The organism is Ewingella sp. S1.OA.A_B6 (assembly GCF_049889095.1).
Classification (GTDB): Bacteria; Pseudomonadota; Gammaproteobacteria; order Enterobacterales; family Enterobacteriaceae; genus Ewingella.
The window spans coordinates 1-57,671 of record NZ_JBLJFK010000016.1; the positions used below are offsets into that span (position 1 = coordinate 1).

45 protein-coding genes, 6 tRNA genes, 1 other RNA gene and 4 pseudogenes (1 of these 56 running past the window's edge) are annotated in these 57,671 nt (G+C 49.2%); 24 read left to right on the forward strand and 32 right to left on the reverse strand.

Annotated features, from left to right (window positions below; genetic code table 11):
* The 5 genes and pseudogenes from ACMV8I_RS19580 to ACMV8I_RS19600 form a co-directional block, all read left to right on the forward strand.
* On the forward strand, positions 1 to 6,465 hold a 6,465-nt coding region (locus tag ACMV8I_RS19580), incomplete at its 5' end, for a BapA/Bap/LapF family large adhesin (RefSeq protein ID WP_498866868.1).
* Positions 6,466 to 6,579: 114 nt separating this feature from the next.
* Positions 6,580 to 8,061, forward strand: coding sequence for a TolC family protein (locus ACMV8I_RS19585; RefSeq protein WP_498866869.1), 1,482 nt, complete (start codon positions 6,580 to 6,582; stop codon positions 8,059 to 8,061).
* Positions 8,062 to 8,092: 31 nt separating this feature from the next.
* A complete protein-coding gene (locus ACMV8I_RS19590) occupies positions 8,093 to 10,300 on the forward strand; it encodes a type I secretion system permease/ATPase (protein ID WP_498866870.1) in 2,208 nt (735 codons plus the stop codon).
* Positions 10,301 to 10,329: 29 nt separating this feature from the next.
* A complete protein-coding gene (locus ACMV8I_RS19595) occupies positions 10,330 to 11,487 on the forward strand; it encodes a beta-barrel domain-containing protein (protein ID WP_498866916.1) in 1,158 nt (385 codons plus the stop codon).
* A 155-nt stretch (positions 11,488 to 11,642) separates the two neighbouring features.
* Positions 11,643 to 12,035, forward strand: a pseudogene (locus ACMV8I_RS19600) (transposase).
* A 91-nt stretch (positions 12,036 to 12,126) separates the two neighbouring features.
* On the opposite strand, the gene ACMV8I_RS19605 reads toward ACMV8I_RS19600, so the two are convergent.
* The 5 genes and pseudogenes from ACMV8I_RS19605 to ACMV8I_RS19625 form a co-directional block, all read right to left on the reverse strand.
* Positions 12,127 to 12,345 (reverse strand): FimD/PapC N-terminal domain-containing protein, encoded by a 219-nt coding sequence (locus ACMV8I_RS19605; protein ID WP_498866871.1) that lies wholly within the window; start codon positions 12,343 to 12,345, stop codon positions 12,127 to 12,129.
* Positions 12,346 to 12,387: 42 nt separating this feature from the next.
* Positions 12,388 to 12,672, reverse strand: coding sequence for a fimbrial biogenesis chaperone (locus ACMV8I_RS19610; protein ID WP_498866872.1), 285 nt, complete (start codon positions 12,670 to 12,672; stop codon positions 12,388 to 12,390).
* Positions 12,673 to 12,696: 24 nt separating this feature from the next.
* A pseudogene (locus tag ACMV8I_RS19615) lies at positions 12,697 to 13,104 on the reverse strand (fimbrial biogenesis chaperone).
* Between the two features lie 17 nt (positions 13,105 to 13,121).
* Positions 13,122 to 13,671: pseudogene (locus ACMV8I_RS19620) on the reverse strand (fimbrial protein).
* 53 nt (positions 13,672 to 13,724) lie between these two features.
* Positions 13,725 to 14,327, reverse strand: coding sequence for a helix-turn-helix transcriptional regulator (locus tag ACMV8I_RS19625; protein WP_498866873.1), 603 nt, complete (start codon positions 14,325 to 14,327; stop codon positions 13,725 to 13,727).
* A 1,085-nt stretch (positions 14,328 to 15,412) separates the two neighbouring features.
* On the opposite strand from ACMV8I_RS19625, the gene ACMV8I_RS19630 reads away from it, so the two are divergent.
* The 4 genes and pseudogenes from ACMV8I_RS19630 to ACMV8I_RS19645 all read left to right on the forward strand — a co-directional run bounded on the left by ACMV8I_RS19630 (position 15,413) and on the right by ACMV8I_RS19645 (position 17,684).
* On the forward strand, positions 15,413 to 16,303 hold the full coding sequence (locus ACMV8I_RS19630; RefSeq protein WP_498866874.1) for a winged helix-turn-helix domain-containing protein: 891 nt from the start codon (positions 15,413 to 15,415) through the stop codon (positions 16,301 to 16,303).
* A gap of 2 nt (positions 16,304 to 16,305) precedes the next feature.
* The gene (locus tag ACMV8I_RS19635; protein ID WP_498866875.1) at positions 16,306 to 16,788 is read left to right on the forward strand and encodes a YqeJ family protein; all 483 of its coding nucleotides are present in this window, start codon (positions 16,306 to 16,308) and stop codon (positions 16,786 to 16,788) included.
* Between the two features lie 154 nt (positions 16,789 to 16,942).
* Positions 16,943 to 17,410: pseudogene (locus ACMV8I_RS19640) on the forward strand (transposase); the annotation flags it as partial.
* A 34-nt stretch (positions 17,411 to 17,444) separates the two neighbouring features.
* The gene (locus ACMV8I_RS19645) at positions 17,445 to 17,684 is read left to right on the forward strand and encodes a hypothetical protein (protein WP_498866876.1); all 240 of its coding nucleotides are present in this window, start codon (positions 17,445 to 17,447) and stop codon (positions 17,682 to 17,684) included.
* A gap of 36 nt (positions 17,685 to 17,720) precedes the next feature.
* Here ACMV8I_RS19645 and ACMV8I_RS19650 read toward each other — a convergent pair whose 3' ends face one another.
* From ACMV8I_RS19650 to ACMV8I_RS19700, 11 genes are all read right to left on the reverse strand, one after another.
* A complete protein-coding gene (locus ACMV8I_RS19650) occupies positions 17,721 to 18,035 on the reverse strand; it encodes a colicin V synthesis protein (RefSeq protein ID WP_498866877.1) in 315 nt (104 codons plus the stop codon).
* A 207-nt stretch (positions 18,036 to 18,242) separates the two neighbouring features.
* Positions 18,243 to 18,680: a DcrB-related protein gene (locus tag ACMV8I_RS19655; protein WP_498866878.1), complete on the reverse strand. Its 438-nt coding sequence runs from the start codon at positions 18,678 to 18,680 to the stop codon at positions 18,243 to 18,245.
* Between the two features lie 71 nt (positions 18,681 to 18,751).
* Positions 18,752 to 20,914 carry a peptidase domain-containing ABC transporter gene (locus ACMV8I_RS19660; protein ID WP_498866879.1) on the reverse strand — a complete coding sequence of 721 codons (2,163 nt, stop codon included), beginning with the start codon at positions 20,912 to 20,914 and terminating at the stop codon, positions 18,752 to 18,754.
* A gap of 25 nt (positions 20,915 to 20,939) precedes the next feature.
* A complete protein-coding gene (locus tag ACMV8I_RS19665) occupies positions 20,940 to 22,202 on the reverse strand; it encodes an HlyD family secretion protein (protein ID WP_498866880.1) in 1,263 nt (420 codons plus the stop codon).
* Positions 22,203 to 22,217: 15 nt separating this feature from the next.
* Positions 22,218 to 23,537 carry a TolC family outer membrane protein gene (locus ACMV8I_RS19670; protein ID WP_498866881.1) on the reverse strand — a complete coding sequence of 440 codons (1,320 nt, stop codon included), beginning with the start codon at positions 23,535 to 23,537 and terminating at the stop codon, positions 22,218 to 22,220.
* Between the two features lie 22 nt (positions 23,538 to 23,559).
* Positions 23,560 to 24,213 (reverse strand): helix-turn-helix transcriptional regulator, encoded by a 654-nt coding sequence (locus tag ACMV8I_RS19675; protein WP_498866882.1) that lies wholly within the window; start codon positions 24,211 to 24,213, stop codon positions 23,560 to 23,562.
* A gap of 98 nt (positions 24,214 to 24,311) precedes the next feature.
* The gene (locus ACMV8I_RS19680) at positions 24,312 to 25,040 is read right to left on the reverse strand and encodes a fimbria/pilus periplasmic chaperone (RefSeq protein ID WP_498866883.1); all 729 of its coding nucleotides are present in this window, start codon (positions 25,038 to 25,040) and stop codon (positions 24,312 to 24,314) included.
* Positions 25,006 to 26,349, reverse strand: a complete 1,344-nt coding sequence (locus tag ACMV8I_RS19685) for a fimbrial protein (protein WP_498866884.1) — start codon at positions 26,347 to 26,349, stop codon at positions 25,006 to 25,008. The genes ACMV8I_RS19680 and ACMV8I_RS19685 overlap by 35 nt, the downstream gene beginning before the upstream one ends.
* Positions 26,350 to 26,362: 13 nt before the next feature.
* Entirely contained in the window at positions 26,363 to 28,969 is a 2,607-nt protein-coding gene (locus ACMV8I_RS19690) for a fimbrial outer membrane usher protein (RefSeq protein ID WP_498866885.1), read from the reverse strand.
* Positions 28,947 to 29,672 carry a fimbria/pilus periplasmic chaperone gene (locus ACMV8I_RS19695; protein WP_498866886.1) on the reverse strand — a complete coding sequence of 242 codons (726 nt, stop codon included), beginning with the start codon at positions 29,670 to 29,672 and terminating at the stop codon, positions 28,947 to 28,949. The genes ACMV8I_RS19690 and ACMV8I_RS19695 overlap by 23 nt, the downstream gene beginning before the upstream one ends.
* Before the next feature lie 104 nt (positions 29,673 to 29,776).
* A complete protein-coding gene (locus tag ACMV8I_RS19700; RefSeq protein ID WP_498866887.1) occupies positions 29,777 to 30,325 on the reverse strand; it encodes a fimbrial protein in 549 nt (182 codons plus the stop codon).
* Between the two features lie 738 nt (positions 30,326 to 31,063).
* Here ACMV8I_RS19700 and ACMV8I_RS19705 point away from each other — a divergent pair.
* Positions 31,064 to 31,561 carry a type 1 glutamine amidotransferase family protein gene (locus ACMV8I_RS19705; RefSeq protein ID WP_498866888.1) on the forward strand — a complete coding sequence of 166 codons (498 nt, stop codon included), beginning with the start codon at positions 31,064 to 31,066 and terminating at the stop codon, positions 31,559 to 31,561.
* Between the two features lie 278 nt (positions 31,562 to 31,839).
* Here ACMV8I_RS19705 and cysZ read toward each other — a convergent pair whose 3' ends face one another.
* Positions 31,840 to 32,628 (reverse strand): sulfate transporter CysZ, encoded by a 789-nt coding sequence (gene cysZ / locus ACMV8I_RS19710; RefSeq protein ID WP_498866889.1) that lies wholly within the window; start codon positions 32,626 to 32,628, stop codon positions 31,840 to 31,842.
* 224 nt (positions 32,629 to 32,852) lie between these two features.
* On the opposite strand from cysZ, the gene zipA reads away from it, so the two are divergent.
* The 3 genes from zipA to ACMV8I_RS19725 all read left to right on the forward strand — a co-directional run bounded on the left by zipA (position 32,853) and on the right by ACMV8I_RS19725 (position 36,160).
* Positions 32,853 to 33,809, forward strand: coding sequence for a cell division protein ZipA (zipA, locus tag ACMV8I_RS19715; RefSeq protein ID WP_498866890.1), 957 nt, complete (start codon positions 32,853 to 32,855; stop codon positions 33,807 to 33,809).
* 81 nt (positions 33,810 to 33,890) lie between these two features.
* Positions 33,891 to 35,912, forward strand: coding sequence for an NAD-dependent DNA ligase LigA (gene ligA, locus ACMV8I_RS19720; protein ID WP_498866891.1), 2,022 nt, complete (start codon positions 33,891 to 33,893; stop codon positions 35,910 to 35,912).
* A 5-nt stretch (positions 35,913 to 35,917) separates the two neighbouring features.
* Complete coding sequence (locus ACMV8I_RS19725) at positions 35,918 to 36,160, forward strand: DUF3820 family protein (RefSeq protein ID WP_463735624.1); 243 nt, start codon at positions 35,918 to 35,920, stop codon at positions 36,158 to 36,160.
* Between the two features lie 35 nt (positions 36,161 to 36,195).
* On the opposite strand, the gene ACMV8I_RS19730 is transcribed toward ACMV8I_RS19725, so the two are convergent.
* Positions 36,196 to 37,212 (reverse strand): bile acid:sodium symporter family protein, encoded by a 1,017-nt coding sequence (locus ACMV8I_RS19730; RefSeq protein ID WP_498866892.1) that lies wholly within the window; start codon positions 37,210 to 37,212, stop codon positions 36,196 to 36,198.
* Positions 37,213 to 37,320: 108 nt separating this feature from the next.
* Between ACMV8I_RS19730 and ACMV8I_RS19735 the strand changes: the two genes are divergently transcribed.
* Positions 37,321 to 38,241 (forward strand): LysR family transcriptional regulator, encoded by a 921-nt coding sequence (locus ACMV8I_RS19735; protein WP_498866893.1) that lies wholly within the window; start codon positions 37,321 to 37,323, stop codon positions 38,239 to 38,241.
* A 24-nt stretch (positions 38,242 to 38,265) separates the two neighbouring features.
* Here ACMV8I_RS19735 and ACMV8I_RS19740 read toward each other — a convergent pair whose 3' ends face one another.
* Together ACMV8I_RS19740 and ACMV8I_RS19745 are read right to left on the reverse strand one after the other, a co-directional pair.
* Entirely contained in the window at positions 38,266 to 38,601 is a 336-nt protein-coding gene (locus ACMV8I_RS19740) for a FlxA-like family protein (RefSeq protein ID WP_498866894.1), read from the reverse strand.
* A 95-nt stretch (positions 38,602 to 38,696) separates the two neighbouring features.
* On the reverse strand, positions 38,697 to 39,251 hold the full coding sequence (locus tag ACMV8I_RS19745; RefSeq protein ID WP_498866895.1) for a nucleotidyltransferase family protein: 555 nt from the start codon (positions 39,249 to 39,251) through the stop codon (positions 38,697 to 38,699).
* A 185-nt stretch (positions 39,252 to 39,436) separates the two neighbouring features.
* Between ACMV8I_RS19745 and ACMV8I_RS19750 the strand changes: the two genes are divergently transcribed.
* Together ACMV8I_RS19750 and eutC are read left to right on the forward strand one after the other, a co-directional pair.
* Positions 39,437 to 40,816, forward strand: a complete 1,380-nt coding sequence (locus tag ACMV8I_RS19750) for an ethanolamine ammonia-lyase subunit EutB (protein ID WP_498866896.1) — start codon at positions 39,437 to 39,439, stop codon at positions 40,814 to 40,816.
* The gene (gene eutC / locus ACMV8I_RS19755) at positions 40,813 to 41,622 is read left to right on the forward strand and encodes an ethanolamine ammonia-lyase subunit EutC (RefSeq protein WP_498866897.1); all 810 of its coding nucleotides are present in this window, start codon (positions 40,813 to 40,815) and stop codon (positions 41,620 to 41,622) included. Before ACMV8I_RS19750 ends, eutC begins: the two co-directional genes overlap by 4 nt.
* A 72-nt stretch (positions 41,623 to 41,694) precedes the next feature.
* Here eutC and ACMV8I_RS19760 read toward each other — a convergent pair.
* From ACMV8I_RS19760 to ACMV8I_RS19780, 5 genes are all read right to left on the reverse strand, one after another.
* Positions 41,695 to 41,814: non-coding RNA, RtT sRNA (locus ACMV8I_RS19760), on the reverse strand.
* 44 nt (positions 41,815 to 41,858) lie between these two features.
* A tRNA-Lys gene (locus ACMV8I_RS19765) sits at positions 41,859 to 41,934 on the reverse strand.
* 7 nt (positions 41,935 to 41,941) lie between these two features.
* A tRNA-Val gene (locus tag ACMV8I_RS19770) sits at positions 41,942 to 42,017 on the reverse strand.
* Between the two features lie 42 nt (positions 42,018 to 42,059).
* A tRNA-Val gene (locus ACMV8I_RS19775) sits at positions 42,060 to 42,135 on the reverse strand.
* Positions 42,136 to 42,182: 47 nt separating this feature from the next.
* Positions 42,183 to 42,258, reverse strand: a tRNA-Val gene (locus ACMV8I_RS19780).
* A gap of 276 nt (positions 42,259 to 42,534) precedes the next feature.
* Here ACMV8I_RS19780 and gltX point away from each other — a divergent pair.
* On the forward strand, positions 42,535 to 43,950 hold the full coding sequence (gltX, locus tag ACMV8I_RS19785) for a glutamate--tRNA ligase (protein ID WP_498866898.1): 1,416 nt from the start codon (positions 42,535 to 42,537) through the stop codon (positions 43,948 to 43,950).
* A 93-nt stretch (positions 43,951 to 44,043) separates the two neighbouring features.
* On the opposite strand, the gene ACMV8I_RS19790 is transcribed toward gltX, so the two are convergent.
* Positions 44,044 to 44,835 (reverse strand): formate/nitrite transporter family protein, encoded by a 792-nt coding sequence (locus ACMV8I_RS19790; RefSeq protein ID WP_498866899.1) that lies wholly within the window; start codon positions 44,833 to 44,835, stop codon positions 44,044 to 44,046.
* A 353-nt stretch (positions 44,836 to 45,188) separates the two neighbouring features.
* Between ACMV8I_RS19790 and ACMV8I_RS19795 the strand changes: the two genes are divergently transcribed.
* A tRNA-Ala gene (locus ACMV8I_RS19795) sits at positions 45,189 to 45,264 on the forward strand.
* An 83-nt stretch (positions 45,265 to 45,347) separates the two neighbouring features.
* Positions 45,348 to 45,423: transfer RNA gene (locus tag ACMV8I_RS19800), tRNA-Ala, on the forward strand.
* A 155-nt stretch (positions 45,424 to 45,578) separates the two neighbouring features.
* Here the strand turns inward: ACMV8I_RS19800 and ACMV8I_RS19805 are convergent.
* Positions 45,579 to 46,766: a NupC/NupG family nucleoside CNT transporter gene (locus ACMV8I_RS19805; RefSeq protein WP_498866900.1), complete on the reverse strand. Its 1,188-nt coding sequence runs from the start codon at positions 46,764 to 46,766 to the stop codon at positions 45,579 to 45,581.
* A 442-nt stretch (positions 46,767 to 47,208) separates the two neighbouring features.
* On the opposite strand from ACMV8I_RS19805, the gene ACMV8I_RS19810 reads away from it, so the two are divergent.
* A complete protein-coding gene (locus tag ACMV8I_RS19810) occupies positions 47,209 to 48,438 on the forward strand; it encodes an Nramp family divalent metal transporter (protein WP_498866901.1) in 1,230 nt (409 codons plus the stop codon).
* A 66-nt stretch (positions 48,439 to 48,504) separates the two neighbouring features.
* On the opposite strand, the gene ACMV8I_RS19815 is transcribed toward ACMV8I_RS19810, so the two are convergent.
* The 3 genes from ACMV8I_RS19815 to ACMV8I_RS19825 all read right to left on the reverse strand — a co-directional run bounded on the left by ACMV8I_RS19815 (position 48,505) and on the right by ACMV8I_RS19825 (position 51,276).
* The gene (locus ACMV8I_RS19815) at positions 48,505 to 48,930 is read right to left on the reverse strand and encodes a DUF2502 domain-containing protein (protein WP_498866902.1); all 426 of its coding nucleotides are present in this window, start codon (positions 48,928 to 48,930) and stop codon (positions 48,505 to 48,507) included.
* Between the two features lie 268 nt (positions 48,931 to 49,198).
* A complete protein-coding gene (gene mgrA, locus ACMV8I_RS19820; protein WP_498866903.1) occupies positions 49,199 to 50,188 on the reverse strand; it encodes an L-glyceraldehyde 3-phosphate reductase in 990 nt (329 codons plus the stop codon).
* Positions 50,189 to 50,391: 203 nt separating this feature from the next.
* Positions 50,392 to 51,276, reverse strand: a complete 885-nt coding sequence (locus ACMV8I_RS19825) for a LysR family transcriptional regulator (RefSeq protein ID WP_498866904.1) — start codon at positions 51,274 to 51,276, stop codon at positions 50,392 to 50,394.
* A 156-nt stretch (positions 51,277 to 51,432) separates the two neighbouring features.
* Between ACMV8I_RS19825 and ACMV8I_RS19830 the strand changes: the two genes are divergently transcribed.
* The 3 genes from ACMV8I_RS19830 (at position 51,433) to glk (ending at position 53,958) form a co-directional block, all read left to right on the forward strand.
* Positions 51,433 to 51,921 (forward strand): multidrug/biocide efflux PACE transporter, encoded by a 489-nt coding sequence (locus tag ACMV8I_RS19830; RefSeq protein WP_498866905.1) that lies wholly within the window; start codon positions 51,433 to 51,435, stop codon positions 51,919 to 51,921.
* Between the two features lie 84 nt (positions 51,922 to 52,005).
* The gene (locus ACMV8I_RS19835) at positions 52,006 to 52,704 is read left to right on the forward strand and encodes an aspartate/glutamate racemase family protein (protein ID WP_498866906.1); all 699 of its coding nucleotides are present in this window, start codon (positions 52,006 to 52,008) and stop codon (positions 52,702 to 52,704) included.
* 282 nt (positions 52,705 to 52,986) lie between these two features.
* Complete coding sequence (glk, locus tag ACMV8I_RS19840) at positions 52,987 to 53,958, forward strand: glucokinase (RefSeq protein ID WP_498866907.1); 972 nt, start codon at positions 52,987 to 52,989, stop codon at positions 53,956 to 53,958.
* Between the two features lie 76 nt (positions 53,959 to 54,034).
* Here the strand turns inward: glk and ACMV8I_RS19845 are convergent, their stop codons facing one another.
* Together ACMV8I_RS19845 and ACMV8I_RS19850 are read right to left on the reverse strand one after the other, a co-directional pair.
* The gene (locus tag ACMV8I_RS19845) at positions 54,035 to 54,772 is read right to left on the reverse strand and encodes a LytR/AlgR family response regulator transcription factor (RefSeq protein WP_498866908.1); all 738 of its coding nucleotides are present in this window, start codon (positions 54,770 to 54,772) and stop codon (positions 54,035 to 54,037) included.
* The gene (locus ACMV8I_RS19850) at positions 54,769 to 56,457 is read right to left on the reverse strand and encodes a LytS/YhcK type 5TM receptor domain-containing protein (RefSeq protein ID WP_498866909.1); all 1,689 of its coding nucleotides are present in this window, start codon (positions 56,455 to 56,457) and stop codon (positions 54,769 to 54,771) included. Before ACMV8I_RS19850 ends, ACMV8I_RS19845 begins: the two co-directional genes overlap by 4 nt.
* Positions 56,458 to 56,802: 345 nt before the next feature.
* Between ACMV8I_RS19850 and alaC the strand changes: the two genes are divergently transcribed.
* A protein-coding gene (alaC, locus tag ACMV8I_RS19855) for an alanine transaminase (RefSeq protein WP_498866910.1) crosses the window boundary here: on the forward strand, positions 56,803 to 57,671 show its 5' portion. Its footprint extends 346 nt past the window's final position; 869 of the gene's 1,215 nt are visible here — the first part of the coding sequence; the start codon lies at positions 56,803 to 56,805; its stop codon lies off the right edge, out of view.

Below are 57,671 nucleotides of genomic sequence, written 5' to 3' on the forward strand. Positions count from 1 at the left end.
GGCAGCACCACCAGCGACAGCACCCCGACCATCAGCGGCGACGGCATGAAGCCTGGCTCGACAGTCACCGTCAGCGACGGCGATGAGGTGATCGGTGAAGCCACCGTGGATGCAGACGGCAGCTGGATCTTTACGCCGGACGACGCACTGGCGGACGGCGACCATGCGCTGGTGATTGACGGTACCAATGCGGACGGCAACGCAACCAGCGACACCGTCAATATCGTGATCGATACCGAGGCCACCACATCGGGCCTGACCGACGACGCGGGCAACGCGATTGCTGACGGCAGCACCACCAGCGACAGCACCCCGACCATCAGCGGCGACGGCATGAAGCCTGGCTCGACAGTCACCGTCAGCGACGGCGATGAGGTGATCGGTGAAGCCACCGTGGATGCAGACGGCAGCTGGACCTTTACGCCGGCCGACGCACTGGCGGACGGCGACCATGCGCTGGTGATTGACGGTACCAATGCGGACGGCAACGCGGTAAACGACACGATCAATATCGTGGTGGATTCAGTCACGCCTGTAATGGTGATCACCGATGATAACGCTAATGTTCTTACGGACGGCGATATCACTAACGATAGTACTCCAACCATTACCGGCAGCGGCTTTACTGCGGGCGACAGCATCGTTATCAGCGAGGGTGAAACCGTTCTGGGTAATGCCATCGTCGACGACGAAGGTAACTGGAGCTTTACGCCTGCAGCCCCATTGGCCGATGGTCAGCACAGTATTACCGTGGCGATCACTGATGCGGAAGACAATACCACCAGCGGGTCATTCACTCTGTTGATTGATACCATCCCGCCAGAAGGTGTGGATATCGACACGGTCTTAATGGTTAATGCTGCGGGTGAAACTATTTCAGCTGACGGAATAACAGCTGACAGCACGCCGACCTTCAGCGGAGCGGGTCTCGAAGCCGGCGCCATTGTCACTATTCGTGATGGTGATACCGTACTGGGCGAAACCACGGTGGCTCAGGACGGTACCTGGTCCTTTACGCCAACAGATAAGCTCATTGATGGCGAACACAACTTTACCTTTGAAGTGACAGATGCAGCGGGTAATAGCAGCGGTATCTCTGAAGAGCTGGATTTGACCGTTTCTGTCAGCAAAGGAATCAATACTGGCGTGGTCATTACTGATGATGAAGGTAACGTACTCATCGATGGAGATTCCGTTAACGACAGCACGCCAACCTTCAGTGGCCATGACCTGGCTCCGGGCTCGACCGTAGTTATTTCTGACGGTGATACCGAACTGGCGACAATTACCGTGGGCGATGACGGGAGCTGGAGTTATGCGCCAGAGACTGCACTGGTTGATGGCGAACATGAGTTTACCGTCACAGTAACCGATCCTGATGGCAATACGGGCAGTGATACCGTCACGATTGTTGTCGATACCGTTGCTCCAGAACTCATTGATACTACAGGTATCACCTTAACGAATGATAGCGGTGACATCATAGCGGTTGGTGGCATTATTTCCGACACAACGCCGACGTTTACTGCTGAAGGCCTTGAGGCTGGAACGACAGTAACCGTCAGTGATAATGATGTGGTAATAGGTAGTGCAACGGTAAATGAGGACGGTAGCTGGTCATTCACACCGGATGAACCTTTGGCAGAGGGTGAGCATAGTTTCACCTTTGAAGCAACGGATGCTGCAGGTAACAGCAGTGGTGAGTCTGAAGCGATTAGCTACACGGTTGATTCCGTAGTTCCGGAAGGTGTTGATATCAGCACTGTGGTCATCACGGATGAAACTGGTACGATCGTCAGTGCTGCGGATACCCTGAATGATAGCAAACTGACATTCAGCGGCAGCGATTTAGAAGCCGGCACGACGGTTACTATTTACGATAAAGGTGAAGTTGTTGGCGAAACCATAGTCGCTGCAGATGGCTCCTGGACCTACACCGATGAAGCCGGATTGTATGACGGTAGCCATGAGATCACCTTTACGGTGACGGATGCAGCGGGTAATAGCAGTGATCCGTCAGCTTCTCTGGATTTCAACGTTGTGGCTATCGTCCTGACGGCGGTAGATAACATCAGCTCAGGTGCAACAGTTGGCTTTGAATATCCTACTGATGTTCAAGAAGATCTTGGGACGCTGTTAAGTGATGGTGGCTTAATTGCCTTTAACAACACGATTAAAAGTGATCCTATCGTGGTGGCGGATGGCACCTTCATTAAGTTAGACGTGGTCGCGACATCTTCCGCATTTGTCAATGTAGCCAGCAGTTCGACCCTTGTTTTGCAGAAGTACGACTCCTCAACCGGCGATTGGGCCAACGTGAGCCAGGAGGAATCTGGAAACCTGTTTGGTCTGTTTGGCTTGGGAGCTTCTTCCTCGTCCATCGAGCTTACAGGGTTAACAGCGGGAACCTACCAACTGGTTTATACCACTTCAGGGCTTAACCTTGGCGTTAACTTTAGCTTGGACGCGACCAAGACGGTTTACACGCTCGCCGATCAGGGTACGCCAACCGATTACACCACGTCGACGGGCAATGTGATAACGGATACGGACAGTGTTTACGGTTCGGACGGTATTCCACATAGTGCCTATACGTCGGTTATGGCGGTTACCATCACTAATAGTGATGGTAGTGTTTCAACGGTCACGTTTGACGCCACCACAACAAAAGCAACCTTAATCGGACAGTATGGAACCCTGACCATTAGCGCCGATGGCAGCTATGAGTACGTGCCTGTGACGTCAATGGACAGTATCGGTAAAGTGGATACCTTCACTTACACCCTCACTGATTCCGCCACCGGAGAAACCTCTTCCGCACATCTGTATGTGCAGATTGGCAGCACTAATGATGGATTGATGCTGAGCTGGGATGCCACAGATCCGAGTTCGGAAGCCGTTACAGATATGGCATCCAATAACGAAGCGAATGCCAGCGTGACGGTGACGTATGACTCATCAAGTGCCAGCAACAGCGACGTTAAGCTGACGGCAGGGGGCACGGAGAACTATACCTCCGCGTTTACTCTGACAGGGGATGACGATCTGGTCACCGGTTCACTGACGCTGTCGACAGAGTGGGGTCTGTTTGGCAACAACTTCTCCACCGACACCAACATCACATATACGGTACAAATGCTGAACAGTTATGGAACGTGGTCAACGGTAAATACCTATACTGCTGTCGTTCTTGCTGGAAGCCATAATGAAGAAACTGTTCTGACAGTAGATATGTCGACTCTGGTCTCAGAAGCTGGCACCTATCGTGTGGCGATTTCGACCACCGGGGCAGCCAATGTTCTGAAACTCAACATGAATGTCGATATTGTCAGCTCCACCGATTACGTGATTACTGCCAATGAAATCGCGACCGGTAACGTACTTACGGACGAAGGGACTGACGGAACCGTCGATAAACTGAGTTCGATCTACACCAAAATGTATGCCAAAGCGGGGGACAGCACGGGTGATGAAACAGTTGACAGCACCTATACCCACGTTACCGAAAGCGGCATCACAATTATCGGCGCGTACGGTACGCTGGTGATTTATAGCAACGGTGCTTACACCTACACCCCAGACATCACGTCACTGCCGTCCGGTTCCGAAGACGTCTTCACCTACGCATTGCAAGGTGCTAATGGTGACGTTGTGATGGCAACAGTGACGATCAATCTGGGTGTTGAAGTTGATGGTAGCAACGGCGGCGCATTGGTTTTTGACGGTACGGCCGCTGATGATGTTTTCGCAATCTATGACACTAATTTCGCCTCGGTTGATGGCAAAGAGGGGAGTGATACGCTCTCCTGGCATGGTAATGGTGAGTTGGTACTGAGCAGCATTGCGGATAAGGTCAGTAATATTGAGTCGATTGCACTCGCATCTGATGGTGGAAAAGACAATCTTGTCCTGACTGCGCAAAGTGTGGTTGATGTCACTAATGAAGACAACTCGCTGTATATCAAGGGAGAAACCGGCGATACCGTGACGATGGAAGGCACCTGGATCAATGGTGGCACTGTCGTGGTGGATAGCGTGGTGTTTACACACTACACCGGGACCGCAGTTGATGGCAGCACCGTGAATATCTATGTGCAAAGTGGTTTGGTGCTTTCCACGACCGACTATTCTGACAGCACTACGGGCACGGAGTATGACGTAACCTCTGCCACAGAGGTAGTGGGTACGGTTAATGACGATACGTTCAACGTCAGTAACACTAATTTCACCAGCATTGAAGGCGGTGAAGGGTTTGATACGTTGGTCTGGAACGGCGCCGGTACGCTTACAGTCAGTGATATTGCCAGTAAAATCAGCAATATTGAGGAAATTGACCTGTTGAACGATGCGGGTGTGGATAACCTGCTGATCTCTGCGCAAAACGTAGCGGATATCACGGATGACAACAACACCCTGTTCGTGAAAGGGTCAACCACCGATACCCTGACGCTGAGCGGTAACTGGCAGCTAGTTGGTAGTGAAATCGTTAATAACGTTGACTATATTCACTACACCAGCACGACAGCGAACGGAGACACGGTGGAGTTGTATGTCGATAGTGACATTAAATCCAGCAGCACTGAAACCACTTCTGAAACCAATGCGGCAGGGGTGACGGGTCAGGTGCAGTTGGTCAGCGAGCACATTGATCAGATCACGACAATCAAAGGGGCAAGCGGCAGTTTTACCAGCGAGAGCTTTACTGTAAACAGTATCACCGACCTGCAGACCATTCACATCAGTGCCTATACCACAGCTTTGATGAATACGAACAACAACGTGTCGGTGAACTGGTCACTCCAGGTTTACAACTCGCAGACCTATACCTGGAATACCGTCACCAGTGGTTCACAGTCCTTTACTCGCCAAGCCTCTTCACTGGATGTGACTTTGTCAGACCAGCCGGCGGGGACGTATCGTGTCGTGGTTGAGAATGTCCAATCCGGTTACTCCGGTGCGTTATGGACTACCGGGTACGATGAGCTGACAGTGAAAGTTTCGGCAGACATTGTCAGTACCACCGACTATAAAGTCAGTACCAGCTCAAGCATCACGAGTTCCGTCTTTACCAGTGATAACACCAGCGACAGCAGCATTCTGGTGAAATCTATCGCGGCCGGTATTGTTGCTGGAGCCGCGAGTTACACACTGATTGCGGCGGCAGGTACGACCATCGCCGGAACTTACGGTACGCTGACCATCCATACCGACGGCAGTTACACCTACACGCTGAACAGCGACTCGGTGATTAAACTGTCCGGTAGCGAAGATTCGTTTACCTACGTTCTGACAGATGGCACGACGAAGAATCTGGTCATGACGCTGGGCGTGTCGGTTGACGGATCAGAAGGTGGCGCGTTGACCTTTGCAGGTACCGTCGGGGATGACAGCTTCACTATCCATGACACCAGCTTCGCGTCGGTCGATGGTAAATCCGGGCATGATACGCTGGTCTGGGGTGGTGAGGGTGATCTGCAGCTGAGCACCATTGCTGACAAGGTTCACAATATCGAGGTCATTGATCTTAAAGATAACGCTGCTGCTGCGGTGTTGACGTTGTCTGCCGACGATATTGAAAAAGTTACTGACGACAACAATGTGCTTTACGTTCGTGGCGGCGGTGAAGATTCCCTTTCATTACAGGGAGTGTGGGAAGTTAGCGGTGTGGAAATACTGAATAACATAACCTACACGCTTTATACCGGTAATGCTCTGGATGGCACGGCGGTTAAGCTCTATGTGCAAGAAGGGTTAACCTTCAATGAAGTCGCAGAAAGCATTACCGGTTCACTGTCTTCAGATGAAGCGCAGGCTCTGTCGGTGATTTCGGTCAGCCAGAATGGTGAGGTGATTGACCTCACTGAGGGTGAAGTGAGCTTTAAAGGCGCTTACGGCACACTGTTAATTGAGGGTAACGGCCACTATAGCTATCTGGTGAATGAAGCCTCAGAGCATAGCGGCAACATCGATACATTTACCTACACCCTCTCTGACGGCAGCAGTGAGTCACTGAGTTTCAATCTGGGTATTGATATTGATGGTAGCGAAGGCGGAGCAATCACCTTTAGCGGCACCAGTGGCGGAGATGTTTTCCAGGTTTATGATACTGGTTTCACCTCCATTAACGGTGCTGACAATAGTGATACGCTGGCCTGGCACGGTACCGGTACGCTGAATCTCAGTGATATCTCTTCAAAGGTAGATAATATCGAGAAGATTGACCTGTTGAACGATAGTCAAAATGACAATCTGGTAATTAGCTCAGAAAGTTTGCTGAAAGTCACTGATGACAATAATACGTTATATGTCAGAGGAGCTGACGGTGATACTGTGACGCTGAATGGCACATGGGACGATTCGGGATCATTATTGGTCAATGGTGTTACCTATAACCATTACACCAGTACTACTACAGATGGTTCCGTGGTTCAGTTATATGTTGAGGATGATGTCACTATTGGCTAATAAGCAATAATGGAGAAATAATAACAGGCTGGCACTCTGGTGCTGGCCTGTTTTTCGCCATTGTTGTAGGTATTTAATTTAACTAATATCGACATCAGGATGTCTTAATTAATCATGAAGAAATTATTTATTACCTTATGCTGTGTAATAAGCATTCCTTACGCTTGTGCAGCTGAAAAAAATACTCTCACTTCGCCGCAAACGAGTATTAATGAAGCGCCTGGTGGTTTTTGGGGTGTTTTTTCTAAAACGCCTGAGCCAGGAAGTTTGCCAGCCGGTGGATCAGCACTGGCAGATAAACTCCGGATGAAACCCGCAGAAATTGAAATGCAGCCTGCAGAGCAAGACCCAGTCATTCTGGGAAAAAACTTTCCTGCCGACTGGCAGGCTGCTATTCATCTTGCAGTCAGTTATCATCCATCCATTAGCAGCAGTATTGCCACGCTTGAGTCGGCCGGATTCGGTATTGACGCTGCCAGCGCTGGCTATCTTCCTACCATCAAGGCGGGCATTACGTCAGGTCGTCAGCAAGATGAAGGAAGCGGACAAATTGCCACCGTTGGTCTTTCGCAGATGCTGTATGACTTTGGTAAAACCGGGAGCGCGGTTGATCAGTCCAGTGCAAAATATATGCGTCAACAAGCTACCGTGCTCGCGCAAATCGACACCATTATTCAGCAGACGGCACTGGCACTTAACGAGGTTTATCGTTACACACAACTAATTAATAATAATAAAAAAAACATTAAAGCCCTACGTGACATTTTAAAATTGACGCAGATGCGTGCCGACGCGGGTGCCAGTACCCGTGTAGATCCTGTTCAGGCCCAGGCGCGTATTGAGGCTGCTGAAGCACTGCAGCAGGAAATGGAGATCAAACTGCAGCAGAATAAATATCATCTGCAGTCGCTGCTTGGACAACCCGTTGCGGAAAGGCATTTGTCGGCGCCGATAGATCTACAGCCCTTAATTGAACGGCAGAGTCAGCGTCTCGACTTAAACAGAAATCCAACCATTTTGATTGCTCAGGCTGATGTTGCTATTGCTCAGGCTGAGTTACGAAGCTATAAAGCACAGCGCTATCCAACGCTTTCTCTTGAAGCGAATACCAATAAATATGTTGGTGATATTGCTAATTATCAGACTCGCAACCAGTACCAGAATGTTTATTTTTCACTGAACAGTACCCTTTATCAGGGCGGTGCACTGATGGCGCAAGAAAGTGTCAGTGCAAGAGCATTGGAAGCAGCCAGGGCAACTATTGCCAGTAAGAAATTGGAATTAATCGATCGACAAAGAAATTATTTCCAGAGTATAAATGGTCTGCGAAGTAACATCTCTTTGTTGACGAAGAGGATGAAAAGCATTACGGAAACTCGTGTTTTATATCGTGAGCAATACTTATCTCTTGGTAACAGGAATGCGCTTGATTTATTAAATGCTGAGCAGGAAATTAGTCGCGCAGAGCAAGACCTTATAAATGCGCGTCGCGATTTATGGGCGTCGGCAGTGAATTATATTGTGTTAGCCGGCATGGCCAGAGATGCATTTAATTTTAATAACCAGGTTGTCCAGGGATTACGCATTACACCGTAATGTTATTCAAGTTAAGTAAAAGGTCATAATTATGGAAAGTACAGATAAAAAGGATCAAGCGTGTGTTTCCTCACAAACAAAAAAAAACTGGGAACCTTGGCTTGAAGCATTATTACTTGTCGCAAAACATTATCGCCTTGATGGCTCTCCTGAGCGTGTAAGAGGGGAGGCTGAGTGGCATTCCGGGCAGCTTTCACAGGATGTCCTGATTGAAAATATGGCTCGGCAGTTGGGGTTGTTAGTCATTTTTGATGAGTTCCATCCCGCGATGTTGGATCCCTGGCGTCTTCCTCTGGTCGTCGATTTTGGCGAACGTGGTATTGGCGTGGTTATCACTTTGGGAGAGGAAAATAAAGTCAGCGTGATCCTCAGCGGTGAAAAACAGCTGCAAACGTTGATGACCGTGGAAGAGCTTTCTGAGCATGCTCGTCGCGTACTGTTAGTTAAACCTGAGACGTCGGTACCCGACGCCCGTGTTGATGACTATATTAAACCGCATCAGGAAGACTGGCTGTGGAAAACCATCATGAAAGAGTGGCCATCCTATGTGAACGTGATGTTTGCATCGCTGGTCGCCAACGTTCTTGGTCTGTCAGCCATGCTGTTTACTATGCAGGTTTATGACCGCGTGATCCCCTCGCAGTCTATACCTTCACTTTGGGTGTTGTTTGGTGGAGTGATGATTGCTCTGACGTTTGTTTTTGTCATGCGTGTTACGCGTACTCATATTTCAGATATGGCCGGTAAACGTGCCGACCTGCGCATTTCCGATAGGGTTTTTGGGCATGCGCTGCGTATTCGCAATGATGTCAGACCAAAGTCTACCGGCTCGTTTATTGCTCAGATCCGTGAGCTGGAGCAGATTCGGGAACTGATCACCTCAACGACCATTTCGGCCATTGCCGATTTACCATTCCTGATCATTTTTCTGTTCATTCTCTGGTTGCTGGGTGGGTGGCTGGTACTGGTGCCATTGGTTGCAATCCCGCTGATCATCATCCCTGGTCTGTTGGCACAGCGTTCTTTAGCGGTATTGTCCAGAGCCACGATGCGTGAGTCTGCGTTGCGCAACGCCATGTTGGTTGAGACGGTGCAGTGCATGGATGACATTAAATTGCTGCGTGCTGAGCCTTACTTTCAGAATCAGTGGAATCATCTGAATGAAGCCATCAGCAAGTCATCGAAAAAGCAGCGTTTTATCAGCGGGCTACTGATGAGTTGGACCAGTGAAGTGCAGACTGTCGCCTATATCGGGGTGGTTCTGGTGGGCGCATTTTTCGCCATGAATGGCGATTTATCAACCGGCGTGCTGATTGGTTGTTCCATGTTGGCTTCAAGGATGATGGCTCCGCTGGGCCAGATGGCGATGATTTTTGGCCGTTGGCAGCAGGCTAAAGTGGCAAGAGAAGGGCTGGAAAACTTGTTGCGCAGCGAGGTTGATCAACCCGAGCGCAGTGTTCAGATTCATCGCTCAAGAATTTATGGTGAATATAATATTTCGGGAGTCAGCTACCGTTATGACCCTAACTCACCGAAACCGGTGCTGGCAGTGAAGCAACTGACGATTAAACAGGGCGAGAAAATAGCAATCCTTGGCCGCAATGGTTCCGGGAAATCTACCCTGTTACAAATGTTGGCTGGCTTACTGCAACCCAATGAAGGGGCAATATTACTTGATGGGGTCCGTCTCTCTTCAATCGATCCGCTCGACGTGCGTCGTGATGTGGGGCTTCTGGGGCAAACTTCTGCTCTGTTTTTTGGCACTGTGCGTGAGAATTTGCGATTAGGGATGCCACTGGCAACAGAGGAAGAAATGTTCCAGGCGCTGGATATCAGCGGAGCCATTAACTTTATTCAACAGCTTCCTGAAGGCATGGACTATCAGTTGCAGGAGGGAGGGAAAGGACTCTCCGGAGGCCAGAGACAGCAATTGCTGTTGGCTCGTGCCATATTGCGCCAGCCGAGTGTACTGTTGCTGGATGAACCCACTGCATGGCTGGATGACGGCGTCGAGAAGCACCTGATTGAGAAATTAAAGGTCTGGATGGGCAATCGTACGCTCATCATCGCCACACATCGTCCGGCAGTTATGCAACTTGTCGAGCGTATTTTGTTGATTGAGAACGGGCAAATCATGCGTGACGGAAGTAAGGAAGATATGCTGGTATCATCCCCTAAAGTAAAAACCAGCCCTCATGAAGGCAAAGTTAACGTTAGAACGCAGGGAGCATCTTCATGATTCGGCAATTCTTTTTATGGTTCAAAAAAATGAAGTTTCAACATCCGCGGCGACTGTTTTCTTCAGGAGCATTCCTTGTCTGGTCAGTTATGGCCATGATGATGATGTTTTTTGTCTGGGCGACTCATTTTGATCTGGATGAGGTTGTCATCGGCGTGGGCAAGGTTGTACCCAGTTCTCATGAACAAATTATTCAGTCTCTGGAAGGTGGGATCCTTAAGGAACTGAAGGTTCGTGAGGGTGATGTCGTTGAAGTCGGCCAGGTATTGGCGTTGCTGGATCCAACGCAGATCGATTCCAGTGTGCAGGAGAGTACAGGCCGCATGCGGGCGGCGCTAGCAACCTCTGCTCGTTTACAGGCGGAAACCGAAGGCCGGGAGCTGACGTTTCCACCGGAAGTTCTGCAAGACACTTCGCTGGTCGCTGCGGAAACAGCCCTTTATAAATCGCGCAGGGAAAACCTTGAAAAGACGCTGAGTGGGTTACGCAAAGCGCTAGGTCTTATCAACAGTGAATTGAAACTGACCACATCCCTTGTCGCAAAAGGAGCCGCCAGCAATGTGGAAGTTCTCCGCCTGAAAAGGCAGGCCAACGATTTAGAGAGCAAACTTAATGATACCGAAAATCAGTATACGGTTCTTGCTCGTGAAGATTTGGCCAAAGCTAATGCGGAAGTTTCTTCACATCGCTCAATTATTATCGGGCGTGCCGATTCTCTAAAAAGGACGGTCATTGTTGCCCCGGTCAGGGGGATTGTTAAAGATATTGAGGTGAACACTGTTGGAGGGGTGATCCCACAGCGGGGCAACCTGATGGAGATCGTCCCGCTGGATGATCAACTTATGGTTGAGGTCCAGATTGCGCCTCGCGATGTTGCGTTTATTACGCCTGGTCAGCGAGCTGTGGTGAAACTGACAGCTTATGACTTCAACATCTATGGAGCGCTGGAAGGGACAGTCGCTTTTATTTCACCAGATACTATCCAGGATGAGGTTCACCGGGATAAGTATTATTATCGCGTCTATGTACGCACTGATAAAGACTATCTGGTAAACAAAAATGATAAGCATTTTCCAGCCTACCCGGGGATGATCGCTATGGCAGAGATTCATGCTGGTAGTAAAACGACTATGGCCTACCTGATGAAGCCACTGAACCGTGCGAAAGAAGCACTTCGCGAAAGATAGTAAAACAGGAAGTTTTAGAGCTGATGCCGGTTATTCAGGTGACCGGCATTACTTTCAAGCTAAGTATACGGTAACACACCTGTTTGCTGAATAAGTCGAACCTTTAGCTGCTATAGGATCAGATCATCACATTCCTGGCCCTATAGCGGTATCCCATGACAAAGCAAAAATTCAAAATTACCAATTGGACAGCCTACAACAAAGCACTCATCAATCGAGGCTCGCTGACATTCTGGCTTGATGAGTCGGCCATCAAGGCCTGGTACGACGAACAAAAAACGTCTTCGCGTGGTCGTCCGCAACGTTATTCTGAGCTGGCTATTTCTACCGTACTGATGTATTTCGCCTGACGCTGCAGGCCGCTCAGGTATCCATTGATTCCATTTTTATCCTCACTCCGTGCCCCAGATTATTCCTGCGTCAGCAGGCGTGCTAAATCTGTCAGCATCCCGTTTAAAAAACCAACGAGAGGTGAGATTGCTCATTTGGTTATCGACTCCAACGGCTTAAAAGTCTTCCGTGAGGGCGAGTGGAAGGTGAAAAAGTAAGGTCAGGAAAAGCGCCGCATCTGACGAAAACAGCATTAGAGTTAAACAAGGTACTGCCGCAGAATAAGTACTTTCTTTATCAACATCAAATTTAATATTGGCCAGTGAATACATAGTCATTATTAACGTAAATATTAATATTATATTCACCAGGAGGTAATTCTCCTCCTGCATTTACCCAGGAAAGATCTGCAACATTAGATCCTTCACCATTTAAAAATGCCGGATTAAATTGCAAATCGTCTTCCGCATAGGCAGGAATTACCATCAGGTTTAAATAAACCAGAGCACAAACGATTTTTACCTTCACAATGCGACGCGTTAATTTACTTACACAGTTTTTTCAGCGGTTTTACTTCACCAGTTGGTAGGTCGTGGATGGTGTCCAGGCACCATAATCATTGATGGTCTGGAAGCTAAATTTGCTCGCATTATTGAAATAGCCTTCCAGCGTGACGCTTGATTTCGCTGGGACCATTACCAGGTTAACGGCTTTGCCTTCCACGTTCAGATTGATGGTGGTCAGATAATAAGGTGTCGGATTTTTTAATGTGATTTTGCCCTGACGGACCTCACCTCTGAGCTTTTTCCATGCTTCATTGACGCTTTCATTCAGTCCTTGCGGACGGTAAAACAATTTAATTCGGTTGGCAGAGGCAAACTACAATGTATTTTCTGCCGATTTATTCGTTTGCTGAGGGATCGCTTTCAAGGTGACCCAGTACAGATTTTCCCGATCCTGCGGCGGCTGCTTGCCGTTAAACATCATCTTAACTACGCTTTCCGTCGCTGGCTTCAAAACAAACAAGGATGGCGTAATAACAAAATCATTTTAACGACTGCCTATTTCATTTTCAACCCAGGACTGAATAAGGAAAGAGGAATCCTTACTGGTGTTTCTGATATCTAACGCAGACCGCGTGGCGGTGGCAGAATAAATCATCCGTGTTGCGCCTAAGCCCACACCGCCGGCATAAACGGCGGAACTGCTTAATGCGGTGGCCAGTAGAATAAAGGCAGACAAATTGCGCATAATAAATCCCTTATATGGAGAGTAAAGTCCGGCCATCCGGCTGGACTGGTGTATTACGAGTAGGTCAGGGTGTAGGTTGCTACTGCGCTGGCGTCACTGGCTGTCGCTTTACCTGCGGGCGAGTAATATTTCGCGCTGAAGTTCAGGGTGTTTTCGCCGTTGCGCAGGGTGACAATGCCTGAAGCCTCACCCAATTTGACGACAGGAACCCTGTTCGTCATAAAGGCGGATGGCGACGTTCTGTGCGCTGCCAGTACCCCCGTTAGAGCCGACAGCCAGGCTGCTTGGGTCGTTACTATCCGGCGTACCGCTGAAGGTGAGAGCGACACCGGTAGAAACGGTGGTGCCGCAGTCCTCAAGTACGACGGAGAAGTTTTTCGACGTGTTAGCTTCACTGCTGACAGCTGCCAGGGATGCGGTACGAACCTGGCCCAGGTTCACATCGATATTGCTGCTGTTGCTGCCGATGGCGCAGGCTGAAGTCACCATGCTGCCGCTTACTGCGTCAGCCGCCATTGCAGTGCCCGCCATTGGCAGTAGTGCTGCGAGAGAGACGACAAGCAGCGATTTGGACATAAAGGTTTTATTTAAACGTGCTTGCATTTTTGAACTTTCCATTGTTTATTGTTGCGTAGTATTGCTCTTAATAGGCACAACTAACTGGTTAAGAAAATCAGCAGATCTGTTTTATTCCTGAGCCCTAGTTTTCTTGTTGCCGAGCTTTTTAATGCACTGACCCGGCGATAAGAGAGTTTTTCCATTGCTGCAATGTGACGCAAATCCTGTCCATTTTTTAATTCTTTCAATACCTTCCATTCCATGGGTGACAGAGATAACGCTGCTGGTTTAGATTTGTAGCGATATCGTGAGTCGACCAGTTTCATAATATTTGCGTGCCAGTTATAGAGCGGCTCTTTCAATGAAATAAATGAATCAACGTCGCCTCTTACCCACAGTAATGAACTGGCACATGCCGAATACATGCAAATAACAATCTGTGGGTGGTTTTGTTTGATTTTTTTTATAAATCTTAAGCAATCGAAACCAGAATTTGATTTCTCAGGCTCTGAAATAAAAACAATGTTTACACGTGTTTTTTCTAGTATTTTATCAAGTACCTTGTAATCGCGAATAGAGGCCCTTATCCGTATTTTTGGGCTAATTATTTGTAATAATGATGCTATTCCTTGTCGTGCGTAATGGTTACCCCCCATTAATGCAACATCTGTGATCCCACCAATTTTTAATATATCTTCCATAGTGTCACCTCGATGGCATGGGATTAATTTTTTTTTAAAAATGACCAGCAATATCATGACTTCGAATGAACATGGATTTCTTTTCCAATCATATGCGATTTATCGGAATGTTCTCCTGAATAAATCACATATTATATTAATTTCATCCCTTTTAAACTCCTTAACGACGTGTGAACTCTAAGTAAAGCCAGTCACACCGTGCTTAAGCTCCTCAGACATATCCGCGGAATAATCTTGATAGCCTTCAAACATCGTTGTCTTCTATTTTTCATTGTGAAGTTTTTTTATTAAGGGTGCGTGGTTATGAATTACCTTTCACTTTGTATTTATTCTTTCCTTTTTGTCTGAGTATAATCATACGGAAAATTATTATGCGTACTGTGAGATTAATTGATTTTTTGTAAATGACATGTCGTTTTTTGTCAGAGTAGCGCATTAACGGCCGACTTAAATTCACTAATTTGGCATGTTTATGCCATTTTTTCACGGATGATAATAGTGAGTTAAAATAAATAATTTACCTTAACTAATTGAAATTAATGATTTTTATTTTTTTCCTACCAAAAGGTAGCATAACAAGTCAGACATGCGTGTCTGTAGTATTCAACAGGGTTTTTTGTCAGGGTGTGTAAATGTCAAGATGTGTTTTTGTAGTCTTGTGAAGGCTATGGGATTAATCGTACTACCAGTGCTGCGTCGAAAGTTAAGATTTCCCATTCTGTACATCGCCAGGGTGAGGTTTGATCAATTTGAGATGTTTCTTAAGTGGTTAAGTGTTGAATTCATAAACTATCACATGATGAAGTGGGTGCTATGTGCCTGAAAATGAGAGATATAGCGGTTTCATCAAACTAAATAGCCAGGAGTCGCTGCTGATTATTCTTATTATGAAGCAGCGAAATGAAAAGCATGTGCCATGAAAAATAAGATAAATCGCCCCTTGTGTCGATATACATTATAAAAGTTATACGTCACTCTATAAAAGAGTCAGTTGTTATCATTTTTTATTATCAGTTTTTTGTTATTTCACAGGGATAAGACGTTTCTGACGTCTGGAATATTTTACGGAGCATTAACCTAACTATATGCATAATCATTACATTCTTAATGGCGCTGTTGAGTTTCATCCAGCAACCAGCACGTTGCGGGATCTGAACGATCCTGACAATGTCGTTGTATTAAACTCTCCGGCTGGTCGCTGTTTACTTTTGCTGATTGAACGAGTCGGCACTATTGTGACCCAGCATGAATTCATGGACATCGTCTGGGCGAAACGCGGGATGTTGGTCTCTTCCAACACTTACTACCAGAATATTTCTATCCTGAGGAAAGGACTTAAGAAGATCGGCTTGGTTGACGATCCGGTCGTCACTATTCCGCGTATTGGTTTAACGCTGGCAAGTGGTACACAGATAAAGAAGTTGCCGACCGAACAACGGGTAGAGGTCTGCCACGAAAATGCCCAATTTATTGACGAGAGTTCCCACGCTCAGGACGTCAAAATTTCTCTTCCTTTCGATACACCGGAAAGTCCTGGCATGATTATTGCGCCGAAAATCACCTGCATTAACAACGAGATGAAGATCTCTCCTGCGGTATTGCCAAGAAAGTCGGACAGGTTTTCACACCAGCGACTGGTCTTTTGGGGCATCTGCACGCTGCCAGTTATTGCGTTATTTTATATCATTACGGCGGGGATAAAGTTAAATGATGAAAGTCAGTATTTTTCCAGCTACCATTTTTTTTTAAAAACCACGCATGGCTGCCATATCTTTTTGTTGGATAGCATTGCCACCGGTGAAGCGCGTACGAAAGCGCTTGGGCATATTAGCGGGCTCAAAGAGAGCTGTGCAAATTACCCTTGGATGTATATCACACACCTCCCTTTGCTGCCGAGACTCTCAGTCATACGTTGTGATAAACCGATGAATGAATCTAACACCTGTATCTCAGATTACTTTTTTGAGGATAAATAGCGATGAGCGTAATGAGAATAAAGACAAATCGCAAGATAGTGATTTTACTATCCCTTACATTTGTCATTGCTATCGCAGGTGTTATTTATTCATTGTGGAAAAAATATGCTATCGAAAATTTTTCTTGTGCTGCCAGTTTCTCTCAACACTACAGTAATGAAAGTCTGGATGTTTCTCTGAATTATATTTTTCGGGAGAATGTCGGCATTATAAATATCAATGGTCATGCAACGTCAGATCCGACGAAAGTGTTCAACCGTAAGATCTCTTTTTCCTTACAAAAAAAACAGGATATATATTATTTAATATCAGATAATAATCTTAAATTTCCTGATGATACTGTGGAGGACAGTTGGTTGAGTCAGTACGAGCCTGATTTTTTTGTTTATGCGAATAAAAGCATTCATATGCGAATTGTTCAGCAGGCCAACGGCAGTCGGATTTTTTTCATTGCCACAGTTCCGACCTATGTTTGTAAGAGTTAGCGGGAGGTTAGGGACGGGGATTAAGAAATTATTCGCAGGAATCGGAATGAAAAAAGGTGCATAATTATCTGCACCCCAGATTGCTGACAAAGTCCTGGCCTCATGGACAGGACTTTGATCTAATAGGGTTAGGCTAATTAATGAGCTAACTCGCATGCTAAAAGAATCTGCGCCTCAGCAATATCAACTCGAAATGGTCACCCTCGAAGAGTTGGTCCCCAAAAACCATCTCGTGCGCAAAGTCGACGTCGCCATCGATTTCGAATTTATCCATGATGAAGTCGCGCATCTTTATTGCCATGACAACGGCCGCCCGCCGATTGACCCCGTTATCCTCTTTAAAATGATGCTGCTCGGCTACCTCTTCGGTGTGCCCAGTGAACGCCGTCTGGTCCAGGAAATTCAGGTCAACGTCGCTTACCGCTGGTTCCTGCGTATCGGGCTGACCGACAAAATTCCCGACGCCTCCACCCTCAGCCAGAACCGCATCCGCCGCTTCAACGGCACCGACGTGTTCCAGCGCGTATTCCACAATATCGTGGAACAGGCCATCGCGAAGGGTATGGTCGGCGGTCGCATGCTCTACACCGACAGTACCCACCTCAAAGCCAACTCCCGCAAATCATGGTCACCGGTATGCGCGGTTCCGTGGTTTGATGAAGGTGCAGATGCAATGCCTGTTGGCGGCAGCGGCGCAGAATATGAAAAAGATAGCGCTGCTGGCGCATCTTTGTCTTTTATTGTTGGTATACGGTGGGTTAGTTGAGGGTGTAAGAAGCGTTATGCGGGTTCAAAAAGTCATTGAAGGGGTAACGGGGAAAAATATCGCGCTCGCGACCTACGGTCGCTCAAAAAGAAGAACCCCACGAGAAATGTGGGGTTCGTCAGCAATCTGAGGTGCAGAAATAATCTGCACCTTTTTATTTAGATAATTAGACGAAAGAACCGTTAAATACGCTATTTACCCATTGGGTTGCAAGTGCAGATACTGTATCTGGGTCATTAAAACCAATAGATGCGCCAATGACTGCACCACTAGCCACACCGATCACGGGACCGACAATCACCCCAACGAGTTGGCCGAAAGAACCGATACCAAGGATGCCACCGCCGTCACCACCGCGGGCACCGCCAAAAGCGGCCCCTGCACCAAATCCAACTGCTCCAAGCAATATGGAACTTGAGAGTGCAGACAGCCAGCCAGCACCAGATACTTCGTTAATTTCCATTACGTTTAATTCGCGCATTTAGCTCATCCTTTAATAAATACAGTAAACAATAAAATTATGAATATCAGAATAATCACTCACTATATCGTGAGCAGCAAGTGTGTTCCGATGTGTTAAGTATGCATTTAGTAGCGTTTAAAATAAATAGAACTACTACTATTTTGCTTCTATTTTCCGATAATTAATTATATTGGCAGGTTGTTGGGCTCTTATTTCAACTTGATTTTATTTTTCATTCAATACAAAGTGCTTTACACAGTGCTTTAATCTACCTATTTCTCTTTGCATGCTTTCTTCGTCAGTATATACGCTAGTAAAGGTTATGATGTTATCTTTTGGGAGGCGAGAGGAAAAAGTGACCTGCCACATTTTGTTTCCGACTCCCTGGCCTGCAACAAAGTTAAATATTACTAGAATAGTTTCTGAAAATAGATCGCCTTCATTCAGTTCATCCATTTTAACGAAATTAAACTGATTGAAGATCTTCTCGGCGTTGGTTATTTGTAGCGTCATATGCTCGGCAAAAGTACGCCCTGGCAATAATTTATCGCGATTGATAGTAATTTGCTGGCCCTGTCGGAATGATACCACGTTAATATTCTGCGCTCTGATTTCTTCTTCAAAATCAAGGGTGCCTTCGAGGCAAATCAAACGATTATTCATATTCTCTCCTGAGTGTTTTATCCTGAGGCAGTGTGCGGGGGCACTGCCTGCCTTTATACATACTTTACGAGTCAGTTTGCCTGCAACACCTGTTGCGACGCGTTGACCAGTTTGATGAAGTCTGACTTAGCGATTTCCGTCGCACCAAAACGGTTGATCTGGATAATCCGGTCGGCGCTGAGGATCGTTTCCGGACGATGCGCGATGATCACGCGTGTAATGTTCATGTGCTTTATTGCATCGTTAATCGCGCTTTCTCTGGCGACATCAAGATGGCTGGTTGCTTCGTCGAGGATCAAGATACGCGGCTTTCGATACAGCGCGCGCGCAAGGATAACCCGCTGTATTTGTCCGCCGGACAACGATGATCCCATATCGCCGACCATACTGTTGTATCCCATCGGCATCGCCATAATGTCGCCATGAATTTGCGCAATCCGCGCCACTTTTTCAACGTGAGCTCTGTCAAGATTGGTGTCGAAAAAGCTGATGTTATCTATAATTGAACCGGCAAACAGGATGTCGCTTTGCATCACGCTGCCAATCAGATCGCGATAATATGTCATCCCCAGTTTGTTTTGGTCGATATCGTCCACACAGATATCGCCAGAGTCCGGCTTGAGTAATCCCAGCAGTAGTTTTGCCAGCGTGGTTTTGCCCTGTCCGGAAGGGCCGATGATCGCTACCGATTCTCCGGCCTTAACTGAGAAATTAAAATGGGTAAAAATCTCTGCATCGGTTTCGGAATAACGGAACGATAACGCCCGAATATCCAGCCGTACCGGCCCGGTATCTTCAGGCAGCGCCACGTGGTTTTCCATATTCTGTTCTTTCTCCGTTAACACGATGTCGGAGATACGTTCGCCATGCAGACGCAGCATTTTGAATTCAATTAAGGCGTTAATCAGTCCCGCTGAACGGGACATAAACTGGTCAGAAAAACTGATAAATGCTACCAGCATGCCGCTGGTGAAGTTGCCATCCAGCACCTGCGCGGCGGCCAACCAGATCAGCACGATTTTGCCCACGCCCGAAATAGTGCCCTGTAACGTACTAAATCCGATGGACAGTTTTTGAGTGGTAATGCCTTTGTTAGTGGATTCCACGGTTTCATTGGCAAAAGTTGAAACACGCAAATCTTGTTTGTTATTGAGCTTGATGGCCTGCACGCCACGGATAGATTCCAGCAGTTGTGATTGTGCCTGGGCCGAGGCCAGCAACTGATCTTCGTTGGCCTGACGGAACGGCTCAAAGGAGATCCAGCGGATCAGCCCATACAGCAGGAACAACCCGATGACCACGAAGGTCAGCGTGGCGTTATAGGTAAAAATCACACCCAGCGTCACCAGGGCCATCACGCCGTCGAAAATAGAAGAGATAAACCGCCCGGTCAGCGTGCTCTGGATATTCCCCAGTGAGCCGAAGCGCGACAAAATGTCTCCGACGTGACGATCTTCAAAATAACTTAGCGGTAAGCCCAATAAATGAGCGCACAGATTGCTCGACCATTGAACGCTCAGCATGCTGGAAAACCAGGTGGTCACCCAACCGCGCAGCGCACTAATCACATTCTGGAACAGCGTGATGCAGATAAACGCGACGCCAAGCAGGGTCAGCAAATCACGGTCGGCCGAAACCAGTACCTGGTCGATCACCCACTGCATGTAAAACGGTGTAATGATACCGAAAAATTCCAGTGCGAGAGAAAGCAAAGCCACTTGTGCAAAGGCAGAACCGATACCTGAAACATTACGGATCAGGCTCATCATCGAGATGGATTTTTTTTCATCCTTCTTCTCGAAATTCGCCGCCGGATAGATTTCAAGTGCAACACCGGTAAACGAACGTGAGACTTCATCCAGGGTGACCTTGCGTACGCCACGCGCCGGATCGTGGATCACAATTTTGTTTTTAGCGATGCTTTTTAGCACCACAAAATGGTTCATGTCCCAGTGAAGTACGCAGGGCAGGGACAGCTGATGCAGTTCGTCGAGTTCCAGGCGCACGGCACGACAACTCATGCCCAGCCTCTGTGCAACCGACATCACATCCGACAGCGTGCTGCCTTTCGTTGACGTCGGGAAGCGCTGGCGCAGTGACACCATATCCATCTTGTGACCGTAATAACCGGCGATCATCCCGACGCAGGTGAGTCCGCATTCTGCGGCCTGTGTTTGCCGTAACACCGGTAATTTATTGCGGAACGATAAATTAAGTTTGTGAAAAAGATCCATGGTAAACCTGATTAAAGAGTGAGAATTATAAAGAAGTCATTTTGCCGAGCGCGTTGAGCGGCTCGAGAACCCATTCGTAGATGTGGCGTTTATCCACGATAAAGTCGGCCTCTAGTCCACTGCCGGGCCGTAAACTCACTGGTTTTCCGTATGCCTGCACGGATTGGTGATCGATCGTGACTTTGACCTGATACATCGATTGTGAGTTCTGGCTATCCCCGGTGATCGTGGCAACTTCCTGTGGCGACAGTGCTGATTTTGATATCTCAGTCACGGTGCCATACTGTTGACCAAACTTTTGCCACGGGAAAGACTGGTAGCGCAGCACCACGCGCTGGCCTGGATTGATAAAGCCAATGGCACGGCTGCTAAGCATAATCCGTGCCTGTAGGTGCACATTGTCCGGAAGTACCGTTGCGATCGTCTGTCCTGCATTGACAAGTTGCCCGGATTTCACCAGCACGGCGCTCACTGTGCCTTTTTCGGGGGTCCGCAAATCCACGGAACGACGCGATTCGTTTTCCATCATTGACTGCGTGATATCCGATAGCTTTTGCTGAATGTCATTCTTTTGCTGGGAGTAGGTTATAGGTTGTTCGCGCAGTTGCTGACGTGCCTGAGCAAGCTGCTGGCGAACATCAATGCGCTGACGGGCCACATCCTGAAGACGCACGTTGGCATCCAGCAGGTCATTTTCTTGCTGCTCAACCTGCGTATTGGAGGCATAACCCTCAGTGCGCATGGCCTTGGTTTTACCAAGCTGCTTATTGGTCAGCGCGATCTGTTGCGTACGTTGGCGATAAATGGTACCCAGTTGGATAGATTGTAGTTGTAATAAACTTTCTTTCTCTTTCAACGCGTTGAGCGTTTCATCGTTGAGTTGGACGAGATTTAGTAATTGTGCATGTAGACCCTGCTGTTGCAGATCCAACTGACTGGCAATAGCTTCACGTGTCTGACCATAGCGACCGGTAGAAATTTCAGAAGAGACCGTCGCAATCTGCTGGCCTTTTTGTAGGCTGTCGCCTTCCCTGACGGGCAAGGCAATCACCGTTCCTGAGGTCATTGCGGTAATGGTCATCATGCCGCTTTCTGGCGTGAGAATTCCCTGGGCCGTTTCACGTTTGGTGTAACTGCCAAAGATGCAAAAAGCAATCAACACGACGACCAGCAGGCAGATCAGAGAAATGATCAGCCAGCGGAAGGGCGGGCAATAGAGCGCCACAGAACCGAGTGCTTTGGTCTTTTTGGCATCGAGGGATTCTTTACGAAATAAGTCGTTATTCATTATCAAAATCTACGGTCATGCCGCCCCACAGTTAAAACTTTTCATCGCGGCATAATCCAGCGCACCGATTGCCGATTTTAGTTTGACGATCGACTTGATCAGGGCGTTTTGTGCCTGAGCAAGATCCTGAATAGCCTGGAAGTAGTCCCTCTCGGCATTGAATTCATCAATCAGTGTTCGTTGTCCCATCTCCCGCCCGTACCGGGTGGAAGACAGGCGCGTATCTGCTGAACTGATTGCACGTTCATAGGCCTGAATACGTGACTGGTCGTTTTTCACCCCAGACGCCGCCTGTATCGCTTGTTGCTCGGCTTTGCGGCGTGCATCAATCAGTAAATCTTTAGTCTGTTCATAGCGGTGCGCCGCTTCCAGACTTTGCGAGATGTGACTTCCGCCTGCAAACAGGGGAATAGAAACATTCACACCGAAGGTAGTGTTGTCAGTTTTGGACGTGCTGCCAAACAGCTCATCCAGATAATTACCGTCTTCTGCACGGCTCCAGTTTTTTCCGTAGCCGGCCTGAAAAGTGACGACCGGCAGATGATTGGAGGTGGCCGTCACGATATCGGCCTGGCTGCCTTTCATGCTCTGAATGGCGGCCAGCACATCCAGGTTATTGGCGGCGGCATCGCGCTTTAACCGTGCAGGGAGGATCTCGTCAGTAAAGTGGATGCAGCTCAGGCTTTGATCAGAGATGCCTTGTGCATCAAGGCCGGTCAATTGGTGAAAAGTCACGTAGGCATCATTCAGGTCATTTTCTGCCGCCAGTTCATCGGCGACCGATTTGTCATAGTTTGCCTGCGCTTCAACTTCATCCAGTCGTGTACCGTCACCCACTTCCAGCGCTTTCTGCGCTTGCTTCAGTTTGGCGTTAAAAGCCGCGAGGATCTTCTGCTTGGTTTCCAGCACGTTACGCTGATACACCACGCCGTAAAAGGCAGTCACGACATCGCTGATCAGTTTTTGCTGTGCAATCAGATAATTCACATCCGCCAGATCGCCAATCACCACACTTTTGCGCCAGGCGGCATATTTCGAAACGTCCAAAATCGGCTGTGTCAGGTTAAAGCTGTAGTTATGACGGGTAACGCCTGCTGAATAGGTGACATCCGGTTGATCGGTTTTATTCCACGCACCATTGAGCGTGATTGCCGGTAATAGCCCGGCAAAACTCTGATATTTTTTCTGATTGTCTGCATCATGAACGCTGCGGGCAGCATTAATTTCAGCGTTATACGTATTTGCCGCAATAAGTGACTCCTGAAGTGACAGGGCGCAGGCGTTACCGGATAGCAATACGCCTCCCGCGAGCAGGGTGATTATTTTTCTAAACATGACATTCCAAAAAATTGAAGAATTAAAAATAAGTATTCTGATGCAAGTAACGCAATAATTCACTTTCATTTTTAAGATGAAGTTTATTCATCGCATTACGTTTTTGTGTTGAAATAGTGCTCATGGCGCGACATTTTTTTGACGCGATTTCCGAAAGTGAATATCCCTGCTGAATAAAGTTTATAACTTCCCACTCCTTCAGTGTTAATACATCATAATCTTGTTCTAAATGAGCCTGGATTGAGGCCGAAATATAAGGTTCTGCTATGCGGGAGTCCATCACACGAAGCAGCGCTGCTATCAGTTCCCGCGGCGTGTCCTGCGAACTGATCATGATGTCCACACCGGCATCGACCATTTTTTTCAGCAAAGTTGCTTTCATATTTTGGGCAAAAAAAACTGTAATAGTCTGCTCGTTATCGCAAAGTGTTGCCAGGAATTTTCTAATTTCCGCTTCTTTGAAATAGCCATCAAATAGACAGGAGGAATTAATCATGACGATGTCAATTTCATTTTCTTCTACTGCCTTTAAGAGAGAGTCTGGAGTTTGAAAGTGCCGGAGGTGAAAATTAATGACATTCAGTTCCCACTGGATATATGAGGCAATCAAATCATAGGACATATGGTATTTGTGAAAATACGTAATATTAAGCGTAGTGAGCGTTGTCTTTTTCATAAGTTACTTGAGATAGATAAAAATGGATAAACCGTTGAGCACAATCCGTTGTATTTTCTGGCCATAATCTCTTATGGCCAGAAAAGCTCATCTTTTACTTATAATTGCCGCTGATAAGTGGTTGCCTTACCGTAATCGTCAATCACTGACCAGCTCATTTGTCGGGTATTTCCCGCTTGCGGAACCGGTATAGTGGCTGAAGATTTGGGGGCAATCATCGTCGGCTGGAGTTGTTTCCCACCCAAACTGACATGCCCCAGCGTCATATTGTAAGGCGTTGGGTTATCCACCCGCAGTGCACGGTCTTGCGGGTTACCGTCTTTGAAGGTGAATTTTAGTGCTTTCCCGATTTCTTCATCCGGCGCTTTAAGGCCGACAGGGCGTACAAATACTTTTAAACGGATACGCAGCGGTATAATAACCTTCTTATCTTCTGGACCTGTCGCCTGTGTATTTGGCGGGATCTGATAAATATTCAGCCAGTACACGCGTTCACGGTCGGTCGGTAACTCCTGGCGGCCGAGCAACATGATGCGCAGGTTACGTGATTCTCCTGGCCCCAGTTTAAATACCGGCGGCACCACAATCAGCGGGGTATTGATACGATCAGGCGGAGAAAGCGGACTGTTATCATCCGTCCACACCTGCACCAGCGCAGGGGCTCGCTCTGAGTTAACCAGAACCAGCGTTTCCGCCATGCTATCTTCATTAAACACCAGACGACTTTGGGTGCTGTTGACCACGGCACCAGCATGGCTGACGCTCAGTAGAAAGGCACCTGCCAGTAAGGTATTACTGAAGACTGACAATAATTTGTGCTTGCGCATTTATCGACCCTGCTTGTACTGATAACCCTGGGATTTGTTCAAGCGATGCGGTAAACGTTCCGCCATAAGTTTTACCACCCGATGGAGTATCGCCGGTTTCGCTTAGCAATTCGGCAAATCCGTACCACCCTGCAGATGAACCTGTGCCTGTCGTATCTTTGCTGGACAGTAAATTTAGTGGTGTGCCATCCAAACCGTAAATACGAATGCCGACACCAGAAGCAACGCCAGTTGCGCCATAATTATCATCCAGCAAATAGCTAATCCCACCTGACCCGGTTTGTAATCCCAGGGTACTCGCCTGCGCTAATGCCGCAGCTTGTGTGACCAGGAATCCCATTGCCACTGGCGCGTTCGTGGTGTTCGTCGTCGTCCCGGATACTGCACCAGAATCGCATGTAATGGCGACATTAAAGGTATTAGTACTGGTACCATTGTCTCGGAGTCCACCGACGCTGATCGGCGGCAATTGCACGACCTGATCGAAATCGCCTAACGTACAGGTATTACCTCTGATAATTGTGGTGGAACCGTTTCTCATGCTCCATAACGCAGAGTAATAGGTTGCTTTATCGCCGCCTAATGCCCCCTCAGTGACACCTGAGTTGACCAGTCCTCCCTTGAATACAACCAAACCTTGGGGTGCTATAACTTGCCCGAAAGCATTACGCGAGGTAACACCCGCAACGTCGGCCGTTTTGAGCAACTCAAAATGGGCATCACTGAATGCGGACGCCTTAATATAAATGCTGGAACCCTCGGTAATATAGTCATCACTGGTTAACTGGCGTTGCTGCCAGTAACTGGTGTAATACAGACCAGTTTTTGTGTTCATAATGCGATAAGCAATGCCTGTCGCTGGAGTCACGTAGCCACCTTCTATATCTGTAGCCTTTTGACCGCCGTAGATGGCACCGCCTACAGCATTGAGTGTATACATTTCATATAGCTCATTGGCATCGGCCAGCGCACATTTGATTACGATTTGATTGGCCGCATAGGGGGTCACCAATGCGGAACTGATAAAAGGAAGGTCCGCACTGGCCAGGACCGTACCGGCGGGTGCCAGCGACTGCGCTCCGGTCCCCATAATAAGCGTACCGAAGGAGATCGGTTTTGCACCGGCGTTGAAGACCCCTCCCCAACTTGCAGCGGTGTACCCCTGATCAGCCACCGACTGTGGCATTGCTGAGTTGCCGGTTGCGCCGATCTTAGTAATTTGGAAACAAACTGCATGTGCCCATGGGGAACACACCATAAAGGCTAAGGTTATCAGCCAGGTTTTGAGTGTCGTGATTTTAAATTTCATGGTTACGCTATTCTCACTGGTTGCAGGTCCCGTTTAAATGGACGAAGTTATTTCCTTCGGTTTTCTTAGTCGGCAACTGGTAATTAATACGGCAATTTTTGCTATTTCCCCAACTAACAAATAAGGTGCCGGAGGCATCAGGAAGTCGTGCATAAACCTGCCCGCCCTGACCCGCCATCCCGACACTGTTGCCATGACTGTCTTTGACATCCGCACCCATAGGTACCGGCGCACCATTTGACATTATCGCTGTGATCAGGGCTGGGGAACCGCCCAGGGTTTTGAATGCAATTTTGGGCACTGCACCCAGTACCGGGACGACGCGCACATTTCCGCCTTCCAGTTCCACGTCCTGGGCCATGGAGTTGCCGTCAATGCTGATGGTGTTGTAGCGATAAGGGGTAAGCGACGGTACGATCGCGTAGCCGAAGGCATCAACTCGTGCGCCTTGTGCGTTATTGATACGTGCACCGCTGGCACCTTTTGCCTCAACAACGGCAAAGGTATCGCTGGCGTACGGTCCATAGGTCACGCCGCCGGAGTGCAGGGCCAGTGTGCCTGAGGTACCCAGACCAATCTGGTTATAGTCATTACTGTGAGCATATGAAGCGCGGAAAGTCCCCAAGCGGGTACGCTCCTGCACATTGGTACCCCACGACGTGTCATGACTTTTACCTTCTCCCGCTTCTCTGTACTTGTTGTAGCTGCTGTAAAGTGAATAAGTGAAATCGCTCTCTTTGCCTGCCGAACCGGAGAGGGTGGTTATCGCCGACGTCGAGTTTTTGTCCCTGGAGGTGTCGAATGACACAGTGGAACGGGAATCACGCCAGTCGAGTGGAATGGATAGGCCAATAGACACCACGTTCTCGGTGTATTTCTGGTAGCGGTTGGCGTCGTAATCGGAGTCACTTACGCTGTAAATATTTTGCGTGCTCCACGTTGAACGCTGCCTGCCAACATTGAGGTTGTAACTGATTTTCTTCCACATATTGTTGTAGGAAAATTGCAGCTCAGTGATACGTGAACGGTTGTTGTAGTAATCCGCACTGCTGCCGCTCAGTGTCAGGGTGCCGTACTCTTTCATATTTTGGCTGACGGTCGCGGTAAAGCGGTTCCGCTGCTGAAGCGTATCGGAATAGTATTCAGAGCCACCATTTGACTGACGGCGTACCCCCAGCACATCCTGTAAATCACGGTAGCCAGAAGTGGAATAGCGATAGGCTGCCAGCACCAGATTGGTATTGGTCGGGAAGGTTTTGCTGTAGGATGCTTCAGCACGCCAGCCGTTTCTGGTTACACCGTTTTCTACCGTCGCATGTGACCAGGTGGTGTTCAGAGAAAGTGCACCCAACTCTGATGCCCAAACGCCGCCTGCCAACAATGCCTGATAATTATTCGCGAAGCGTGCGCCACTGTTGGCAGTAATGCTGTTATTCAGGCCGTACTGCAGAACACCCTCGGTGAAGGCATTCTGTACGGAATAATAATTTCTGACTTTACCGGCCGCGAACTGATAGCTCAGATTTCCCGGACGCATTGAGCTCGGCACCGCAGCGTAAGGCACGGTGAAGAAGGATGATTTGCCATCGGCTTCAATGATCTGAACTTGCAAATCCCCCTGGCTGCGGGTGTTGTTAAGATCGTCGATCAGGAACGGGCCGGGCGGCACCTGTGTTTCATAAATCACATTTCCCTGCTGGCGGATCATCACTCGGGCGTTGGTCGTCGCCACGCCGCGTACCTGCGGCGCATAACCTCGCCTGCTCTGTGGCCACATGCGCTGATCGGTGGCAAGTTTCACACCGTTAAACGGCAGGGAGCCAAACATCGAGCTGTCGGTATAAGAATCGCCCAGCATCAGTTCGCTGGAGATGGTCGGCAAAGGGCGTTGCAGCCACGTTCGCACTGTGTTCCATTTATAAGAACTCCCGGCGGTGCTGCTTTGCATATAACGTGCATTTGCCTGATGGCGTAATTGCCACATGCCCATATTTGCGCCAGCATTCACCATGCTCCACGTATAGTTGTAGTGCGAGTTACGCACCATATTGCGTGTAAAGCTGGTGTTATGTCGCAGGAATACCAGTGGCATCCCTGCGCTCCATTCTGAGATCGGAATATAATCGCGTGACGTACGGTTAAGCAGAATTTGCGGAATAAAAAACTCCAGCGTTAACGTCGATTCTTTAACGTTCCAGCTTCCCTGCTGGGCGATGATCTGACTTAAATATTGGCATTGCTGATTGTCCGATCCTTTTTTCACTGATTTCAACTGTAATAGGGTGATCAGTTCAGCATCCAGGCAAGGCTGAGCACTTTTATCTGTTGCATTAATCTTAAGAAAGCTAACCGCAACCTGACTTTTGATTTTTGAGCCGTTAAGGCTGATATCCAGGATTTGCTTTCCTTCAGGGATCGCGATTTGTGTTTCGTTAAATTTATTCAGATCGATGCTTTCAGAAAATTCAGAACCCGCCAGCAGATGGCTATCAAATTGATAGTCTGCGGCAAATGCTTGTTGTGATAATAAAGATGATTTAATGACTAGCGTAAGTAGAGCTAAACGAAAATACACGTTTTTATTTTTAGCTGAGGTATTATTTTTGTATTGTGTAATCATGGGTTATCACCGCTCCATAGTCGTTAACCAGCCCTATTTCTATTCCCTGAGCATTATGTCCTGTTATTTTCTTTGCACTCAGTGCCACATCCTCATAGCCGAAAGGTGAAATCATTACGGTTTTCTCTTTCGCCCCTTCGCCGTTCACTATGATTTTGACCAGTGATATGTAATAAGGCGATGTATTAGTGATGCGGATTTTTTTCGATGAAATATTACTGAACGTCAGGTAATCAAATATTTTTTTGTTATTCGCTTTCAGCGTCGATGGTCGGTAAAATACTTTGAGTCTGTTTTTTAGCATCACGACCATTTGATTTCCTTTATCACCACCGATGTTCCTTGGCGGAATTTGCAGGAAGTTAAAGTAAAAAATGGATTCGCGATCCTGTGGTAATGTAGAAGCTCCGGTATAGAAAATTCGTAATACCTGACCATCTTTTTGCGCTATTCTGAAGGTCGGTGGTGTGACAACAAAAGGCGCCTTTCCTGTTACCGGTGTCGACTTGTCATCACCGCTGTCAAACCATGCCTGTACAACATAAGGGATTTCATCGTTATTTCTTAGTTGCACATCTACTGACTTTGCATCAGATGAATAAATTATTCTTGAACCCGTCATGACTACACTTGCAAGCGCAGACTGACAAATACCAAAAAACAATATTAATAAGAAAATATTACGCCATATTGAACGGAACATAATCGATCCCTTGAGTGTTCTATAAATTAAATAAGATGCCATCCTTGGCAAAAGTCCCTCTGAATAAATATCCAGAGGGATGACGCTTCCCTGTAATAACTAAATTAGTTGTAGGACACTGCGTATTGCATAGTGGACTCAACTGCGCCGGCTTTTGCTGCGGCTGTCGCATAGTATTGTGCTGTGTAGGTTGCAGTAGCAGCACTTTCTTTAGCGGCCACAGTCAGGTCACCGGCACCATTGAATGCTCTAGCGTTGAAGTCGATCGCTTTAGAAGCGGTATCCAGGATCTGGATATCGACATTTGTCGCAGCATCTGTTGCTGCCAGATTGCCAAGGTTACCTTCGGTAGTGATGTTGTTACCAACGAACACGGATGATACCGGTGTGGGAACGGTGGTGCTGCCGGTACAGCCGCTCACGCCGACATCGAAGGTTGTCTGACCTGCAACAGAGCCTGCTGTAGCCAGTGCTGAGGCTTTTACCGTTGGCAGCAGAACAATTGGCTTAGCGCTGTTACCATTGATGGTCACACTACAGGTTTCGCTGGTCACTTCACCTTGGAACGTTACAGTATTATTAGAGGCTGCAAACGCCTGAGAGGCAAACAGAATAGATGCGATAGAAACAGATAACAATGTCATTTTTTTCATGACTGAAATTCCCTATAAATAGATTGAGTAATCATTTATCGATGCAGCGCTGCATTTTAATTTTCGCCATCGCACTGCATATCCTTTTATTCTGATGCGGTTGAGAGTTCGGTCTCTAACTCACCTCCGTGCTATCGTAAGAGGTGAGAATAGATAGAAGTTCACTGTCAATGCATCAGAAATCCTTGTTAATCATTACCGGGTTTTTTCCTTGTAATAATTTACCAGCAAATAATAGATATAGTTTGTAAGTTTGTGTAGTGACGTAGTCTTAATAAATTTGAACTGGCTTGCTATTTTTATGAAGGTATATGAATGGATAAGTGGGTGGTGCAACTTCACAATAATTCATAATGGTTTGTCGGTTAAATTAAAGGGCGCTTTGTCATTTTTATGTATAAATGATGTTGGGTTCTTTGCCGTGATAACGTATTGTGAAGTAGCGGATTTACAAAACCTGTCCGTCATTGTATTTCCAGTTATGATTCAAAGTGTAATTTACCTGACACAACAAAAGATAAATAATGCGTGTTGCTTAAGTGTGGGGGTAATAATTGTTAACGTGAAAATAAGAGTGAAGACATGCAGGATAAAATGGATGATGATTATCATTTATCAACAGACACCATAATAGTGTATTTTTATGCGGGTTTTTCATCGATAAGTTCTTTAACTGTGAATTCACCCGCTGTATTTCTGCGTTCAACCATGGGTTCCACGGGATAAAAGGAGTATTTGATGGAAGCGCTTATTAAAAATCCCACAGCCCTCAGGTTAAAGCCTCTCATCGCGTCTTTTGCCGCTGATTCAGTTCGTTCAACAGAGGATAAATTACACATCGGAGTTATGCTGTGGCATGATTTTCCGTTGCTCGCATTATCCGGCTTGATGGGCGCTCTTCGCTATGCGGCGGGTGCTGAGAATAAAAATAAGAAAAAGCATTTCCTGCTCAGTATAATCAGCGCACAACCTGGTAATCCCATCATCAGTAGCGTGGGGATCAGTGTGACGCCCGATACTCCTCATCATTCTCCTGATTTGTTTGACTACATCGCGGTTGTTGGCGGCAATTTAACCAGCTTTGGCGGAGTGGATACTGCTGATCGCCGCTACATTTTACGGGCTCATCAGGTCGGCGTACCCATTATCGGTATCGGCACGGGCAGCTTTATACTGGCCAAAGAAGGCTTGAATGAAATGCATCGAAAACTGCTTTATGCCGCAAAAAAATGCTGAAAAAAAACGGTCATCCAGCACCTAGCGAGCAGGTATTTAATCTGAAGGTCCGATTTTGGTTTACAGGTCTGGTGGCACAATACAGGCAAAAAAAAGCCCGCTGACAGCGGGCGAAAAAAACATCAGTATTGCTTTGGTGTATGAGGTCATACGCCGCCATTGTAGCCAGGTAGCTAGAATGCAATTCATTAGTAAGCTATACAATTAGTACTCTGTTTGATTAATAGCATTTTGGCCGGACAAAAAAAACCGGCTCGAGGACCGACTGGGGAAATACATTATGAACGGCGGCTGATTGCAATGTCTTTATCGTCGACCACGTGAAGCGTGCGGTAGCGGTCAACCCACATTGCCGTCGCTCCACAGACCGCGACCGGGAGAATAACCAGATTGAGCACCGGAACCATGGTGAATAGGCTGACCAGAGCACCAAACTGTAAGTTATCAACCTTGTGCCGCCCCAGCGAACGCCGCATGTCGAGGAAATTCACCTTATGGTTATCAAATGGATAGTCACAGTATTGAATCGACAACATCCAGGCACTGAACAGGAACCATAAAACCGGAGCCACAGTCTGCCCAATGCCGGGTATGAAGAACAATACCAGTAGCACAATGGCGCGGGGCAGGTAATAGGCCAGTTTCTGCCACTCACGTTTCATGATACGGGGCAGATCCTTCATGATGCCCAAGATACTGCTATCGGGCAGCGTTTTCCCTGTCAGCTTAGCCTCGAGCTGCTCGGCGAGCAGGCCGCTAAAAGGCGCAGCGATGATGTTGGCGATGGTGCTAAATAAATAGCTGAATACCAATAACACGGATAGCACGGCAATGGGCCACAGTAAGTAATCGAGCCAGCCCAACCAGGCCGGTATTTTACTCATCATTGCCGGGATCCACTCACCCAGCTTCGCGAACAACCACCAGAATGCGCCACCCATTAAGATAATATTGACCAGCAGCGGTAAAACGACAAAACGTCGGATACCAGGGAGGGAGATCAGTGACCAGCCGCGGCTGAAATAGTGGACACCATTGACCCGATGAGCGCGTTGCGAAGATGCCATAAATGAAATTTTCTCTCTAAGTTAAAATCTGTGAGCTATCATATCGGTATGATTTAACACTGACTAGCCGATGATTGGCTGAAAAAGCAGCAAAAGAGTTGCCTCAATCATGTTTATTGGCAGAAAGTAGAGTCGAGACTTGCACTTATCAACTCAGGCAAATAGAGTTAGGAATGCGAATGTTTGCCGTGTTGGCAATAGATTAGAACAACCTAGAGATAGCAATGATGCAGGATTTGCGTCTGATATTAATCGTTGTTGGCGCGATCGCCATAATAGCGTTGTTGTTGCACGGTTTGTGGACCAGCCGTAAAGAACGCTCTTCGCTTTTTCGCGATCGTCCAGCTAAACGTGTGAAAAAAGAACGAGAGCAATCTCCTGCCGACGATTTCGTTGACGGGGTCGGTGAAGTGCGTGTACGCCCTGCTTATCCGCAGGATGAACCGTCGCTCGGCCAATATGACGAACCTGAGCAGCCCGCTCCAGTGCGGGCCCAGCCACAACCTCAGCGTCAGCCTGTTAAGCAGTCAACTTCTGTACAGGATGATCCTTTGCTGAGTGGTTATTCTGCTGCTGATCCGGCTGATGCTCCGCGACGTGAACCCGTGGTCGATTTTTCTCATCAACATGATGAGAAGCGTACTACACCGGTTCCTCCTGCTGAAATTCATGCGGATAAAGCACCTGCCGCAAAAGCTGAGCCTCATAACGATGCGCCTTTTGCACCGGCTGAAGATCAGCCAGTAGTAAAAGAGAAACTGAAAGAAACGGTTCTGGTATTGCATGTTTCTGCCCATCAAGGTGGCGTGATAGGCGGTGAAGTGCTGCTTAACAGCGTGCTTCAGGCTGGTTTCCAGTTCGGTGCCATGAACATTTTCCATCGTCATGTCAGCCCGGCTGGAAGTGGTCCGGTTCTGTTCAGTTTGGCTAACATGGTTAAGCCTGGTTCTTTCGACCCTGAGACCATGACTGACTTCTCAACGCCAGGTATTACGCTGTTTCTGATGGTGCCTTGCTACGGCGACGCGCATCAGAACTTCAAGCTGTTATTACAGTCTGCGCAGCGTATTGCTGACGATGTGGGTGGGATGGTGCTTGATGATGAGCGCCGGATGATCACGCCACAAAAACTGGAAACTTACAAAGCAAGGATCCGTGAGGTTCTTGACGCTACGGCCTGACCACAGGCAGTAAGTATCCCGTTGTTATCTCCTTCCCAATGACCCCCGCTTGCCGGGGGTTTTTTATCTTCATGGTGAGTCATGGCCACAATCGAAAATCAAATCAATCAATTGCGCACCCAATTGCGCCATCATGAATATCAGTACCATGTGTTGGATACCCCCGAAGTGCCTGACGCGGAATATGACCGGCTGATGCGTGAACTGCGCGAACTGGAAACCGCAAACCCCGAACTTGTCACCGCAGACTCACCGACTCAACGCGTTGGGGCTGCACCTATCTCGGCTTTCCAGCAGGTAAAACATCAGGTACCCATGTTGTCGCTGGATAACGTGTTCGACGATGAAAGCTATCTGGCATTTTATAAGCGAGTTCAGGATCGTCTGAAAACTACCGAGCCGCTGACATTTTGTTGTGAACTAAAACTCGACGGGTTGGCCGTTAGCTTGCTATATGAACATGGTGAGTTGATTCAGGCCGCCACGCGCGGCGACGGCACGACAGGCGAGAACATTACCGCCAACGTACGCACCATCCGTGCGATACCGCTGCGCCTGAATGGCGAGCATATTCCGGCAAGGCTCGAAGTGCGTGGCGAAGTGTTTATGCCGCAGTCGGGCTTTGAAGCGATGAACGAAGAAGCGCGCCGCACCGGCGGCAAAGTCTTTGCTAACCCGCGTAACGCCGCCGCCGGCTCACTGCGTCAGCTTGATCCGCGTATTACGGCTAAACGTCCGCTGACCTTCTTCTGCTACGGTGTTGGCATACTGGAGGGCGGTGAATTACCCCGCAGCCACGTTGATCGTTTGCAGCAACTAAAAGCCTGGGGCTTGCCGGTCAGTGAGCGTGTGCGCGTATGTACTGGCAGCGATGAAGTGCTGTCATTCTACCGTCAGGTGGAAGAAGAGCGACCGACGCTCGGTTTTGATATTGACGGTGTGGTGGTCAAAATTGATTCGCTGGATATCCAGGAAACCTTAGGGTTTGTCGCCCGGGCACCGCGCTGGGCAACCGCCTTTAAATTTCCGGCGCAGGAACAGATAACGCGGGTCAAAGACGTAGAATTCCAGGTGGGGCGCACCGGTGCGATTACGCCCGTCGCCCGTCTGGAGCCGGTACTGGTTGCCGGTGTGATGGTCAGCAATGCGACGCTGCATAACGCCGATGAAATCGACCGGCTGGGACTGCGGATTGGCGACACGGTGATCATTCGTCGCGCCGGCGATGTCATTCCGCAAGTGGTGGGTGTCGTGCTGGCTGAGCGCCCTGAAAATGCGCGTGAAGTGGTGTTCCCAACCCATTGTCCGGTCTGTAACTCTGATGTCGAACGCGTTGAAGGCGAGGCCGTGGCCCGTTGTACCGGTGGGCTGATTTGCGGTGCGCAGCGCAAAGAAGCGCTTAAACATTTCGTCTCCCGCCGTGCGCTAGACGTGGATGGCATGGGCGATAAAATTATCGACCAGTTGGTGGAAAAAGAGTACGTCAAAAACCCAGCTGATCTGTTCCGTCTGACCGCAGGAAAGCTCACCGGGCTTGATCGCATGGGGCCGAAGTCTGCACAGAATGTTGTTTTAGCTTTGGAAAAAGCCAAAGAAACTACGCTGGCTCGTTTCCTCTATGCCCTCGGGATCCGCGAAGTTGGCGAGGCTACGGCTGCGAATCTGGCTGCTCATTACGGCTCAATTGACGCACTGCGCGCAGCGAACGTTGAGTCGCTGAAATCCGTGCCTGAAGTGGGAGATGTTGTTGCTAAACATGTAGTGAATTTCCTGTCCGAAGAGCATAACCAGCAAGTAATTGATGAGCTGCTCAGCCCAGAAATCAACATTCACTGGCCTGAAGTACAGGTTATCGTTCCTGAAGAGATTGACAGCCCGTTCTCCGGTAAAACCGTGGTGCTGACCGGGTCACTAACGGTGCTTTCACGTGATGAAGCCAAAGATCGTCTGACTGCGCTGGGGGCGAAAGTTTCCGGCAGCGTGTCGAAAAAAACCGATCTGGTAATTGCCGGTGAAGCGGCGGGTTCCAAACTGATTAAAGCACAGGAATTGGGGATTGAAGTGATCGACGAAGCGGAAATGATCCGTCTGCTGGGTGAATGAATACCATGGAAAAAGAAGACCTGATTGAAATTGCTAACATGAAAATGCCCTTCGGCAAGTATGCCGGGCGTGTATTGATTGATTTACCTGAGGAATACCTGCTGTGGTTCGCCCGCAAAGACGAATTTCCGGCAGGAAAATTAGGCGAACTGATGCAGCTTACACTGGCGATCAAAAGTGAAGGTCTGCAGAGTCTGATTAACCCGCTGCGCCGCAGTGGCCCGGGCCTTTCCGGGACTGACGAGTAACTTAAAAGGCGCTGGCAGCAGCGCCTTTCCCCTCCTTACAGCACTCGATGGTCAGCGGATTTTTGCTGCATACCTTTCTCCAGTTCAGCCATGTTAGCTTCCTGCTTATTTTTGTAACGCTTCGCCAGTACGGCACAGGTCATTAATTGAACCTGGTGGAAAATCATCAGTGGCAGAACCATCATGCCGATGGCGCTGACCGGGAACAGAATATTGGCCATCGGGATACCATTGGCCAGGCTTTTCTTGGAACCGCAGAACACGATGGTGATTTCATCGGGCTTACTGAATCCCATCCAGCGAGCCATATAGGTGTTGATCACCAGAATAAACGTCAGCAGCACCAGGCTGACGACCAAGATAAACAGCAGTGACCCCAACCCTATCTGATGCCATATTCCTTGCGTAACAGCCTCGCTAAACGCCGAATAGACCACCAGTAAAATCGACGTTTGATCGGTTTTGCCGATCATCTTGCGATGACGTTCAACAAAGCCACCAATTAGCGGACGTAGCAGATGGCCGGCCACGAAAGGCACCAGCAGTTGCAGCACAATATGCAATATTTGCTGCAGGCTATCGCCGGTAGCACCCTGCACGTTCATCAACAGGCTAACCAGCAATGGTGAAACAAAAATACCCAGCAGACTCGATGCTGATGCGCTGCATACTGCCGCTGCGACGTTACCGCCTGCGAGAGAAGTAAAGGCGATCGCCGACTGTACGGTGGCGGGCAAAATGCACAGATAAACAAAGCCGCTGTAAATTTGCGGGCTGACATCAATCGGGTGCCACCACTGGAACAGTAATCCCAGCACGGGGAACAAGATAAAGGTGCTGAACATGACCCATAAATGCAGCCGCCAGTTATTGCTGCCGGCAAAAATGGCCTCACGTGACAGCTTGGCACCGTGCATGAAGAAAAGCAGACCGATAGCAATGATGGTCAGGTTGTTGAAGAAAGCGACGAACACGCCGCTGGCGGGGAAAAATGTCGCCAGCAGGACGGTGGCAATCAGTGTCAGGGTGAAACGATCGGGCATGAATCGCATAGTATTTCTCAGCAAAGATAAGGATCGACATAAACCAATGCAGCTATTCTGGACGGTTGATATAGAATTAGAAAATTAATTTATTTAATACAATGATGAAATAAATTCATGAATTATTCACTTAAGCAGCTTCGCGTTTTTGTGGCAGTGGCCCATTACCAGAGTTTTAGCCGGGCAGGGGACGTCATTGGTCTCAGCCAGTCGGCGATTAGCCACAGCATAAAGGAGCTGGAGAGCGAGATGAGTGTGCGCTTACTTGATCGCACTACGCGTGAAGTTATGCTGACGGATGCCGGGCGGCGGCTGGCAAGCCGCGTGGAACCGCTGCTGGATGAATTGCATGCAATGCTTCTCGACACGCGAAGTTTCGGCACTCAGCACAATGGGCGCGTGCGCATTGCCTCCAGCCAGACCATTTCTGCTCAGTTGATGCCTCAGTGCATCGCCAGCGGAGAGCTGGAGTATCCCGACATCCGCATATTGTTGCGTGACCAGGCTCAGAGGTTGGTGCTCAACAGCGTGCGTAATGGTGAGGTGGATTTTGGCATTGTGATTGACCCTGGTATGAGCGCTGATCTTGAGTGTGAGACTATTTTACACGAACCTTTTCTGCTGCTGTGCCGTGAGGACCATGCTTTCGCCAGACAAACATCGGTGAACTGGACCCAGCTTAGTGGCTGCCCGTTGGTGCTTCAGGATTATGCCTCAGGCAGCCGGATGCTGATCGACAATGCGCTGGTGCAGCAGGGAGTACAGGCCGATATCGCGCAGGAAATCGGCCATCCAGCGACGCTGTTTCCAATGGTGGACGCAGGTATCGGCATCAGCGTGATCCCAGCGCTGGCGCTGCCATTACCGCAGGGCAGTCAGCTGGTGGTGCGTCATCTTGCGCCTGAGATCAACCGTGCACTGATGTTGATTCGGCGTAAAAATCGTTCACTTTCACCGGCGGCGCAGGCTATCTGGCAGGTAGTGAAGCAGCAGGCGGCGCACCTCACGCAAAAGCGCAGCCTGCAAGGCGTGTTTTAACGCCGTTTCTGTTTGCAGGGCAGATCAGACATAAATATCAACCTGGTTGGAAGAGGCTGACTTGCTGATGCTTTTATCATCAGCAGCGCTGGCCGCTAACTGAGCCTGTTCGGCTTTCTGCTCAGCTTTTTGCGCCTGTTGCTGCTGAATCTGCTGGATTTGCGCCTGCAGCATCTCAATTTGCGTCTGAATAGAATCTACTTGCTTTTTAACCGCATCAGAATCGCCACCGCCCTGGCTCAACGTTTTTATCTGTTGAGTCAGTTTCTGGATCTGTTTGGTTAACTGAGCAATTTGCCCGCCACCGCTGGATGACGCTGTACTCGCCGAGCTACCACTCGTTACGCTGATAGTGCTCATTTGCTGCCTCACTTAGGGTTAATCTGCTCTGCACGTCATTGTGCATAACAGTTATCGGCAGGCAAAGGCGGAACATTAATGCCGGTTCGCAATCTTTATATTTTCAGTTGCAGCCGGGGCCAGCGGATTAGCCAGCCTTTGCTTTCTGCTCTCTCCAGCATCACTTCCGGGCAGCCATGGCGCGGGTTAGGCGTGATACTGAATTCAAACAATTCAACGGTACTCAGCGGTGCCACCAGTTCCACTCTGCCGTCCTGGCTGAGCGTCGCACCAATCACGGTTTCCGTTTCCACCCAGTAACTCATGGCATCGCTGCTGGATAAATAGGGCGGATGGTCATGCATCATATGCATCCGGGCCTGATTTTTGACCGACCAGGGGAGCCGGGCGAGGGCGCTAAGGCGTTGTTCGAGGTGCTTCTCGGTTGCGACAGAGACATCTTGCTGATCAAAATAGATCACGTCTATATCGTTGAGTGGCGTGACATCAGCAAAACCGTGCAGGCGATCCCACACCAGATTGCGCACAAATCCCGCCGCCAGACACCAGTCGTTCAATGCCAGTTGCTGCGCGGTTCTCAGCGCCAGCATGTGCATGGGATCCTCTTCTATCCAGCTAATAATCGTGTGTCGACGTTGCTGTTCGTTCATCCGTTATTTCCCGCTGTGTAATGCTACACAGTGTAGATCAGCCGGATGACAATTCAGAGACTCTGCGAGGTACCTTTGCACAGATCTGTACTCCGCGCGGCTAACGTGATTATTATTGCTGCGGACTGACTGCTTTTTGTTCGCTGTTTTTTCGATATTCAGAACCCGCCAGCCTGAGGAGCGTTATGTATCAAACAACATTGAGCCACCGCAGCTATCAGTTTCGCGATTTGAAGGATTTGATGGCGAAAGCGTCACCGGCGCGTTCCGGGGACTACCTGGCGGAAGTGGCAGCCAACAGCGTTGAAGAGCGCATGGCAGCCAAGATGGCGCTGGCCGAACTGCCGCTGAAGACTTTTCTGCAACAGTTACTCATTCCCTATGAGGACGATGAAGTCACCCGCCTGATAATCGACACTCACGATGCCCAGGCCTTTGCTTTGATTTCACATCTTACCGTGGGGGATTTTCGTGACTGGTTACTGAGTGAAAAAACTGACAGCGCCATGTTGACACGTGTTGCTCCGGGGATCACTCCGGAAATGGCGGCTGCCGTGAGTAAGCTAATGCGCAATCAGGATCTGATTCTGGTGGCGAAAAAATGCCGCGTGATCACCCGCTTCCGCAATACCATCGGATTGCCAGGGCACATGAGCGTGCGGCTGCAACCCAATCATCCGACTGATAATTTGCAGGGTATTGCGGCAAGTATGCTCGACGGGTTGCTGTATGGCTCCGGTGATGCGGTGATTGGCATTAATCCAGCCAGTGACAGCCTGCCGCTGCTGGAAAATCTTAACTATATGCTCGACGACATCATCTCGCGGTTCGAGATCCCGACGCAGTCCTGCGTGTTAACCCATGTGACGAACACCATCAAACTGGTGGAGCGCGGGGCACCGGTTGACCTGGTTTTCCAGTCAATTGCCGGAAGCGAAGCAGCCAATAGCGGATTTGGTATCAACCTGGCCTTACTTGAGGAGGCCCAGCAGGCTGCGCTGAGCCTCAATCGCGGTACGCTGGGGAATAACGTGATGTATTTCGAAACCGGGCAGGGCAGTTGTCTGTCTGCCAATGCGCATTTTGGCGTAGACCAGCAGACTTGCGAGGCACGTGCTTACGCTATCGCACGGCGTTTTTCACCGTTACTCATCAACACCGTGGTGGGATTTATCGGGCCGGAATATCTTTACGATGGCAAACAGATCATTCGCGCCGGGCTGGAAGATCACTTTTGCGGCAAACTGCTCGGCTTACCGATCGGCTGTGATGTCTGTTACACCAATCACGCCGAAGCCGATCAGGATGACATGGATACGTTGCTGACCCTGTTGGGCACCGCCGGATTGACCTTCCTGATTGGCGTGCCGGGCGCTGATGACATTATGCTCAACTACCAAAGCACCTCGTTTCATGATGCGTTATATATCCGTGAACTCCTGGGGCTGAAACATGCACCGGAATTTGCCCTGTGGCTGGAGAAAATGAATATCCTTGATTCGCATGGACAATTGCTGGATACCCGCGCGTCGCATCCGTTATTACAACTGAGGTCGGTGATATGACTGAGGAGACTGACAAAGGGCTTACACCGCTGGTCCACCAAAATCCCTGGGAGGCGCTGCGTCAGTTCACCGCCGCGAGGATTGCGCTGGGACGAACGGGTTCCAGCCTGCCAACGGCGGAACTGCTGAAATTCAGTCTGGCGCATGCCCAGGCCAGAGATGCGGTCCATCTACCTTTTGATAGCCAGCAATTGGAACCATCGCTGCACGAACTGGGGCTTGGTACACTAACCGTCGCCAGCGCTGCCGCGGATCGCACTACCTATTTATGTCGCCCGGATTTGGGTCGAAAGCTTTCGGCAGAAAGTCGGGAAATGTTGAGTCAACAGCCGACTAAACCGGCAGATATAGTGTTGGTGGTGGCTGACGGACTGTCGTCGAAAGCCGTACACCGTCAGGCGGTGCCATTGATTTGCGCACTGCTGCCTTATTTGCAACAACTTGGTCTACGCGTCGGACCTGTGGTGCTGGCACATCAATCCCGAGTTGCGTTAGGCGATGATATAGCTCAGCTAATGCAGGCCAAAGCGGTGGCGATGCTCATTGGTGAACGTCCGGGTTTATCATCCCCCGATAGTCTAGGCATTTACATGACCTGGGGGCCACATACGAAGAGACTGGAGTCAGAGCGCAATTGCATTTCCAACGTGCGGCCTGAAGGTCTGGACTATCCGCAGGCGGCATTCAAACTCGCCTGGCTGCTGGAGCAGGCTTTTGTACGCCAGTTATCAGGCGTGAATTTAAAAGATGAGAGTGATAACCCTGCGTTGCATAACAAAATCACGCCACGTTTCACATTGAGTTAAATAAAACCGCATAAATACAGAAACGAAAAAAGCGCCCAAAGGCGCTTTTTTCTACTTCCCTTCAATGAAGAGTGGTGGGCCGTGCTGGATTGATTCGGCCTCACCCTGCGGGCAACGCGTGCGCGTTGTCGTCTCGCTTCGCTCGGCTCGAACCAGGCTGCGCGTTCGCCTCCATCACGGATGAACTCCCGGAGTGCAGAAACGAAAAAAGCGCCCAAAGGCGCTTTTTTCTGAATTGGTGGGCCGTGCTGGATTCGAACCAGCGACCAATTGATTAAAAGTCAACTGCTCTACCAACTGAGCTAACGGCCCGCAGAAGTGGTGGGCGATGACGGGTTCGAACCGCCGACCCCCTCCGTGTAAAGGAGATGCTCTACCAACTGAGCTAATCGCCCACTTCTGGGTACTCCACAACGTAAGAGAAAATTACTGAGAATTGGTGGGCGATGACGGGTTCGAACCGCCGACCCCCTCCGTGTAAAGGAGATGCTCTACCAACTGAGCTAATCGCCCAATTCTCATTTCTTCTTACTTATCACAACGCGTTCACTCTAAAAGAGTGGTGGGCGATGACGGGTTCGAACCGCCGACCCCCTCCGTGTAAAGGAGATGCTCTACCAACTGAGCTAATCGCCCCGTCGTGATGGAGTCGCATTATAGGGATACTTAAACTTACGTCAACGATTTTTAAAAACAAAAATGACTGTTCGGCGCAAAATTAGACAAGCTGCCCGATTTCTCACCCGCGTAGTTGATTCTTTACGCATTGGTTCCCTGAATGGTCTTCGTGTGCTGCCTATCGGCGTTGAGGATTCAGGCTAGAGTGGTAGAATGTCAGCCACTTTTGTTAATTGATAGCAACAATTCATGCGTTGCCTATAAACACTATAAATAAGTAAGGCTGTGACCCAGATGAAAATCAAAACCCGTTTTGCTCCAAGCCCGACCGGCTATCTGCACGTCGGTGGCGCTCGTACCGCGCTTTACTCCTGGCTTTTCGCCCGTAACCTCGGTGGCGAATTTGTGTTGCGTATTGAAGACACCGATCTCGAGCGCTCCACGCAGGAAGCTATTGACGCGATTATGGACGGCATGAACTGGTTGAATCTGAACTGGGATGAAGGCCCTTATTTCCAGACCAAACGTTTTGACCGCTATAACGGTGTTATTGACCAGATGCTGGAAAACGGTACGGCCTATAAGTGCTACTGCTCCAAAGAGCGTCTTGAAGCCCTGCGTGAAGAGCAAATGGCCAACAACGAGAAGCCTCGTTACGACGGTCGCTGCCGCCACAGCCATGAACATCACAGTGCTGACGAACCTTGCGTCGTGCGCTTTGGCAATCCGCAGGACGGGTCTGTCATCTTTGACGACCAGATCCGTGGCCCAATCGAATTTAGCAATGACGAACTTGATGACCTGATCATCCGCCGCACCGATGGCTCACCGACCTACAATTTCTGCGTGGTGGTAGACGACTGGGATATGGAAATCACCCACGTGATCCGTGGTGAAGATCATATCAACAACACTCCGCGTCAGATCAACATTCTAAAAGCGCTGGGAGCACCGGTGCCGGTTTACGCGCATGTGTCGATGATTCTTGGTGATGATGGCAAAAAGCTGTCTAAACGCCACGGTGCAGTCGGTGTGATGCAATATCGTGATGATGGCTATCTGCCGGAAGCACTGCTGAACTATCTGGTGCGTCTGGGCTGGTCACATGGTGATCAGGAAATCTTCAGCATCGATGAAATGAAAGCGCTGTTCTCATTGGATAATGTCAGCAAATCAGCCAGTGCGTTCAACACTGAAAAACTGCAATGGCTAAACCATCACTACATCAACACCATGGATCCGCAATATGTGGCGACCCATCTGCTGTGGCACGTTGAGCAACTGGGCATCGAAACCCGCAATGGCCCGCAGTTATTTGAAATCGTTACCCTGCTGGGTGAGCGCTGCAAAACGCTGAAAGAAATGGCCGAGTCCTGCCGCTACTTCTATGAAGACTTCAGCGAGTTTGATGCTGATGCCGCCAAGAAGCATCTACGACCGGTTGCCCGCCAGCCTCTTGAAGCTGTTAAAGCGAAACTGGCTGCCATCACGAACTGGACTGCGGAGAATGTCCACAATGCGATTCAAGGCACTGCAGATGAGATGGGTGTAGGTATGGGGAAAGTCGGTATGCCACTGCGTGTAGCCGTGACTGGTGCTGGCCAGTCACCAGGGATGGATGTTACCGTTCATGCAATTGGTCAGAGCCGTACCCTGGCGCGTATTGATCAGGCTTTAGCCTTTATTGCCGAGCGCGAAGCGCAACAATAATAGGTTAAGCAAGCGGTAGAATACCAAGAAAAGAAAAAGCCAGCCGGGTTGAATATTCTCCCTAGCTGGCTTTTTTAATGCGTAGAAAACAGATTAAGAGCGCTGTTCTTCCGTTGCAGCAGCTCCCGGGCGGTAAGCCAGGAAGTACATCAAACCAACAAAGCCCGCACCACCGACCGCATTGCCGAGGAACACGGCGACGAAGTTCGGGAAGTATTGTGACCAGCTCATTGCACCGGCAAAAATCGCTGCCGGAATGATAAACATGTTTGCCACTACGTGCTGGAAACCGATAGCCACGAAGGCCATAACCGGGAACCACATACCGATCACTTTTCCGCCGACGTCTTTACTGGCGAATGCCAGCCAGATAGCCAGACAGACCAGCCAGTTGCAGCCGATGCCGGAAATGAATGCCTGCGTGAAGTCAGCGTTGACCTTCGCCGTCGCTGTTGCCACTGTTTTCGCCAGAAACGCGCCTTCTGTCAGGCCGAGAACGTGGCCGAAGAAATAAGCCACGGCCAGACTGCCGATAAGGTTTGCCAGCGTGACCCAGAACCAGTTACGCATCACTGAGTAGAGGCTTATCTGACGTGCGAACCAGGCGATGGGTAATGTCATCATATTTCCGGTTAGCAGTTCTCCTCCTGCCAGCACCGTCAAAATGATCCCCACCGGGAAGACTGCTGCGCCCAAAAGGTTACTGAATGAACCCCAGGATGCAGGCAGAGTGCCTATTACGTGCAGATCCAACAGGAAACCGATGGCGATGAATGCGCCCGCCAGGAATCCTAAAATTAACAAATTTAATACCGTTGCCCGGCTTTTATTAACTCCGGCCGTTACAGCGATTGATGCGATTTCTTTAGGTGAATACAAGGACATGGGATTGCTCGAAAGTAGATGGATATAATTATTGCGCCAGCAGTCTAGACGCTGAATTAACCTAAAACAAGCCAGTTTTCATAGCCCGCTAACACTTCATTAACCAATAAATCACATGTGTTAATAAAATGAGTAATAAGATCATCAGGCTGGCAGAAAAACGCATCGGATGAACTATTGAAACACGACGCATTTGGCTACAAATTGGCGGTATGCTGAAGATAATACTCAATACCGTGGCCGGGTTGGCGGCTTTTTCATCGCTTGGTGGTATAAACAGATTTAGCCGTTGACAGGGTAGGCGCGGTTTCATATTATGCGCCCCGTTCACTCGTTTTTAACGGGTCTGGAACGGGGCTATAGCTCAGCTGGGAGAGCGCTTGCATGGCATGCAAGAGGTCAGCGGTTCGATCCCGCTTAGCTCCACCAATTTCCTTCTCAGGGCAAATTGGTCGCTTATTCTTATCACTAAGAACAGGCAGAAGACGTTAAAAACATGAATAACCTCGTGTGGGGGTATAGCTCAGCTGGGAGAGCGCTTGCATGGCATGCAAGAGGTCAGCGGTTCGATCCCGCTTATCTCCACCAAAATTTAAAGAACCGGCCTCTGGCCGGTTTTTTGCTTTCTGGCGTTAGTCCTTTTTTGCTGTCTTACCTTTGCTATTGCGGCAAATCACAGGCGTAAAAAAGGCGCCGAAGCGCCTTTTTTATCATTACTTTTACCTCTTCACGCCGACTGCCACTTATGCCAGAACCAGACCTGCGATAGAAGCAGACAGTACGCTCACCAAGGTTGAGCCGTACAGCAGTTTCAGGCCGAAGCGGGAAACTACGTTGCCCTGATGTTCGTTCAGGCCTTTGATAGCCCCTGCAACGATACCAATCGAGGAGAAGTTGGCGAAAGACACCAGGAACACGGACAGAATGCCCACGCTTCGTGGTGACAAATCGGCAGCCACTTTCTGAAGATCTAACATCGCAACAAATTCGTTAGAAACCAGTTTGGTTGCCATCATGCTGCCAACTTGCAAGGCTTCGTGGCTAGGTACGCCCATCATCCATGCGAATGGATAGAAGACATAACCCAGCACGCCCTGGAAGGTGATACCGAATACAACGTCGAACAACGCATTCAGGCAGGAAATCAATGCGATGAAACCAATCAACATGGCTGCAACGATGATAGCTACTTTGAAGCCTGCCAGAATGTATTCACCCAGCATTTCAAAGAAACTCTGACCCTGATGGGTATTGCCGATTTGCAGGTCTTCTTCTGAATCAACTTTATAAGGGTTGATCAGTGACAGTACGATAAAGGTACTGAACATGTTGAGGACCAGAGCGGCAACCACAAAGCGTGGCTCAAGCATGGTCATGTAAGCACCGACAATCGACATCGAAACCGTCGACATTGCAGTAGCTGCCATGGTGTACATGCGTTTTTCTGACATTTTGCCCAGAATATCTTTATATGCGATAAAGTTTTCTGACTGGCCCAAAATCAGGGAACTGATGGCGTTGAAAGATTCCAGCTTTCCCATGCCATTAATTTTCGACAGCACCGTACCGATGATACGGATGACGAAAGGCAGTACACGAATGTGTTGTAAAATACCGATCAGTGCAGAAATAAACACGATCGGGCACAAGACTTTCAAGAAGAAGAACGCTAATCCTTTATCGCTCATGCCTCCAAACACGAAGCCGGTCCCTTCCGCCGCGAAGCCTAATAATTTCTCAAACATGTTTGAGAAGCCTTGCACAAAACCTAAACCAATTGATGAGTTCAGGAAGAAATAGGCTAAAAGAACTTCGATGACTAACAGCTGAACGATGAAACGTAAACGGATACTTTTCCGATCACGGCTCGCCAGTAAAGCGAGTGCAGCCACAACGGCCAACGCTAATACAAAGTGCAATATATGGGACATGGGTGCTCCAAATTAGAGGCAGGCTATATTTCGACGGACATTTTATGTAACGCGTACATTTAAAACGTGAAGTGGCTTGCAAATATAGAAATTACAGACATCAATTGCAACATTTGTGAGCGGATGACACAAAACATCAAGATGTTAGAAAAACAGGCACATCTGGAGCTACTGTGCTAGCTTTATTATCCGCCGTAATGCGTACTGAAACGGGATAGTTATCTGTTTTACGTTGTTAAAGAAGCTGGCAGATAAATTGTTAAAAATACGCGTTTCTGGAAACGTATGTTGTTGGAAGGGGCGCATCAGAAGGCCCGGTAGATACTACCTCACTAGCGTCATGCCTATCAGAGAAATCACTTAGATCAATCTAAATGAACTTGATAATCATTATTATTTAGATGTGATTGCCGTAACCGTAAAAAAAGTAAGGTTAACTGATATGCCGAACAGCCGTGTCGAGTCCTCCGGCCGCGCCTCCCGCAAAATTAAGCTCTCTCTGATGGGCCCCGCTTTTATTGCCGCCATCGGATATATCGATCCGGGTAATTTCGCTACCAACATCCAGGCCGGTGCCTCCTTTGGCTACCGGTTGCTGTGGGTGGTGGTATGGGCGAATATCATGGCAATGTTAATCCAGCTACTTTCTGCCAAATTAGGTATCGCTACCGGTAAAAATCTGGCCGAACATATTCGCGATCGCTTTCCCCGTCCTGCCGTCTGGGCCTATTGGGTGCAGGCTGAAATCATTGCCATGGCGACCGATCTGGCTGAGTTTATCGGCGCGGCGATAGGTTTCAAACTTTTATTAGGCGTCTCGCTGCTGCAGGGTGCGGTACTGACCGGTATTGCGACCTTTATCATTCTTGCTCTGCAAAAACGCGGCCAGAAGCCGCTGGAATGGGTGATTGCAGGTTTACTGCTGTTTGTGGCGGCAGCTTATATTGTCGAACTGTTTTTCTCGCAGCCTAATATGGTGGAATTAGGAAAAGGGATGTTGATCCCGAGCCTGCCGTCGGGGGATGCGGTTTATCTTGCCGCTGGAGTCCTTGGGGCGACCATCATGCCGCACGTGATCTATCTGCACTCGTCACTCACCCAACGGGGAGGGAAAGCGTCGAAAGAGCAGCGCTATTCTGCCACCAAGCTGGATGTCAGCATTGCTATGACTATCGCTGGTTTCGTCAATCTGGCGATGATGGCCACCGCCGCTGCCGCGTTTCACTTCAGCGGACACAGTGGCATCAGCGAACTCGATCAGGCCTATCTCACTCTGCAACCTTTGCTCGGCAATGCCGCCGCCATCACCTTCGGTTTGAGCTTAGTTGCTGCCGGACTTTCCTCCACCGTCGTCGGCACGCTGGCCGGGCAGGTCGTCATGCAGGGGTTTGTTAAATTCTACATTCCGATCTGGGTGCGCCGCACCGTTACGATGCTGCCTTCTTTTATTGTGATATTGATGGGGCTGGACGCGACCCGAATTTTGGTCATGAGTCAGGTGTTGTTAAGTTTTGGGATTGCGCTGGCATTGCTACCATTATTGGCCTTTACGGGTAACCGTGATCTGATGGGTGATATGGTGAACTCGAAAACAATTCAGTGGGCGGGGCGTCTTATCGTGCTGATTGTTATCAGCCTCAATTTCTATCTATTGATTGGCATGCTGAAATAAAGCAAGGATGGAGCAAAAAAACGGGACAGTGCAAACTGTCCCTTTTATGTCTGTGATCTTTGCGGATTAACGGCGATGGTCACGATCGCCACGTTGATCACCCTGTCTGTCATGCCCGCGATCCGGACCGCGGCGACGATCGTCGCCATGCCCATGATGTCCATTGTCGTAATGCGGGCGCCCATAGTAACGCGGCGGTGGCGGTGGACGATGGGGGGAACGGTTGTCCCACCAGCCACGATCGCGCCAACGGCCGCCATCCCAGTAATAACCTCGATGACTGCGTTCACCGTAGTAGCGTCCGCGGTGGTTATTCCACCAACCAGAATCACGCCAGTCATAGCCATCCCAGTAATAACCGCGGCGATCGCGGTCACCAATATTGATCGAAAGGCCCGGTGTATTGAGACTAAAACTGCTGGCCTGTACAGCAGGTGCTGCGGCAGGGAGCAGGGCAAACAATAATGTTCCAACAATGAAAGGCTTTAACATGTCGCCTCCTGATTCCTTATAATATCTGGTAACAGTTATAAGGCGAAGACGACATCAGTTCTATTGCCTGCAATCCTGTTTTGAATGATTTACCCAGTTTAACGAAATACTTACATCCCAAAAATCATTCAAGCCGCATCAGCGTTGGCTGCCTCCAATCACCCCCAGTCACTTACCAGAGTAAGCTCTGGGGGACTCATTCAGTTGCCGCCTTGATGCAACTCGAAAGATTTTTGGAGCAAAATTAAGCCACACTCACTGTAATCGTTTACACCAAAATCGCTTCGATATCGGCCAGCTCTTTTTCGCTGAAATGGCGGTTGGCAACCATGCCGACTGCATCATCGATTTGGCTGGTTTTGCTGGCGCCTATCAATACAGATGTCACCTTATCCCCACGTAATACCCAGGCCAGCGCCATCTGTGACAGCTTCTGACCGCGTGCTTCGGCAATAGAATTCAGCTTGCGGACTTTCTCCAGCTTCTCATCGGTCAACTGATCGCTGGTCAGGAATTTACTGTCGCTCGCAGCGCGTGAATCCTGCGGAATACCGGCCAGATATCGATCTGTCAATACGCCACCGGCGAGGGGTGAAAAGGCAATTGAGCCGACGCCGTTCTGCGCCAGAGTATCGAGTAAATCGGCTTCAACCCAGCGTTCAAACATCGAATATTTTGGCTGATGAATAAGGCACGGCGTACCGAGTTTCTGCAGGATCTCAAACGCCTGTTTGGCGCGCTCAGCCGGATAGTTCGACAGGCCAACGTACAGCGCCTTGCCCTGGCGGACAATCAGGTCTAGCGCGGCCATGGTCTCTTCCAATGGTGTGTCAGGATCCGGGCGGTGATGATAGAAGATATCGACGTAATCCAGCCCCATACGTTTCAGACTCTGATTCAGGCTGGCGACCAAATACTTCTTCGAGCCCCAGTCACCGTAAGGCCCCTCCCACATGGTGTAACCGGCCTTTGAGGAGATGATCAATTCATCGCGATAAGGCAATAAATCTTCCTTCAGAATTCGGCCAAAGTGCTCTTCAGCCGAACCCGGAGGTGGGCCATAATTATTGGCTAAATCGAAATGGGTAATGCCGTGATCAAACGCATGGCGAATCAGATTTCGACCATTGTCGAAGTGCGCATTATCACCAAAATTGTGCCACAGACCGAGAGAAATGGCGGGCAACTTGAGGCCACTGTGACCACAGCGTCGATATTCCATGGTGTCGTAACGGGTAGGGCTGGCCTGGTAAATCATAGGAGTCCTTATTATTTTAATCAGCGTGATGTGCTGGCAGAGAACAGAGTGAAAAGTCGTTTTAGTGTATGCGTTTTCACATCTTTTGCCAGATAACGCGATCACAGTCACGCCTGATAACCGGCTTTCAGAGCATTCCTTTTATTAGTTAGCGCTATGGTTAAGCTGGCTTATTCCTGTGATTCAGTCTGGTCGTGCGGCCATTACGCTTTTGGGTTTATATCGCCCAGATGCGGATCGATAAGCTGGTCGATGAACCAACTGCCTGCAGGTCCTGGTTGATTGTTTTTGCTCCAGACAGCATCAACTGAAATCAGTTTCGGCCAGCCGCGCATCGGCAGCGTCACCAGCTTATTATGGCCAAATTGTCGTACCAGCCAGTGCGGCAAAATCGACCAGCCAAATCCTTGTTCGGCCATCTCCAGTAACATCAAATAACTCGGTGCGGACCAGGTTTGCCCCGGTGCGCGGGTTTCCGTGCGTCGGTAAGGCTGCAGGATCAGTTGGCGGAAGGTGTGCAGTTGCTCTGGCTGAATATTGGCAAGCTGTGCCAGCGGGTGTTCGCGGCTGACGAAGATATCCATATCAGTCTGTTCCGGCAAGCGGGCGACACCGATGTCCGGTGGGTAAGCATCCTGGACTTCCAACATACCAATATGCGCGCGCCCAGTCTGCAACAGGTCAATGACATCCTGATCTTCGGCGATCAGACACTCGAACTCGATATCCGGATAGCGTAGTTCAAAACGTTTAAGCAGACTCTCATGATGGGTCGGCTGATAGGTGTCAGACAACACAAACGTCAGCTGCGTTTCGACTTGCGTGGAGAGGCGGATCGCCAGTTCATCCAGACGCTCGCTGGCCGCCAGGATCGCCTGAACATGATTCAGCACGCGTTCTCCCTGCGCGGTGAGTACCGGCTGGCGGCTACGGCGGTCAAACAGAGTCAGGCCTAAATCGACCTCAAGATTGGCAATTGCGGTACTGACGGTTGACTGACTTTTACGTAATTTGCGCGCGGCTGCGGAAAAAGATCCGGTGTCGGCCGCTTCGACAAAGGCCATTAATGCTTCGGGGGAATAACGCATCGCTGCCTCTCACCTCGGGTTGTCAGAAATCAATCCATCTATTTTATCGATATTAACTATCTTTTACCCATCTTATTTAACGATGATAATGGCGGCCTGTGTGACAGCCGTCACTGCTTAAATTTGTAAGACAACAACGGAAAATGGCAGGTCTTTATGTCAATGAATTCAAAAAATACGTCTAAAAAATCTTTTGGCGAACGCATTTTGCACGCTGTCGGTTTTGAGGCATTGGCGGTCCTGATTTCCGCTCCCGCCGCGGCATGGCTGTTAAATAAATCCCTATTTGAGATGGGGACGCTGGCTATCCTGCTTTCGACCACCGCGATGGTGTGGAACATCGTTTATAACTGGACTTTTGATCGTCTGTGGCCGGTGAGCCGTATCACCCGCACCATGAAAGTACGGGTGTGTCATGCGCTGGGTTTTGAAGGCGGGTTCATTTTGATCGGTTTACCCATTGCGGCGGGTTGGCTCGGAATTTCACTGCTGAATGCGTTGATGCTGGAGATGGGTTTCTTCCTGTTCTTCCTGCCATACACTATTGTTTATAACTGGGTGTACGACACGCTACGTCAGCGCTTCATTGACCGTAAAAGTGCCAGCCGCGAAAAGTCCGCGAAGCATTGTTCAGCCAGGCATTAATTTTAACACTTGAATTGTCAGCGGGCTGCGCCTCGGTTATGTTCTTATTCTTTCGAGGATAAGAGCAACCATAAGGTTCAGCAGATGAAAACGTTAGGCCTGATCGGCGGCATGAGTTGGGAATCCACAGTAACCTATTACCGCACCATCAATGAGCACATCAAACAACAGCTTGGCGGATTACATTCTGCCAAGCTGTTTTTGCATAGCGTCGACTTCTATGAAATAGAGCAGTTGCAGGCCAAAGGAGACTGGCAACAGGCCGGGAAACTCCTAGGTGAGGCTGCCCAGGCTCTGGCGCGCGCGGGCGCAGAGGTTATCGTAGTCTGTACCAACACTATGCATAAAGTGGCCGACGATATCGAACATAGAGGCGGTTTACCTCTGCTGCATATTGCCGATGCCACGGCTGAGAAAATCAAACAACAGGGTTTAAAACGCATCGGGTTGCTGGGCACTAAATTCACTATGGAGCAGGATTTCTATCGCGGACGTTTGCAGGATAAACATCAAATTGAAGTGGTGACGCCTGATGAGGCTGACCGAGATATTTTGCATCGCATTATTTATGAAGAGCTGTGCCTTGGTGAAATCCGTGATGCGTCACGTGAAGAGTACCGCAGGGTTATTAGTCAATTAGAACAGCAGGGCGTTGAGGGGATTATCTTGGGTTGTACTGAAATCAGCTTGCTGGTGGGGACGCCAGATGCGATGGTACCGGTATTCGACACCACCGCCATTCACGCCCTGGCAGCGGCGGAATATGCGCTATCTTCTTCATAATACTGCGGAACCGTTTCTATCATCATGGCTAACAATCTGGCCGACGGCGATATTAATCTCAATCAAGTATCTCTAAATGAAATCTGCCTAAATGCACGTCGGTTCAAATCGGCGTTGCAGCCTATGGCAATTCCCGCTATTTTGCCCTCACAATTATGCGATCTTTTATCGCCCTGCGGGTGATTTTTGAACATCCATCACGATTGATAATAACGGCTTTATGGGTTTTGTCCTGTCGCAATATCCAGCAGGATCAAGAATTTACTTTATCCGGAGAATAAAATGACTCAATACTCGCTGGTGGGGGATGTCGGCGGTACCAACTGTCGTCTGGCATTGTGTGCGCTGGACAGCGGCGAGATCACCGCAGCCAAGACCTTTTCTGGTCTGGACTACGATAGCCTTGAAGATGTGGCGCGGGTTTATCTCGGGCAGCAACACCAGGAGGTGAAGCATGCCTGTATCGCGATTGCCTGTCCAATCACTGGCGACTGGGTGGCGATGACTAACCATACCTGGGCATTTTCCATCGAGGAAATGAAAGCGGGTCTGAAACTGGATCACCTCGACGTGATCAATGATTTTACTGCGGTATCCATGGCGATCCCGATGTTGCAGGAGAAGGATTTATTGCAGTTTGGCGGTAAAAAACCCATCGATGGCAAACCTGCGGTGATTTATGGCGCCGGTACCGGGCTTGGTGTAGCGCATCTGATTCATGCCGATAAACGCTGGCTGAGCCTGCCGGGCGAGGGCGGTCACGTTGACTTCGCGCCGAACAGTGAAGAGGAAGATATGATCCTCGAACAGTTGCGTACTGAGATGGGCCACGTCTCTGCCGAGCGTATTCTCTCAGGACCGGGACTGGTGAATCTATACCGCGCTATCGTCAAATCGGACAACCGCGTACCTGAAAATCTGGTACCGAAGGATGTAACAGAGCGTGGGTTGGGCGAAGATGATATCGACTGTCGCCGTGCGCTTGCGCTTTTTTGCGTGATCATGGGGCGCTTTGGCGGCAATCTGGCGCTGACTATGGGCACCTTCGGAGGGGTTTATATCGCCGGTGGCATTGTGCCGCGCTTCCTGGAATTCTTTAAAGCCTCCGGTTTCCGGGCCGCTTTTGAAGACAAAGGGCGCTTTAAGGATTACCTGGTGGATATCCCGGTTTACCTGATCAGCCATGATCAACCCGGTTTGCTCGGAGCCGGTGCTTATCTGCGTCAATCAATGGGCCATACCCTTCGTCCTTGAGGCTCTGGCGGTCAGGGCAATGATTGTGGGTATGTCTTGCGGTTCTTCACTACTGGTGAACCGCATTCTTCTGGCCCTAAAATCGCATCAGTTGCCTGAACTCTTTCACCTTGCTACGACTCACCGGCACTTCAAAATCCAAATCACTCAAGCGCAAAAGGTAGGTGTTGTTAAACCAGGGCACAATTTCGCGGATCTTCGATAAATTCACGCAGTATGAACGGTGACAGCGGAAAAAATGTTCCTCCGGCAGGCGGTTACACAATTCGCTGATGTTCATCGGCATGGCGAACTCCTCCTTGCGGGTAAATACCTGCGTGACCTTCTCCTGTGCGGCCGCGTAGTAGATATCGTTGATGTCAGTGACGATGATCCGCTCATCTTTGATCAGATTAATGCTGCGGCTGACGCGGTTGCTGCTCGGGGCGGTCTGGGTCTGTTCCTGTGTGTCACGCTTAAAATGTGATTCGAGTTTTTGCAGCATGGTGACAATGCGTGACTCATGATACGGCTTGAGAATGTAATCAAAGGCTTCGATTTCGAAGGCTTCAGCGGCATGCTCTTTGTAGGCGGTGATAAACACGATGTAAGGTTTATGAGCAAATTTACTGATATTTTGCGCCAGCAGGACGCCGTCGAGTGAAGGAATACTGATATCGAGAAAAATCGCATCCACTTCATGTGTTTGCAGATACCTCAGTACCTCCAGCCCGTCATCGAAAGTAGCTTCAATGTGAATACTGCTGTGTGCCTTGATCAGATAGCTCAGCTCCTCCTGGGCGAGGACCTCATCTTCAACAATGATAGCTTTCATGCGGTTTTATCCCGGGTGATCAAAAATGAAATCTCGGTGCCGGGTTCCAAACGACGGATCTGCAAACCCTGACCGTAGAGTAACGAAACGCGTTGGTGCACATTCAGCAGGCCAATCTTATTGCCAGGCATCTCGCTGGAGGCAACGCGCTCAATGGTTTCCTGATTAATGCCGTGGCCGGTATCTTTGACCGACACCTTAATATTGTCGCCACTGTGTTTGACGGCAATCACCACCACACCTTTACCGCTACAAGGTTGAATACCGTGAACAATCGCATTTTCCACCAGTGGCTGGATCAGCAGACTGGGTATCGGTACCGAAATATCATCATCGATATCATAAATAACCGTCAGCTTACTGCCAAAACGCGCCTGTTCAATGGCGATGTAATCCTGCACCTGATGTAACTCTTTACGCAGATCGATAAGCTCGTCATTTAGCTCGAGGTTATAGCGTAAATAGCGCGACAGATTGATGATCAACTGGCGGGCGGTATCGGGGCGAACGCGGATCGACGATGAAATCGCATTCAGCGCGTTAAACAAAAAATGGGGGTTAATTTTACTTTGCAGTGCGCGCATTTCGGCTTTATTCGCCATTTCTCGCAGTTGCTCGGCTCGTGATACCTCCATTTGTGTAGAAATAATCTGTGACAGTCCGATGGCCATGACCTTCAGCGAATAGGTGATGCGGTGCGCGTGGCAGTAATAGATTTTCAGTGAGCCTGTTACTACCCCTTTTTCCCACAGCGGGATGATTATGAGCGAGTGGATCTGCGGTGTGCGGTCCATCTCATCATTATTTTTGATGGTGATTTTACCCTTCTCCATCGTCAGTTTGGTGATATCGCTGAGGGTTTCATGACCAATATTGTACTTCTCGGCGCCGACGCCGACGTAGGCCAGAATATTTTTGGTGTCGGTGATCGCCACGGCGTCAGCATCGATATCCTGACGGATAATGTTGCAAATCGTCGCCAGGGATTCAGCATTAATATTAGGGCCCTTTACATTACGAAAGTACGGCAGCGTCTTGTTAGCGATATCCAGCGCCAGCCTTGCCTGGCGGGCGGCGATCACCTCTTTTTCATCTTCCACGCTTTGCACCAGCAGCACGATGAGCCCGATCGAACTGGCGCCCAGAATCAGTGGTGCGGCGATATTCATGACAATATCCAGACCCAGCGAAAACGGTTTTGCCATCAGCAGAATAAGTACCATGGTCAGCGCTTCACACAGCATCCCGGCGGCAATACCGACTTTCCAGTGGTGTATTTTTTTGACGTTAAGATTGATATAACCCGACAGGCAACCGGCAGTAATACTGGTGATCAAACAGGGAAGAGAGGTCGGGCCATTAATGTCGATCAGAAAACGGTGAGACCCCGAAATCACGCCGGTGATAATACCCACCCACGGTCCGAACAGAATACCGCCGGACATAATGGCGATGGTGCGCACGTTAATCAACGAGCCTTCAACATTGATCCCTGATAACGTCCCAAAAATGGCAAACAGGGAAAAAATCGCCGTGACCGCCGCCAGCTCCAGCGGAGTATGGTTATGGCTCTCTTTCTGTAACAACCGGCGAAACAGACGGGTGCGGGTCAGGAAGAACAGGCAGATCAACATCAGGGCTGCACGGTCAAAGACCGCCAGCAACATCTCAAAAACGTGTGGCACGTCAGGCTCTCTGGGTTGTGGTTTTACAACGCGTAATGATCAGGACGCTTCATTCGCTGTAATGAGAATAAGACCATTATTGTAGGGATTTTGAAGGGGTAAAACCATAAGTCATATGACCGTTTGCAGGTCAGCGTGGTGAAGGGCAATGGCGCTCTTCGGCGGGTGTTGAAGAAGCGTCGTTTCCTGATGAAAGGGGCTGACTCCTGCTCCGGTCAGCAAGGTTATAAATATGTTACTCAAGGACTCGACAGTTTTTTCCGTCTGCGATATGTTCATTAAGGACCGCAGCAGCGGTCAGCGTCGCTCGGACGGTCCGGGCGCTCACGTATCCTCGAGGAATTTATGGCTGACTCCCGTTCACCGCGTCGTTTTTCACGTATCGACCGCCTTCCACCTTATGTTTTTAACATCACCGCTGAATTGAAAATGGCTGCGCGACGTCGCGGCGAAGATATTATCGATTTCAGTATGGGCAACCCGGACGGTCCGACGCCACCGCACATTGTCGAAAAGCTGGTGCAGGTCGCACAGCGCGAAGACACCCACGGTTACTCTACCTCGCGTGGTATTCCGCGCCTGCGCCGGGCTATTTCCCGCTGGTATGCCGACCGCTATCAGGTAGAGATTGACCCGGAAAGCGAAGCCATTGTCACCATCGGTTCCAAAGAGGGGCTGGCGCACCTGATGCTGGCTACCTTGGATCACGGTGACACCGTACTGGTGCCTAACCCAAGCTATCCGATTCATATTTATGGCGCTGTCATTGCCGGTGCGCAGGTACGCTCTGTGCCGCTGACCGAAGGTGTAGACTTCTTCGCCGAGCTGGAACGCGCGATCCGCGAAACCATTCCTCGTCCGAAAATGATGATCCTTGGTTTCCCATCCAACCCGACCGGCCAGTGTGTTGAACTCGACTTTTTTGAGCGCGTAGTGGCGCTGGCTAAACAGTATGATGTACTGGTTATTCATGATTTGGCCTACGCCGACATTGTTTACGATGGCTGGAAAGCGCCGTCAATCATGCAAGTGCCGGGTGCCAAAGACATTGCAGTAGAATTTTTCACGCTATCGAAAAGTTATAATATGGCAGGCTGGCGTATCGGCTTTATGGTCGGTAACCCTGAACTGGTTAATGCGCTGGCTCGTATCAAAAGTTACCACGATTACGGCACCTTCACGCCATTGCAGGTGGCTGCCATCGCTGCGCTGGA

What these genes read in the sequence shown, in the direction of transcription:
- ACMV8I_RS19805 (WP_498866900.1), bottom strand. Translation starts at nt 46,766, where the DNA reads ATGTCCCATATATTGCACTTTGTATTAGCGTTGGCCGTTGTGGCTGCA.
- cysZ (WP_498866889.1), bottom strand. Translation starts at nt 32,628, where the DNA reads ATGGCATCTTCGCAACGCGCTCATCGGGTCAATGGTGTCCACTATTTC.
- eutC (WP_498866897.1), top strand. Translation starts at nt 40,813, where the DNA reads ATGACTGAGGAGACTGACAAAGGGCTTACACCGCTGGTCCACCAAAAT.
- zipA (WP_498866890.1), top strand. Translation starts at nt 32,853, where the DNA reads ATGATGCAGGATTTGCGTCTGATATTAATCGTTGTTGGCGCGATCGCC.
- ACMV8I_RS19690 (WP_498866885.1), bottom strand. Translation starts at nt 28,969, where the DNA reads ATGATTACACAATACAAAAATAATACCTCAGCTAAAAATAAAAACGTG.
- ACMV8I_RS19815 (WP_498866902.1), bottom strand. Translation starts at nt 48,930, where the DNA reads ATGTTAAAGCCTTTCATTGTTGGAACATTATTGTTTGCCCTGCTCCCT.
- ACMV8I_RS19645 (WP_498866876.1), top strand. Translation starts at nt 17,445, where the DNA reads ATGAAGGTGCAGATGCAATGCCTGTTGGCGGCAGCGGCGCAGAATATG.
- ACMV8I_RS19670 (WP_498866881.1), bottom strand. Translation starts at nt 23,537, where the DNA reads ATGTTTAGAAAAATAATCACCCTGCTCGCGGGAGGCGTATTGCTATCC.
- ACMV8I_RS19830 (WP_498866905.1), top strand. Translation starts at nt 51,433, where the DNA reads ATGTCAATGAATTCAAAAAATACGTCTAAAAAATCTTTTGGCGAACGC.
- ACMV8I_RS19585 (WP_498866869.1), top strand. Translation starts at nt 6,580, where the DNA reads ATGAAGAAATTATTTATTACCTTATGCTGTGTAATAAGCATTCCTTAC.
- ACMV8I_RS19700 (WP_498866887.1), bottom strand. Translation starts at nt 30,325, where the DNA reads ATGAAAAAAATGACATTGTTATCTGTTTCTATCGCATCTATTCTGTTT.
- ACMV8I_RS19695 (WP_498866886.1), bottom strand. Translation starts at nt 29,672, where the DNA reads ATGTTCCGTTCAATATGGCGTAATATTTTCTTATTAATATTGTTTTTT.
- ACMV8I_RS19790 (WP_498866899.1), bottom strand. Translation starts at nt 44,835, where the DNA reads ATGTCCTTGTATTCACCTAAAGAAATCGCATCAATCGCTGTAACGGCC.
- ACMV8I_RS19590 (WP_498866870.1), top strand. Translation starts at nt 8,093, where the DNA reads ATGGAAAGTACAGATAAAAAGGATCAAGCGTGTGTTTCCTCACAAACA.
- ACMV8I_RS19845 (WP_498866908.1), bottom strand. Translation starts at nt 54,772, where the DNA reads ATGAAAGCTATCATTGTTGAAGATGAGGTCCTCGCCCAGGAGGAGCTG.
- ACMV8I_RS19650 (WP_498866877.1), bottom strand. Translation starts at nt 18,035, where the DNA reads ATGCGCGAATTAAACGTAATGGAAATTAACGAAGTATCTGGTGCTGGC.
- gltX (WP_498866898.1), top strand. Translation starts at nt 42,535, where the DNA reads ATGAAAATCAAAACCCGTTTTGCTCCAAGCCCGACCGGCTATCTGCAC.
- ACMV8I_RS19735 (WP_498866893.1), top strand. Translation starts at nt 37,321, where the DNA reads ATGAATTATTCACTTAAGCAGCTTCGCGTTTTTGTGGCAGTGGCCCAT.
- ACMV8I_RS19835 (WP_498866906.1), top strand. Translation starts at nt 52,006, where the DNA reads ATGAAAACGTTAGGCCTGATCGGCGGCATGAGTTGGGAATCCACAGTA.
- ACMV8I_RS19630 (WP_498866874.1), top strand. Translation starts at nt 15,413, where the DNA reads ATGCATAATCATTACATTCTTAATGGCGCTGTTGAGTTTCATCCAGCA.
- ACMV8I_RS19705 (WP_498866888.1), top strand. Translation starts at nt 31,064, where the DNA reads ATGGAAGCGCTTATTAAAAATCCCACAGCCCTCAGGTTAAAGCCTCTC.
- ACMV8I_RS19675 (WP_498866882.1), bottom strand. Translation starts at nt 24,213, where the DNA reads ATGAAAAAGACAACGCTCACTACGCTTAATATTACGTATTTTCACAAA.
- ACMV8I_RS19740 (WP_498866894.1), bottom strand. Translation starts at nt 38,601, where the DNA reads ATGAGCACTATCAGCGTAACGAGTGGTAGCTCGGCGAGTACAGCGTCA.
- ACMV8I_RS19635 (WP_498866875.1), top strand. Translation starts at nt 16,306, where the DNA reads ATGAGCGTAATGAGAATAAAGACAAATCGCAAGATAGTGATTTTACTA.
- ACMV8I_RS19685 (WP_498866884.1), bottom strand. Translation starts at nt 26,349, where the DNA reads ATGAAATTTAAAATCACGACACTCAAAACCTGGCTGATAACCTTAGCC.
- ligA (WP_498866891.1), top strand. Translation starts at nt 33,891, where the DNA reads ATGGCCACAATCGAAAATCAAATCAATCAATTGCGCACCCAATTGCGC.
- ACMV8I_RS19625 (WP_498866873.1), bottom strand. Translation starts at nt 14,327, where the DNA reads ATGGAAGATATATTAAAAATTGGTGGGATCACAGATGTTGCATTAATG.
- ACMV8I_RS19665 (WP_498866880.1), bottom strand. Translation starts at nt 22,202, where the DNA reads ATGAATAACGACTTATTTCGTAAAGAATCCCTCGATGCCAAAAAGACC.
- glk (WP_498866907.1), top strand. Translation starts at nt 52,987, where the DNA reads ATGACTCAATACTCGCTGGTGGGGGATGTCGGCGGTACCAACTGTCGT.
- ACMV8I_RS19655 (WP_498866878.1), bottom strand. Translation starts at nt 18,680, where the DNA reads ATGAATAATCGTTTGATTTGCCTCGAAGGCACCCTTGATTTTGAAGAA.
- ACMV8I_RS19750 (WP_498866896.1), top strand. Translation starts at nt 39,437, where the DNA reads ATGTATCAAACAACATTGAGCCACCGCAGCTATCAGTTTCGCGATTTG.
- ACMV8I_RS19825 (WP_498866904.1), bottom strand. Translation starts at nt 51,276, where the DNA reads ATGCGTTATTCCCCCGAAGCATTAATGGCCTTTGTCGAAGCGGCCGAC.
- mgrA (WP_498866903.1), bottom strand. Translation starts at nt 50,188, where the DNA reads ATGATTTACCAGGCCAGCCCTACCCGTTACGACACCATGGAATATCGA.
- ACMV8I_RS19680 (WP_498866883.1), bottom strand. Translation starts at nt 25,040, where the DNA reads ATGCGCAAGCACAAATTATTGTCAGTCTTCAGTAATACCTTACTGGCA.
- ACMV8I_RS19595 (WP_498866916.1), top strand. Translation starts at nt 10,330, where the DNA reads ATGAAGTTTCAACATCCGCGGCGACTGTTTTCTTCAGGAGCATTCCTT.
- ACMV8I_RS19810 (WP_498866901.1), top strand. Translation starts at nt 47,209, where the DNA reads ATGCCGAACAGCCGTGTCGAGTCCTCCGGCCGCGCCTCCCGCAAAATT.
- ACMV8I_RS19725 (WP_463735624.1), top strand. Translation starts at nt 35,918, where the DNA reads ATGGAAAAAGAAGACCTGATTGAAATTGCTAACATGAAAATGCCCTTC.
- ACMV8I_RS19745 (WP_498866895.1), bottom strand. Translation starts at nt 39,251, where the DNA reads ATGAACGAACAGCAACGTCGACACACGATTATTAGCTGGATAGAAGAG.
- ACMV8I_RS19730 (WP_498866892.1), bottom strand. Translation starts at nt 37,212, where the DNA reads ATGCGATTCATGCCCGATCGTTTCACCCTGACACTGATTGCCACCGTC.
- ACMV8I_RS19660 (WP_498866879.1), bottom strand. Translation starts at nt 20,914, where the DNA reads ATGGATCTTTTTCACAAACTTAATTTATCGTTCCGCAATAAATTACCG.